Source organism: Pseudomonas taiwanensis (assembly GCF_013393345.1).
Taxonomy (GTDB): domain Bacteria; phylum Pseudomonadota; class Gammaproteobacteria; order Pseudomonadales; family Pseudomonadaceae; genus Metapseudomonas; species Metapseudomonas resinovorans_C.
The window spans coordinates 1-57,671 of sequence record NZ_QJRF01000073.1 but is presented as its reverse complement, the minus strand read 5'-3'; the positions used below and the strand labels follow the sequence as shown (position 1 = coordinate 57,671).

Annotated in this window: 34 protein-coding genes (1 of these 34 running past the window's edge); 19 read left to right on the top strand and 15 right to left on the bottom strand. The window is 63.7% G+C overall.

From position 1 onward, the window contains the following. Positions 1-1,112, top strand: the 3' portion of a protein-coding gene (locus DM872_RS25085; protein WP_179061945.1) for a flavin-containing monooxygenase. It extends 412 nt beyond the left edge of the window; the window shows 1,112 of its 1,524 coding nt (coding positions 413-1,524); its start codon lies off the left edge, out of view; its stop codon occupies positions 1,110-1,112. Between the two features lie 445 nt (positions 1,113-1,557). On the opposite strand, the gene DM872_RS25080 is transcribed toward DM872_RS25085, so the two are convergent. The 5 genes from DM872_RS25080 to DM872_RS25060 are packed head-to-tail and all read right to left on the bottom strand — an operon-like array spanning position 1,558 to position 18,756. Then, positions 1,558-3,654: an HlyD family efflux transporter periplasmic adaptor subunit gene (locus DM872_RS25080; RefSeq protein ID WP_179061972.1), complete on the bottom strand. Its 2,097-nt coding sequence runs from the start codon at positions 3,652-3,654 to the stop codon at positions 1,558-1,560. Beyond that, a complete protein-coding gene (locus DM872_RS25075) occupies positions 3,654-4,994 on the bottom strand; it encodes an efflux RND transporter periplasmic adaptor subunit (protein ID WP_179061944.1) in 1,341 nt (446 codons plus the stop codon). Before DM872_RS25075 ends, DM872_RS25080 begins: the two co-directional genes overlap by 1 nt. After that, positions 4,987-5,766: an efflux RND transporter periplasmic adaptor subunit gene (locus DM872_RS25070; RefSeq protein ID WP_179061943.1), complete on the bottom strand. Its 780-nt coding sequence runs from the start codon at positions 5,764-5,766 to the stop codon at positions 4,987-4,989. Before DM872_RS25070 ends, DM872_RS25075 begins: the two co-directional genes overlap by 8 nt. 10 nt (positions 5,767-5,776) lie before the next feature. Next, a complete protein-coding gene (locus DM872_RS25065) occupies positions 5,777-7,282 on the bottom strand; it encodes a TolC family protein (protein ID WP_179061942.1) in 1,506 nt (501 codons plus the stop codon). A gap of 20 nt (positions 7,283-7,302) precedes the next feature. Then, positions 7,303-18,756 carry a VCBS domain-containing protein gene (locus tag DM872_RS25060; RefSeq protein ID WP_179061941.1) on the bottom strand — a complete coding sequence of 3,818 codons (11,454 nt, stop codon included), beginning with the start codon at positions 18,754-18,756 and terminating at the stop codon, positions 7,303-7,305. 537 nt (positions 18,757-19,293) lie between these two features. Here DM872_RS25060 and DM872_RS25055 point away from each other — a divergent pair. Both DM872_RS25055 and aspT read left to right on the top strand, forming a co-directional pair. Then, a complete protein-coding gene (locus tag DM872_RS25055; RefSeq protein ID WP_179061940.1) occupies positions 19,294-20,925 on the top strand; it encodes a mechanosensitive ion channel family protein in 1,632 nt (543 codons plus the stop codon). Next, positions 20,922-22,607 (top strand): aspartate-alanine antiporter, encoded by a 1,686-nt coding sequence (gene aspT / locus DM872_RS25050; RefSeq protein WP_179061939.1) that lies wholly within the window; start codon positions 20,922-20,924, stop codon positions 22,605-22,607. Before DM872_RS25055 ends, aspT begins: the two co-directional genes overlap by 4 nt. Positions 22,608-23,079: 472 nt before the next feature. On the opposite strand, the gene DM872_RS25045 is transcribed toward aspT, so the two are convergent. Continuing rightward, positions 23,080-23,364: a hypothetical protein gene (locus tag DM872_RS25045; RefSeq protein WP_179061938.1), complete on the bottom strand. Its 285-nt coding sequence runs from the start codon at positions 23,362-23,364 to the stop codon at positions 23,080-23,082. 252 nt (positions 23,365-23,616) lie between these two features. Here DM872_RS25045 and DM872_RS25040 point away from each other — a divergent pair, with 252 nt between their 5' ends. Together DM872_RS25040 and DM872_RS25035 are read left to right on the top strand one after the other, a co-directional pair. Next, positions 23,617-25,830, top strand: a complete 2,214-nt coding sequence (locus DM872_RS25040) for a tetratricopeptide repeat protein (RefSeq protein ID WP_373273741.1) — start codon at positions 23,617-23,619, stop codon at positions 25,828-25,830. Positions 25,831-25,990: 160 nt separating this feature from the next. Then, positions 25,991-26,497, top strand: a complete 507-nt coding sequence (locus DM872_RS25035) for a DUF3015 domain-containing protein (protein WP_179061936.1) — start codon at positions 25,991-25,993, stop codon at positions 26,495-26,497. A 275-nt stretch (positions 26,498-26,772) separates the two neighbouring features. On the opposite strand, the gene DM872_RS25030 is transcribed toward DM872_RS25035, so the two are convergent. After that, positions 26,773-28,008: an OmpP1/FadL family transporter gene (locus DM872_RS25030; protein WP_256873473.1), complete on the bottom strand. Its 1,236-nt coding sequence runs from the start codon at positions 28,006-28,008 to the stop codon at positions 26,773-26,775. A gap of 299 nt (positions 28,009-28,307) precedes the next feature. Here DM872_RS25030 and DM872_RS25025 point away from each other — a divergent pair, with 299 nt between their 5' ends. The 9 genes from DM872_RS25025 (at position 28,308) to DM872_RS24985 (ending at position 39,990) form a co-directional block, all read left to right on the top strand. Continuing rightward, a complete protein-coding gene (locus DM872_RS25025) occupies positions 28,308-29,282 on the top strand; it encodes an AAA family ATPase (protein ID WP_179061934.1) in 975 nt (324 codons plus the stop codon). A 14-nt stretch (positions 29,283-29,296) separates the two neighbouring features. Beyond that, positions 29,297-30,247, top strand: a complete 951-nt coding sequence (locus DM872_RS25020) for a DUF58 domain-containing protein (protein ID WP_179061933.1) — start codon at positions 29,297-29,299, stop codon at positions 30,245-30,247. After that, positions 30,244-30,750 (top strand): DUF4381 domain-containing protein, encoded by a 507-nt coding sequence (locus DM872_RS25015; RefSeq protein WP_179061932.1) that lies wholly within the window; start codon positions 30,244-30,246, stop codon positions 30,748-30,750. Before DM872_RS25020 ends, DM872_RS25015 begins: the two co-directional genes overlap by 4 nt. Further along, positions 30,737-31,738, top strand: coding sequence for a vWA domain-containing protein (locus DM872_RS25010; RefSeq protein WP_179061931.1), 1,002 nt, complete (start codon positions 30,737-30,739; stop codon positions 31,736-31,738). Before DM872_RS25015 ends, DM872_RS25010 begins: the two co-directional genes overlap by 14 nt. 1 nt (position 31,739) lies before the next feature. Continuing rightward, positions 31,740-33,341: a VWA domain-containing protein gene (locus DM872_RS25005; RefSeq protein WP_179061930.1), complete on the top strand. Its 1,602-nt coding sequence runs from the start codon at positions 31,740-31,742 to the stop codon at positions 33,339-33,341. Continuing rightward, positions 33,338-34,648, top strand: coding sequence for a BatD family protein (locus tag DM872_RS25000; RefSeq protein WP_179061929.1), 1,311 nt, complete (start codon positions 33,338-33,340; stop codon positions 34,646-34,648). Before DM872_RS25005 ends, DM872_RS25000 begins: the two co-directional genes overlap by 4 nt. A gap of 41 nt (positions 34,649-34,689) precedes the next feature. Further along, complete coding sequence (locus DM872_RS24995) at positions 34,690-35,691, top strand: HAD family hydrolase (RefSeq protein WP_179061928.1); 1,002 nt, start codon at positions 34,690-34,692, stop codon at positions 35,689-35,691. 108 nt (positions 35,692-35,799) lie between these two features. Continuing rightward, a complete protein-coding gene (locus DM872_RS24990; protein ID WP_179061927.1) occupies positions 35,800-37,368 on the top strand; it encodes an arylsulfatase in 1,569 nt (522 codons plus the stop codon). Between the two features lie 81 nt (positions 37,369-37,449). Further along, the gene (locus DM872_RS24985; protein WP_179061926.1) at positions 37,450-39,990 is read left to right on the top strand and encodes a fused MFS/spermidine synthase; all 2,541 of its coding nucleotides are present in this window, start codon (positions 37,450-37,452) and stop codon (positions 39,988-39,990) included. 295 nt (positions 39,991-40,285) lie between these two features. Here the strand turns inward: DM872_RS24985 and DM872_RS24980 are convergent, their stop codons facing one another. The 4 genes from DM872_RS24980 to DM872_RS24965 form a co-directional block, all read right to left on the bottom strand. Continuing rightward, positions 40,286-41,728 carry a purine-cytosine permease family protein gene (locus DM872_RS24980; RefSeq protein ID WP_179061925.1) on the bottom strand — a complete coding sequence of 481 codons (1,443 nt, stop codon included), beginning with the start codon at positions 41,726-41,728 and terminating at the stop codon, positions 40,286-40,288. Positions 41,729-42,127: 399 nt separating this feature from the next. Next, positions 42,128-43,549 (bottom strand): amidase, encoded by a 1,422-nt coding sequence (locus tag DM872_RS24975; RefSeq protein ID WP_179061924.1) that lies wholly within the window; start codon positions 43,547-43,549, stop codon positions 42,128-42,130. 2 nt (positions 43,550-43,551) lie between these two features. Then, positions 43,552-44,163 (bottom strand): transcriptional regulator BetI, encoded by a 612-nt coding sequence (gene betI, locus DM872_RS24970; protein ID WP_256873471.1) that lies wholly within the window; start codon positions 44,161-44,163, stop codon positions 43,552-43,554. A gap of 255 nt (positions 44,164-44,418) precedes the next feature. Continuing rightward, complete coding sequence (locus DM872_RS24965; RefSeq protein ID WP_179061923.1) at positions 44,419-44,754, bottom strand: hypothetical protein; 336 nt, start codon at positions 44,752-44,754, stop codon at positions 44,419-44,421. A 93-nt stretch (positions 44,755-44,847) separates the two neighbouring features. Here DM872_RS24965 and DM872_RS24960 point away from each other — a divergent pair, with 93 nt between their 5' ends. From DM872_RS24960 to DM872_RS24950, 3 genes are all read left to right on the top strand, one after another. Next, positions 44,848-45,330, top strand: a complete 483-nt coding sequence (locus DM872_RS24960; RefSeq protein ID WP_179061916.1) for a hypothetical protein — start codon at positions 44,848-44,850, stop codon at positions 45,328-45,330. Then, positions 45,327-46,463 (top strand): response regulator, encoded by a 1,137-nt coding sequence (locus tag DM872_RS24955; RefSeq protein ID WP_218649601.1) that lies wholly within the window; start codon positions 45,327-45,329, stop codon positions 46,461-46,463. The genes DM872_RS24960 and DM872_RS24955 overlap by 4 nt, the downstream gene beginning before the upstream one ends. A gap of 89 nt (positions 46,464-46,552) precedes the next feature. Then, positions 46,553-50,929 (top strand): response regulator, encoded by a 4,377-nt coding sequence (locus DM872_RS24950; RefSeq protein ID WP_179061922.1) that lies wholly within the window; start codon positions 46,553-46,555, stop codon positions 50,927-50,929. Positions 50,930-51,068: 139 nt separating this feature from the next. Here the strand turns inward: DM872_RS24950 and arcD are convergent, their stop codons facing one another. From arcD to DM872_RS24935, 3 genes are all read right to left on the bottom strand, one after another. After that, complete coding sequence (gene arcD, locus DM872_RS24945; protein ID WP_256873470.1) at positions 51,069-52,559, bottom strand: arginine-ornithine antiporter; 1,491 nt, start codon at positions 52,557-52,559, stop codon at positions 51,069-51,071. A gap of 371 nt (positions 52,560-52,930) precedes the next feature. Further along, positions 52,931-53,605 (bottom strand): MarC family NAAT transporter, encoded by a 675-nt coding sequence (locus DM872_RS24940; RefSeq protein ID WP_179061921.1) that lies wholly within the window; start codon positions 53,603-53,605, stop codon positions 52,931-52,933. A gap of 400 nt (positions 53,606-54,005) precedes the next feature. Continuing rightward, positions 54,006-54,878 (bottom strand): LysR family transcriptional regulator, encoded by an 873-nt coding sequence (locus DM872_RS24935; protein WP_179061920.1) that lies wholly within the window; start codon positions 54,876-54,878, stop codon positions 54,006-54,008. A gap of 186 nt (positions 54,879-55,064) precedes the next feature. Between DM872_RS24935 and DM872_RS24930 the strand changes: the two genes are divergently transcribed. Both DM872_RS24930 and DM872_RS24925 read left to right on the top strand, forming a co-directional pair. Beyond that, a complete protein-coding gene (locus DM872_RS24930) occupies positions 55,065-56,018 on the top strand; it encodes a DMT family transporter (RefSeq protein WP_179061919.1) in 954 nt (317 codons plus the stop codon). 164 nt (positions 56,019-56,182) lie between these two features. Continuing rightward, positions 56,183-56,434 carry a hypothetical protein gene (locus tag DM872_RS24925; protein ID WP_179061918.1) on the top strand — a complete coding sequence of 84 codons (252 nt, stop codon included), beginning with the start codon at positions 56,183-56,185 and terminating at the stop codon, positions 56,432-56,434. A 109-nt stretch (positions 56,435-56,543) separates the two neighbouring features. On the opposite strand, the gene DM872_RS24920 is transcribed toward DM872_RS24925, so the two are convergent. Next, positions 56,544-57,671: aldehyde dehydrogenase family protein (locus tag DM872_RS24920; protein ID WP_179061917.1), on the bottom strand; the 1,128-nt coding region annotated here is incomplete at its 5' end.

Here is a 57,671-nt window from a genome sequence, read left to right as displayed (position 1 = left end):
TGCGCAGCCGCTGGCTGTTCTCCGCTGGCGGCTACTACCGCTACGACCAGGGCTTCGCCCCGGCTTTCGAGGGTGTCGAGCGATTCCGTGGGCAACTGATCCATCCGCAGCACTGGCCGGAAAACCTGGATTACAGCGGCAAGCGCGTTGTGGTGATCGGCAGCGGCGCCACTGCCGTGACCCTGGTGCCGGCCATGGCCGACAAGGCTGAGCACGTGACCATGCTGCAACGCACGCCCAGCTATGTGATCCCGCTGCCGGCCAAGGACCCTATCGCGTTGCTGCTGCGCAAGTTGCTCCCGGAGCAGACGGCCTATTCCATCGTGCGCTACAAGAACGCCAAGGTGGCGTTGGCCATGTGGCGCTTCTGCCAGCGCTTTCCCAATGCCGCGCGGCGCATCATCCGTTTCGTCAATCGACGTGCGCTGCCCAAGGGCTATCCGGTGGACGTGCACTTCAACCCGCCCTACAACCCTTGGGACCAGCGCCTGTGCGTGGTGCCTGATAGCGACCTGTTCAAGGCACTGGGCAGCGGCAAGGCATCCATCGTTACCGATCACGTCGAGACTTTCACCGAACAGGGCGTGCGGCTGAAGTCCGGCACCGTGCTGGAGGCGGATATCGTCATCACCGCCACGGGCCTCAACGTGCAGGTATTCGGTGGCGTGCAATTGTCCCGCGACGGCCAGCCCATCGCCTGGAGCGAGACGGTCGCCTACAAGGGCATGATGCTCTCCGGCATCCCCAACTTCGCTTTCGCGGTGGGTTATACCAACGCTTCCTGGACACTCAAGGTGAGCCTGCTCTGCGAGCACTTCTGCCGGCTGCTGGGCTACATGGATGAGCGCGGCATGGAGGTGTGCGAGGCCAAGGCACCGGCTGGCATGCCGACCCGGCCGCTGCTGGATTTCGGTGCCGGTTACGTGCAGCGCGTGCTGGCCAACCTGCCACGCCAGGGACCGGGCATGCCCTGGGTGATGTCCATGGACTACTTCAGCGACGTGAAGTTGCTGCGCAAGGGCCCGGTCGCCGACGCCTGCCTGCAATTTTCCGCCGCGCCGGTCGTTCATTCGGCTGCGTCACGGGAAGCGGTGGTGCACAACGGTTTGTAGATCGTGAAACTTCGGAGCGGGCCTTTCGCGAGCAAGCTCGCTCCTACACAAGGCATTGGATTTCGCTTGCGCCGTTGGTGGGGTGCCACGGCGCACTTGTAGGAGCGAGCTTGCTCGCGAACCTTGGGTGCCGGCCTTTCGCGAGCAAGCTCGCTCCTACACAAGGCATTGGATTTCGCTTGCGCCGTTGGTGGGGTACCACGGCTCCCTTGTAGGAGCGAGCTTGCTCGCGAACCTTGGGTGTCGGCCTTTCGCGAGCAAGCTCGCTCCTACACAAGGCATTGGATTTCGCTTGCGCCGTTGGTGTGGTGCCACGGCTCCCTTGTAGGAGCGAGCTTGCTCGCGAACCTTGGGTGTCGGCCTTTCGCGAGCAAGCTCGCTCCTACACAAAACGTTGGATTTCGCTTGCGCCTTTGGTGGGGTGCCATGGCTCCTACGTAAAGCGTTAGAAGCCGCTTTCCCGGAGCAATACCGCCGCCACATGGGTGAGGCCTTCGGCCAGTAGGCTGCGGCGGTTGCCGTCGATCTGCAGGTGGCCACGGGTTTCGCGCAGGGTGTGCGGGGCGGTTTCCAGTTGCACAAGCACGTGGAACAGCGGCGGCGTTGGCACCAGTTCCTTGCCCTGGCTGGCCACGGTCAAGGGGCCGCCATAGCGGGAGGCGAGCATCGCGTGTTCCAGCTTGCTGACGCGGGTGCTGCCGATGGCCACCACCTTGCCGGCGATGGGCGTCGGTTGGCCTTCGGGGTAGAAACGCACCTCACTGCCTTGCACCAGGCGCTGCACGTCGTCCTGGTCGACGTAGGCATCCACCTGCCAGCGGCTCGGGTCCACCAGCATGCCGATGGGCTCGCGGCTGTGTACCCATTGCCCGGCACGCCAGTCAGGGTCGAGGTCCAGCCAACGCCCGGCGAAGGGTGCCTGGAGCTTGAGCCGGGCGATTTCTGAACGCGCGGCGCGGGCCTCCTCGAACTGCACACGCAGGCGCTGGCGCGTGGCCAGGGCCTGGTCAGAACCGCTGGGGTCGGCGATCAGGCCACCAAGGCGAGCTTCGTAACTCTTCACGCTGGCCTCGCTGCTGGTCAGGCGCGAAGCGATGTCCGGCTCTTCCAGGGTGACCAGGGTCGCGCCGGCCTCGACGTTCCCCGCTGCATGGATGGCCTGCAAGCGTGCGGGGTAGGGCGCGAAGACCCGCAACTGCTGTTCGGCACGGGCCACGCCAAGGGCGTGGATCTGGCTGCGCCAGGGCACTGCCAGGAGCAGTAGGAGCACGGCCAGCGCGCCCCACCAGAAGTACCGGCGACTGTTGCGGATGGCGGCTCGATGGGCCCACCAGTGTTTCAATTCACGTGCGATCGGCATGACGATAAACCAGGCGATTTCCACGGCGAACAGCAGGATCCCGAGAAGCTTGAAGAACAGCAGGTAAACCGCGACGGCTATGCCGAGGAACAGCACCAGGCGATAGACCCAGGTGACCATGGCGAAGGCCACCAGGGCGCGGCGCTTGCCGGGGTTGAAGGCTTCCGGCCACTCCTCGTCCAGCCCCAACAGCACGCGCCGCAGGGTGGTCCGCGCCAGCGCCGAGGAACGTTCGTGGAGGTTGGGGAAGTCCAGTAGGTCGGAGAGGATGAAGTAGCCATCGAAGCGCATGAACGGGCTGGCGTTCAGCGCCAGAGAAAGCACCCAGCTGGTAGTGGCGAGGTAGAGCAGGGCGTTGCGCAATGGGCCGGGATCGGACAGGGCCCAGCCGAGGGTCGCCAGGCCGGCAAGGGCCAGTTCGGTGAGGATGCCCGCCGAGGCGATGGCCAGGCGCTGCCGGGAACTGCGCAGCTTCCAGCTCTCGCCGGTGTCGGTGTAGAGCATTGGCCAGAGCACCACGAAGGCGATGCCCATGTGCCCGACGCGAAGCCCCAGGCGCGTCGCCACCAGGGCGTGGCCGAGTTCATGGAGGGTCTTGGCCAGGGCCAGTGCCAGGGCGAAGCTGACCAGCCCGGAGGCGGAGAAGGATTCGACCACCGCCGTGGTGAAGGCGTCCCACTGCTGCAGGACCAGCAGCACGCCGATCACGCCCAGGGTCACCACCAGCCCCCCGGTCAGCGGGCGGAACAGCCAATCCAGATGGCTCGCCAGGCGTTCCAGGTGCCGTTGCGGGCGCAGCAGCGGGATGCGGAAGAACAGATAGTGGTGCAGCCACCATTTCCAGTTGAGCCAGGCATTGCCTTCACTGCGCGAAGCCATGCGGGCCGCGGCATCGGGCGTCGGGCGCAACAGCTGGTGTTGGGCGAGGAACTCACGGAATTCCAGCACCTGCTCCACGTCCGGGCGCAGCGGCGTCTGCTCCTGGATGGCGCTGCAGATCTGCTGCGGGGTGTGCTCCCAGCGCAGCAGGCACTCGAACTCCAGCCAGCCAATGCGATAGAAGCGATTGACCACCGTGTCCTGGATCACCCAGGCGGGCTCGCCATCGTTGCCGGGCGCCGTCTCCAGCAGCCGTAGATCCTCGCGTAACGGCGGCAGCGGCATCTGCGCCGCGTCGACGATCACAGCCCGGTCCAGGCACGCAGCGCGGCAAAGGGCCGGCGCAGCAGGTAGTAACCCAGCACTACCCTTTCGCCGTAGAGCTTGGCGGTGCCGTGCAGACCGAGGCGGGCATGCTCCGGCTGGCCTTCGACACTGGCCAGCAGCCGGTAGGCGACTACGCCTTCCTCATTGGCGCGGGCCTGGTAGCTGGTTTCCAGCACCTCGCCCTTGAGCGGCGAGAGCGGATAGGCGGTGAGGAAGAGCGTGACCTCCGCGCCAGGCTCCAGGGCGATGGCATCGGCTACCGGCAGCTGGATCAACATCGCCGGTTGCGTGGGATCGGCCACCTGGAGAATGCGCTCGCCGGTCGCCACCGGTTTTCCCAGCCAGTCGTTGGGGTCGCTGAACACCGCCACGCCGGCGCGCGGCGAGCGCACACGGGTACGTTGCAACTGCGCCTGGACCGCCGCCAGTTCGGCGCGGCGCTGCTGGGCGCGTCCGTTGAGCAGGGTCAACTCGCTCTTGCTCTGGGGGTTGTCGAAGGCGCGCTGGCTGGCCGCCATCAATTCCGCATCGGCCACCGCGACTTCCTTGCCGAGCACTTCGGCGCGGCTCTTCAGGGTGGTTTCGTCGAGGGTGAAGAGCAGGGTGCCGGCTTCCACCGACTGGTTAGGCCGGACTTGCATGCGCTCGATCACCCCATCGATGGGGGAGCTGATGACCTCCGCCTGGCGCGAGACGATCTCGGCGGGTGCCAGTGCCGTTTGCCGCACCGGTACCAGCATCAGCGCAGCGGCCACCGCCAGCGCGGCCAGGAGTTGGCGCTTGCTCGGGCGCCAGCCGAACAGGCGGCGCCGAGTCGTAAAGGCGGCCCAGCAATGGGCCCAGGTCTGCCAGAGGCCATCGGCCAGCGGCGCCAGGGAGTCGGCCGGCGGGGCATCCAGCAGGAACAGTACTAACCCCAGACGCGTTCCTTCCCTGTCGTGCAGGGGAATGCACCAGAGTCCGGCTGGCCACCACTCGGCCCAGCCTTCGGCGATGTCTTCGGGCGGTTCCACGGCGTCGCGGGCCAGCCAGCGTGGCTGGGCGTCGGGCAGTTGGGTGCTGAGCCAACGGCTGGCGCGACGAAGCCAGACCAGGTAGGGCGAGTCTTCGCTTGGGCGGGCGAGGCCGGAAACGCAGAGCAGTTCCAGGTCCGCGCCACGCTGGGCGAGCACTAGCGCCTGGTGGTAGCGCAGCAACGCATAGGGATCGTTGGCAATGGAGAAGGCCAGGGCGTTGAGCGAGTCGGCGGCGAGGGCGCGATCGCGCAGCGCGGCCAGCGCCAGCAGCAACTGCGGGTGTGGCAGGCGGTCATTCATGGGCTTGCGGGAAGCGTGCGGTGCCGCTCATGCCGGCGATCAGTTCCGGGTGCTCGGCGTCGAGCCGCGCTTCCAGTTCCACGGTCTGGGCCACAGCGTCGACTCGTGAGTTGATGGCGCTGATGTGGGCGCCATAGGACTTCCCGGTTTCCAGGATGCTGACCTCCAGCGCCAGGCCGGGCTTGAGCTGCGGCAACAGGCTCGACGGCACGTTCAGGCGCACCTTGAGGGCACCGTCGCTGACCAGGTCGAACAACGGCGTACCGGCCGCCACGGTCTGGTAAGGCTTCACGTGCACCTTGGCGACCCGGCCGGAGAAGGGCGCCTGTACCCGGCAGTAGCCGCTCTGGGCCTGGGCCAGGGAGCGGGCGCCTTCAGCCTTCTGGACCTCGGTGTTGGCCATGGCCACTTCCAGGTCGCCTACCGCATCCAGCTTGCGCAGGTTGCGTTTGGCATCGAGGTTCTGCCGGGCCATGGTCAGCTCGGCAGCGGCGACCTTGGCACGGGCCTGGGCCTCTTCGCAGTTGAGCTGGGCCAACAGGGCGTCTTTCGCCACCTGCTGGCCGAGGGACGCCTTGAGTTCGCCGAGGGTGCCGTTCATCTGGCTGGAAAGCGTGGTTTCCAGGTCAGCGCTGAGCAGCACGCGGATGGCGCCGGGGTCCTCGCTGGGGGCGGCCGGGGGCAGGTCATCGGCAAGGGCGATGGGTAACGGTAGAGACAGGACAAGGGACGCAAACAGGGCGAGCAGACTGCGCTCAGCGATCGACGACATGCGGTGTTCCTTATTTGCTGACCAGAAGTTTGCTGTGTTCCTGTTCACCCAGGGTGCGCTGGATTTCTCGGGCCAGCGTCTGGATGTCGTGCTTCTCGATCTGCTCCGGGAGGATGTCCAGGCCAACGGAGTTGTACAGCCGGCCCCAGGCCGCCTGGGCGTCCGAGTAGGCGGCTTCACGCTGGTAGCGCGAAAGCAGGTAGCGGCCTTCGGCGCGGATCAGCTCCAGCTCCGAGCCGAAGGAGGTGGTGCGCGCCGCCTGGGCGTAGTCCAGCAGACTCTGGTCCACCCGCAGGCTCTGGTCGGCGAATTCCACTTCCTGGCGCGCCAGCTGGTAGCGCAGGGTGCCCACCCGGACCTGGGTGAGGATGGCCATGGACAGTGCCACACGGCGCATGTCGTCGGTCTTTTCCTGGGATTCGGCGGCGGCGTTCAACGACGGCAGCTGCAGCAGGCGCAGCAGGTTCATGGACACCTGCAGGCCGGTCTCCGTCCAGTCGCTGTTGTAGAGGAATTTGTTGGAGTCGTACTTGTAGCCGAAATCCAGGCTGACGTTGGGCCAGAGCTGGGCCTTGGCGATCTTCAGGTCATTCTCGTTGACCCGCTTGCGGTACCACTCTTCCATGATCTCCGGGCGGTTTTCCAGGGAGATCTGTTCTAGCCGGTCGATGTCCTGGTTCAGTTCCGGCAGCGGTTGCTCGGTCTGGTCGGCGAGGATCAGCTTCGACCCCGGCGGCAGCGACATCAGCGCGGACAGTTCGGCCTGGGCGAACTCCAGGTCCTGGCGGCGCACGGTGAGCAGGTAGATCGAGTCGAGCAGGGCGCGCTGGTAGGACAGCACTTCCTGGCGTGGCAGGAGGCCCTTGGTTTCGGCTTCGCGGGCGGAAAGCAGTGCCTGGTGGGTACGCACCAGCAGGCGGTCGACCTGGGGCATCAGGCGCTGGGCGCCGACTGCGCGCCAGTAGGCGTTGCGCACATCCTGCAGGACGTTCTGCGCCACCTTGCGGCGACGCTCCTCGGCCATGAGGATCTGGTCGCTCTTCTGCTGGGTACGGTAGTAGGCGACGCCGAAGTCCAGCAGGCTCCAGGAGAGGCCCAAACCGTAGAGTTCGCGGTAGCGCTCTTCGGAGGTGGATGCCCGCAAGCTTTCCTCGCGGTCCTCGATGCCAATGGAGGTGCCGCCGGAGTCGTTGTTTCGCCCGGCATAGCCAGCCGAGGCGACCACGCGCGGGAGCATTTCATGGCTGGAGACGTCGCGCAGGTCACTGGCCAACGCGCTTTCCATGAGCTTCAGGCGGTAGTCCAGGTTGTACTTCAAGGCCCGGGCCGCAGCCTCGTAGAAGGTGATCGGGGCGGTCACCGGCTCTTGATTCGAGTACATCTGCGCCTGGTCGCGGATGATGCGCTGCCGGCTTTCCTCGTCGGTGTACTCGTGGGGCTTCATGGCCGAGCAGGCGCCCAGCAGCAGGGTGGAGGCGATGGCGGCGCTGAGCAGCGTGTAGGGCGTTCTTGGCATGGTCGATCCTTGGTCCTTGCTTATTCGGTTGGCCCATTGCCCAGCGCACGCAGGCGCTCGGCGGCCTCGCGCAGCTGGGCACGGAAGCCGGGGGCGGTGCGGGCGTCGGAGGGCGGCGGCAACTGGGCATCGCCCTTCGTCAGGTTGTCCGTGGTAGGGGCGAACACCGACGGGTCGGGCAGCAGGCCATCGGCGCTCAGACTGGTCCGGCCGTGACGGCCGAGAATCCAGGCCAGGTCGAGGTCGCTGTTGGCGCTGCTGTCGTGTACCGCGCGGGAGACGAACTGCCCCTTGATCTGGCCGAAGTGGGCGTTCAGGGTTTCGCTCTCGATTTCCGGCTCCAGACCCAGGCGCAGATCGCTGCCGTCGGCATCCCAGCCGGACAGCATCAGCTGGCGATCATTGCGTTCCACCACCGGGCCGACGAAGACCACCGGGTCCAGGCCGGGCAGCGGCGGGCGGCGGAACGGGTCGAGATCGTCACGGTCCTCGTGCGGGCCGATGGGTTCCCGTGGAGCGGGGATGAAGGGCGCGGCGATATCCAGGTCGATCGTCAGCTGCGCCAGGTCGGTCGCGCCGGCGCGGTCGCCCACCGTGTAGGTGAAGACATCCTGCAGCACGCGACCGAGGCCAGCGGCCCTGAGCACTTCGGGGTTGGTCAGGTCGATGCTGTAGGTGTAACTGCCGTCGGCATTGATCACCAGGGTGCCGTAGCGTCCGGCGATGGGCTGGCCGACCAGACCCGCCGTGCCGGTGCCGTTCTCCGCACCGCTGCGGATGCCCACTACCTGCAGTTGCTCACCGCCGTCCACGTCCGAGTCGTTCGGCAGCACATTGCCGGTGGCCTGGGGCGCCGGGGTCTGGTCGCTGGCGAGGTTGCCGTCGTCCTGGGCGACCGGATTGTCGTTGGCGCCCTGGATCAGCAGGTTCAGCCGCGCTTCGGACTGAGCGCCGGTCGTGTCGCGCATGACGTAGGTGAAGGTTTCGCGCAGGGTTTCGCCGGCGGTGCGCAGTGCCTGTACCAACGGGTTGGCGTTATCCAGCACATAGATATAGCTGCCATCGGCATTCAGGGTCAGCGTGCCGTAGCGGCCCACCAGGGCCTGCCCGACCAGCGCGCTGTTGCCCAGTTCGCTGGTGGCCGAGAGGACCTGCCGGGTTTCGCCGTTGGCGACGCTGTCCACGTCCTGGTCGTTGGTCAGGACGTTGCCGGTGGGGTCGCTGCCCGGGATGGCGTTAGCCACGCCGCCGGCCTCGACCGCCGTGGCGTCGTCATCCTGGGCGACTGGCGTGTCGTTGCGACCGTCGATGGTGATGCGCAGTTCGGCGGTATCGGTCGCCAGATGCGTGTCGGCGAGCGTGTAGGTGAAAACATCCACCAGGGTCTGCCCGCTGATGCGCAGCGCCTGGACTGCGGCCAGGCTGTTGTCGACCACGTAGGTCCAGCTGCCGTCGGCGTTGATCGTCAGGTCGCCGTAGAGGCCGCGCAGTACGGTGCCAACGGTCCCGCTGGTGCCAGTGCCTGCTTCGCTACCGGTGCGAATGGCCGATACCGAGAGCTGCTGTCCTTCCAGATCCGTGTCATTGCCGAGCACGTTGCCGCTGGGGTTCAGCCCCGGAACATCGTTGTTCAGGCCACCTGCCTCGATGGCCGTTGCCTCGTCGTCGAAGCCATCCGGGGCGTCGTTGCGACCAATGACGATGATCGACAGTTGCGCCAGGTCGGTGAGTCCGCCGAGGTCGGTCACCTCATAGGTGAAGTGATCCACCAGGGTGTCCAGCAGGTCGAGGGCGAGCACGTCCGGGTTGGAAATATCGATGGTGTAGTGGTAGCTGCCATCGGCATTGATGATCAGGGTGCCGTATTGGCCGACCAGCACGTTGCCGACAGAACCGGCAGTGCCGCTGCCGTTCTCCGGCCCCGTGCGGATGCCGGTGACGGTGAGCTGGTCGCCCTGGTCGACATCGCTGTCGTTGGGCAGGACGTTACCGGTGGGGTTCAAGACCAGACCGTCACCATTGTCGGTGATGGCGATATTCAGGTCGTCCGCGGCGACCGGGGCGTCCCAGGCGCCCTGGATGGTGATGGTGATGCGGGCGATGCTCAGGGCGCTGGCAGTGTCGCGCATGCGGTAGGAGAAGACTTCCTGCAGCGTGTCGCCGGGCTTGAGGGCCTGGACTGCCGCAAGCGCGTTGTTCACCACGTAATGCGATTCGCCATTGGGCTGAACGATCAAGGTGCCGTAGAGGCCGTCGATGCTCTGGCTGCCGGTGACCAGGGTGAAGTTCGCGCCTCCCAGCTCGTCGCCGAGGCGGATACCGATGAGCGTCTTGGTATCGCCGGCGTCGACGTCGGTGTCATTGGCCATGACGTTGATGCGCGGGTCGATACCGATGGTGCCGTTGTTGGTGCCGCCGGCCTCCACGGCGACCAGGTCCACACGGATCGCGTGCGGGTTGTCGTTCCGGCCCTGGATGGTGATGGTGAGGGTGGCGGTGCTGAGGGCGCCAGCCAGGTCGCGAATGGTGTAGGTGAAGGTTTCGCTCAGGGTATCGCCAGCAATGCGCAGGGCTTCCACACGGGGATCGTCGTTATCGACGAGGTAGGTGTAGCTGCCGTCGGCATTCAAGGTCAGGGTGCCGTAATCGCCGAGCAATGCGCTGCCGACGGTGCCGATATCGGCGCCGTGGCGTACACCGACCACGGTGAGCGTCTCGCCATTGAGGTCGACGTCGGTGTCGTTGGCCAGGACATTGCCGGTCGGGTCGACCCCATCCAGATTGTTGTCAAGGCCACCGGCTTCGACGGCGATGGCGCTGTCATTGTTGGCGACCGGCGCATCGTTGGCACCTTCGATGGTGATGCTCAGCAGTGCGATGTCGGTGGCTCCGGCGGTGTCGACGACGCTGTAGTTGAAGGTCTCGAGCAGCGTATTGCCGGCCCGCAGGGCCTGTACCGCCGCCAGGCTGTTGTCCAGGCGGTAGCTGTAGCTGCCGTCGGCGTTCAGGGTCAGCCAGCCATATTGGCCACGCAGTTCGCTGCCGAGGGTGCCCGTTGTACCCGCACCTTCCACGGCACCGGTACGCACCGATCCCACCACCTTGGTTTCGCCGTAATCGATGGCATCGAGGGCGCCGCCATCGACATCGGTGTCGTTGTCCAGCACGTTGCCAATCGGGTCGACCCCGGCGCTGCCGTTGTTCACACCACCGGCTTCGACAGCCGTGGCGGTGTCATCGGTCGCCACCGGGTTGTCGTTGCGGCCGAGGATGAGGATCACCAGCTGCGCGGACTGGGGCGCTTCCACGCCATCGGAAATGGCATAGGTGAAGCGCTCGATGAGGAAGTCCGAGAGCAGGCGCAGGGCCTGCACTTCGGGGTTGTCGTTGTCCAGGACGTAGCTGTAGGTGCCGTCGGCATTCAGCGTCAGGGTGCCGTACTGGCCGTCGAAGGCCTGGCCGATGGTGCCCGTGGTGCCCAGTTCGTCATTGCTGACGGAGATCACGCTGATCGGATCGCCGTCCGGATCGACATCGAACAGCAGGGCGTCGCCCGTGGGGTCGAGGCCCGCTTGGCCGTTGGCGACGCCACCGCGTTCGACGGCGATGTTGAAGTGGTCCTGGGCAATGGGCGGGTCGTTGACCCCACGGACAGTGATCACCAGTTGCGCCAGGTCGGTGAAGCCGTTGGTATCGATGATCTGGTAGGTGAAGGTCTCGGTCAGGGTCTGGCCGGCCTGCAGGGCCTGCACCGTCGGGTTGGCGCTGTCCACGTCATAGGTGAAGGAACCGTCGGCGCCGATGCGCAGCAGGCCGAAGTTGCCCAGCAGCAGGGTGGCACCAGTGGTACTGGTAGACCCGGTAGCTACCCCGATCAGGACACCGCCCGCCGTTTCCAGGCCCGAGCGCACGCCATTGACCCTGAGCAGGGTATTGGGTCGGTCGGCCGCATCGACGTCGTTGTCCACGCCATTGCCGCCAGGCTGGGTGACCGGTCCGGGGCGGCTGGGGAAGCGGATGACGTTGCCGCTGGGATTGCTTTCACCGATGGCGGTGGGACCGGAGCCGGCCTGGGCGACGGCCCGGTCATCGCTGGCCAGGGGGTTGTCGTAGTTGCCGCGTATGGTGATGCGCAGCTCGGCCAGGTCGTTCAAGCCTGCCGTATCGGTGACCTGGTAGCTGAAGAACTCGGTCAGCGTGTCGTTCGGCCCCAGCCGCTGCACGGCGGTGGCGTTTTCGTTGAGCACATAGGTATAGGTGCCATCGGAGGCGATGTTCAGCGTGCCGTAGGTGCCGATGACGTTCACGCTGCCGCCGGCAGGAACGATGAACAGCAGGCCTGGTGCGAGCTCACGCAGGGCGCGCGCGCCGCTGACCCTCTTGGTTTCGCCGTAGTCGATCGGGTCCGCCGGGATCTCGCCGCCGTCTACATCCAGGTCGTTGTCCAGCACATTGCCGGTGGCGTTGGCACCGGGCACCGGGAAGCCGGTTGGCGGGGTGTCGCCGGGGTTACCGACGTCGGTGTTGTTGACGCCGCCTTTCTCGATGGCGGTGCCCTCGTCATTGACGCCCACCGGGGTGTCGTTGGCACCCTGAATGACCACCGAGAGCGTGGCCGAGGACTGCAGCGGCGGCCCGCCCAGGCCGATGTCCGAGATTACGTAGCTGAAGGTCTCGTTCAACTGGTCGCCCGCCTGGCGCAGCGCCTGTACCTCGGGATTGGCGTTGTCGACGATGTACTGGTAGGCACCATTGGACTGGACCACCAGTTTGCCGTAGCGGCCCAGGACTTCCACCGAGCCGAGCAGGGGAACCGAGACCGGTACGCCGAGTGGCGAGGTGACCGAAACGACGCGGATCTGGTCGCCATTGGTGGCGATATCGACATCGGTATCGTTTTCCAGCAGGTTGTCACGCGGGTCGACACCCGGCAGGCGGTTGAACGTACCGCCGGCTTCCACCGCCGTGGCGTTGTCGTTAACCGCAATGGGGGCGTCGTTCACCGGGTCGAGGCGGATCACCAGGAAGTCGTCGTCGGTGCGTGCATCCGCCAGTTCGCCGGGAATGCCGTTGCCGTTGAAGTCGCCGTAGTTGCCCAGGTCGTTGCTCACGACCTGGAGGAAATCGACGCCGTTGAAGTTGAGGTTGCCCAGGTAGCTGAGGCCTGCGAGGGCGGCGTTGATGTCGGCGATCCGACCCACCAGCACCATGTTCGCGGTACCGGCGCCAGTAACCGTCACGCCGGTGGTCGGACCGGTGAGGGACAAGGTGCCGCGAAGTACGTTGAGGTTGACCTGGATGGCGCGGCTGGCGACGACCGGGTCACGCTCGGCATCGACGTCGCTGACACTGATGCCGGGAATCGCCAGGGGCGTGTCTTCGAGTCCCGGCTGGAAGCCGGGGAGGGTGTTCACCGGGGCATCGTTGAGTTCGACATAGCCGGAGTTGGCTTGTTGCGCCACGCCTTCGCCCAGGGTCACCTGAACCTGGCCGAGGGTACTGCCATCGGTATCGATGCGAATCCGCAATTCGCCGAACTGGGCAATGCTGTTCACCGTGGTCGGCGCGTCGATGCGGAACAGGCCGCTGGGTAGCACCCCGAAGGAGAAGCGGCCATTGGCGTTGGTGGTCGTGGTGAAGGTCTTGTCGTCGCCACTCCCGAACACACCGTCATTACCGGCCCAGATCAGGTTGATGGCCTGGTTGGCGATGGCCAGTTCGTAGGCGGGTGTGCCGGGAACCGGATCAGGGTCGGGCGTGGCGTCGTTCGGCGCGGTGGCGGCGGTGCCCGTGTCGTTCCACAGGGTGCCGCTGATGATCCCGAGCCCGGCACCTTCGCGCAGCACGTAGTTGTTCAGGGTGGCGCCGGGGCCATCGACGCCGGTGCGCTCGCCCGTGGCCGTGCTGTCGGGGCCCACTGCTGTGCCGCCCCAACTGGTGAAGGATTCCGGCAGGCTGCTCCAGCTCAGGGTGGCATCGGTGCTGGCGATGGTCGCGCTATTCGGTACCTGGACGCTGTACACCACGCTGACGCTGGTGCCCGGGTCGATCCGCGCGATATCCACGGTCACGCCGCCCGTGGCGCTGAAGCTGACGCCGGCCGGCAGGTTGCCCGGGCCGTAGGTGTTGGCGCCGATGGTGATGCTGAGCAGGGTGTAATTACTACCGGTGGGGAAGCCGTCGGTCAGGTGCACGTCATAGGCTGGCAGACCGCCGTTGGCGGTGAATCCGACCGTGACGGTGGCGGTCCCGAGGGTGCCACCGGGGTTCGCGTTGAAGTCGGTGACAGTCTTGTTCAGGCCGGCGAAGCCAGGCTCGACGATGCGCTCGAACAGGGTATCGCTGGTGGCGCGGAAGTTGCCGTTGACGCGGTCCTGGACGAAGACGCCGAGCTGGGTGGCGGACTGGTTGCCGAGGCTGTTGTCCACGCGGGCGTTGAACTCGAAGACCACGCCTTCGAGGTCGTCATCGTTGCCGTCGTTCCCGGTGCCGAAGGGGCCGTTGGTGAGGTTGCCGAGGTTGAGGGTTACCACCTGCCTGCCGTTGCCGTCGGTGGTGAGCACTACGTAAATGGGGTTGATCACACCGGTGGGGGCCGCGCCGGTCAGGTCCGGGGTGATGAACTGGGCTTCCGGGCTGTTCTCGTTGCCAATGATCTGCAGGGTGCCGCCAATGATCAGGTCGCCCAGGCTGGTGACCAGGCCGCCATCGGAAATGAAGCCGATGCGCATGGTGCTGAGGTCGTCCACCGTCAGCCCGTCGTCGAGGGTGATGATCAACTGGTAGTTGGGGTTGCTGCCCTCGGGTACCAGCACGGTCGCGCGATAGCGGATGATCTCGCCGATGCTCACGGTTTCGAGTGCCGCACCGGTTGGATTGGGCGCAGCGGTATCGCCAAGGCCGCCGACGCGGGAGAAGCGGATGCCTTGCGCCACCGGGATGATCAGGACGCTGGTGCGCTGGTAGTCGTTGAGCGCGCCGGTGTTGATCAGGCCATCCTGGCCGGTGCGCTCGCCGGCCGGGTCGGCAGCGCCATTGATGTTGGTGCCATTCAGGCTGGTCCAGCGCACGTCCGCCAGGTTGTCGAAGCGGGCCACGGACGCGCCCGTGGCGTTCACCACGCCAGTCACGCGGATGACGATGGTGCCGCCCTTGGCAATGTCGACGTTGCCGGTGTTGATCAGGAACCGACCGTTCGGGTCGAGGACGAAGCTGCCGCTGATATCGGTACTGACCCCGCCTACGGTGTAGGTCACGCTGACCAGGGCGAGCTGGTCCATCTCGGTGGGCAGCTGGCTGGAGAAGGCGATGTCGAAGGCATCGAAGTCACTGCCGCCGTTGCCGTTGGCGATGGTGATACTGAAGTCGACGCGGTCGCCTTCGTCGAAGCCCAGGCCCGGGTTGGTGATCAGCTGCTGGGTGAGCTGCAGGGTAGGTTCCTGGATGGTGATCGCCGGCTTGGTACCGGTGAGGTTCACGTCGCGGTTCAACGGGGCGGTGCCGTTGGGCGTGTCGCCATCGGGGTCGCTGTAACTCAGGCGGGCGTCGTTCTGCCGCACGCCACCGGCCTGGTTGCCGATCACGTTGCTGGCCACCAGGCGCACGCGGATCACGAAGCTGTTGTTGCCGACGTTGTTGTCGCCGGCTGCGCTGGACGCGGTGAAGGTGAAGCGCGCATCGGCGCCGTCGGCACCCAGGGTGCCGCTGGGGGCGGTGAGGCTGCCGATGGTGACGGCGCCGACGAAGTTGGCCGACAACGCGCCACCAGCGGTGGTGATCAGTTGATAGCCCAGGTTGCCATTGAAGGCGGTGTCCAGGCGCAGGCCGGGCGGGATCAGGTCGTCAATGCGCAGGTTCTGGGTCGAGCCTTCCGGCAGCGTGATGACGATGTCGTAAAGCATGCTTTCGCCGACCACCAGGTTCGCCCCGGTGGTGTGAGCGGCGCTGGAGTCGCCATTGTCCAGGCTGCCGCCGGCGAAGCCCTTGCTGATCACCGGTGCGGCGACCTGCTGATTGGCAAGGTCGGAAAGCGGAACGGGGACGAAGTTCTGCCCGCCCTCGGCGCTGGCGTAGTGGGTCAGCTCGGCGGTGGTCTGCAGGGTGGCGCTGGCGCCGATGGCCGCCGCTACCTGCACGTCGTAGGTGATCACCACCAGGTTGGCGCCGCTGTTGTCGGCAGCCGTACCCGGCCGGCCGGCCAGCAGGGCGCCGACGCCGGGACCATCGATGAAGGTGATGGTGTTGGTGGCGTTGTCCACGGTGAAGTGGGTGCCGGCCACCAGCTGCGTGCCGTCTCCGCGATAGATCAGCAGGTTGGCGCTGGACAGGTTGCCGCCGACGAAGGACAGGCCCGGCGGAAGGGTGATGCGAGTGCTGACGTCATAAGCGTTGCCGCCGCCACGGTTCTCGATGGCGGTGGCCAGACGCAGGCGGTCGCTGGCGTCGATGCCGGTGACGTTGCCGTTGACCGCGAGGATGTCGGTGATGCTGCCGCTGAAGGGGACGCCGGCGGTCCCCGGCGCATTCCAGGTGCCGGTGGTACCGGTCACCGTGCCATGGCTGGTGGAGACCACGCCGTGGCTCATGCTGAGCACGGGTTCTGCCACCGAGGCGATCAGTGTCACGTCGTCGGTGGTGAGCAGGACGCTCTTGTCCAGGGTACGGGTCTGGCTGGATTCGCCCAGTACGTTGAAGGCGCGCTGGTCAGCGAACGGCTGGTCGCTGACGGTGAGGGTGAAGTCGATGGCGATCCGGCTGCCATTGATGCCCGGGTTCACATAGTCGGCGAAGGTGAACACCAGTGAGTTGCCGGGGCCGATGGTGACCGACGTGGGGCTGTTGGGGTTGGTATTGCCGGTGGCCAGGCGCCAGATGGTGTTGGGGTCGATACCGGTCAGGTCGAACAGCGGCAGCGGCAGGTAGGCGGTGAGCTTGAAGTTCTCGTAGTCACCGGTGACCAGGTCGTAGCTGAGGCGGAAGGTGACCGAGTCGCCGGGGCGCAGCTCGGTGCCCGGCGCCGGGGCACCACCGCCGTTGAGATCGGCCAGGTCGATATTCACCTGGCTGGTGGGGATGGTGCTGACGGTGTTGGAGATGTCGCTCTCGTCGAAGCCGCTGAGGTTGTTCGGGTCGAACAGGACGGTGGCGGTCACGGTGGCGTTGTTGCCGAAGGAGTCGCCTTCGTTGATTTCGCTGTGGGGCGCGCCCGCCGGCGGGGTGTAACTCTGGGCAACCCGTGCCTGATAGGCGAGCACTGCGAGGGTGGCGCCTTGCAGCAGGTTATCGAACGCCAGGTCACCGTTGAGCCACTGGCGGAGACCGAACGCATTGGCCAGGGAGCCGCCGATATTGAAGATGATGGACGTACTGCCATCGGCGTTGACGATGGTTTGAGAAATGAGGGCGACGGTCTGGGTAATACCGTTCTGACTAATGGTCAGGGTGGCGGTACCGGGGATCAGGGTCTGCCCGTCGCCGAGGCGGTCGAAGACCGCAAATTGACCGACACCGAGAAAGGTCCTGCCGAAGGCGAAATAGTCGGAGAGGGCGATGTTCAATCGGTAGTCCAGGACATCCCCCGGGCTGAGGCCGGTGCTGCCGATATCGGTACGCACGCTGACCTGCTTCTGCAGGGTGATGGACTTGGCGACGAAGCTGACGTCGTCGCCGGTTCCGTCGAAGGCGATCTGGCCATTGGTGGCGTCGCGAGGGTCGAGAGGGACCCAGTTGCCGGCCGCAGTCGGTCCGTCGAAGGTGATGGTGACGTCATCACCGGTGGCGGCATTGAGCACGGGCACGCCATTGGCGTCGTCGTCCGGGACGAAGAACTGCACGCTGGTGGTGGTCGGCGCGTTCAAGGTCGGATAGCGGACGGTGAACTCGCTGATGTACAGGTCGTTGCTGAGGTCGCCGTCGCTGTTCTGCGCCAGGATGCGCTGGATGAACGTCGGATCGGTAACCGTGCTGCCGTTGTGGAAAGTGATCGAGGTAATGATGCCGCCACCACCGGGTGTAATGGCGGTCACGATGACGTTGTTCGGCACCGGCTGGGTCAGTACCACATCGGTCAGGGTCTGGGCGTCGGCCGGGGTGATGGTGACGTCCAGAGAACGACCATAGTTGGGGCCGGTCGCGGTTTCGCCTTCAGGGGTGGTGATGATCTGGTCGAAGGTGATCACCGTCGGGTGCACCACGTAGCTGTCGGCGTTGGCGGACGGCTCCAGGATGCTGGGGTCGGTCGCCGGGTTGTTCAGGGAGTCGTTGCCGTATTGGAAGCCGCTACGCGCACGGATGGTCAGGTCCGGCGTCGATCCGGAGAAGGAGAAATCGGTATCCGCCAGGTCGCTCAACGCAGCCGTCACTTGCACGGTGATGGGTGGCTGGCCCTGGGCGACGCTGGCAAACGGCAGTTCGACCACTACCATCTGGTCGCCGGCGCGCATGCCGAAATCGGCCGCATTGATGATCACCGGCTTGCCGTCGGTTCCCACTGCCAGCGGGTGGCTGGCTTGGCCGTTGGCGTCGAAGGTCAGGACATGGGTGGTGAGGTTCTGCCCGAGGTAGCTGGCCGTGACGAAGGTGATGCCGTCGTCGATCTCTGCGCCTGCACCGTCCTTGCCTGTCGCGGGGAAGAACAGGTCGAGGAAGGGCGCATAGCCGGTATCGGCGGTGATATTGGTGAAGGTAACGTCGAAGTTGAAGGTGTTTCCCAGCAGTACATCGGCGCCGCCGGAGAGGGTAGTGGTCGGCCCGGCCGCCAGCAGCCGGTCGTAGTCGGCGGTGGCTGCGGCAGCCAGGGCGATGGGCTTGTCGATTTCGCCGCTGGTGACTTCGAGGTCCCAGTCGCCGCCTGCGCGAGCGCTGCCGGTGTCATCACTGGAAGCGGCGACGTCGGCGCCGGTCCAGCGCGCCAGTTCGTTGACCAGGGTACGCCCGGCGCTGCCTTCGCCAACCTTGCAGCCGTAGAGCTGGATATCGGCGCCTTCGCTGAGCGACTGGCTCCACTGGCTGAGGGGCTGGGCGAACTGGCCGATGTTGTCGGCGCTCAGGGTAGTCTTGCCGAGGGTGAACTCGCCGGCGGCGCCATGGGAAAGGATCTGGATGGAATCCACCTGGCCGAGCTGGGCCAGTGCGGTGGAGATGGCGGCCAGACCATCCTGGTTGGCTTCCACGACCAGTACTTCGACATTGCCGGGCAGTTGCGCGGTCAGTTTCTCACGGCCGTCGATGCGGCTGTCCAACACCAATAGGTGACGGCTGGCGGAGGGCTGCTGGCCGGGCTCGCTGCGGGCGTCGGTGGGCGTGGCGTGATCAGTGGCGGCGGGTTTCCCGGCGTCACCCGTGTCCTGGTGCTGCTGGTCCGCGGCTGTAGCGGCGGCACCGTCGAACAGGATGCGTGGTTCCAGGGCCAGGGCACGGCGCTGGGGTCTGAATGCGGGCGGCACGGGGGTGCCGGGCTTGGTATCAATATCCATATGTTCACCAAGAGACCTGTCGCGCAAGGGCAGGCCTGTAACGTTTGAGATTCAGTACCGCGAAAACACCCCGTGCCCGTGATGGCGCAGGGTGCTGATGCAATCTCTACTGGATGCTGCGGCGCAAGAAATCCGGCTGTGCCCGGGTCATTTAATGGACCTGTCGAAGCGGAGGCGGGAATTTTCGTTTGCGGCCGAGTCCAGTCCTTAAATCCGGTTTGCTGAGCAGAAGTCCGTTTTCTGTCAGAAATTTCTCACGTGAGCCTACACAAAATTCGCCGAAACGCCAGTCCATCTGTCCGTCATGCAGCGAAGAAAATCCAGCTGGCGCGCCACTTTAGAGGCCAATCCGTGACGGGGTTGGCCATTGTCTGCGTCGGTCGCTTACGCGGATGAATCCCCAACTTACGATCCCGGCAGGGTCTTGTTCTTCGAACGTGGGAGCGCGCAGCACCCGGTTTCCCGAACTAGGCTGCAACTCGCCAGGCCTGTAATCGGGGGAGCCTGGCGGACAACGAGAACTGGCTGGAGTGCTACATGGACAAAAGGATCAGTTGGTGGGGAGCCACGATCTTCTGGATTCTCTCGATGGCGCTTTCCGTCATCGCACACGCTGCCGAGGAAGCGGCGACCACAGTCGCGGAACCCGCCGAACTGAAGATCGCCAACCGCAGCATCTTCGTGTTTCGCGCCACGCTCCTGGGTGAATCGCCCGCCGCCCGCGCCAGCCGTGCCGGTGCGGTCATCCGCGAGATGCTCGATGGCACAGAGGAAACCGACGTCAGGCTGGACACCATCCAGGAAAGCTACATGGTCCTGCTGGGCGACCGGCGCGCCTTCATCGTCTCGCCAAACGACCTGGATGCCGGTGAAACCTCGGTGCGCCAGGACGCCGAAGTGGCGGCGCAAAAGTTGCGCCAGGTGGTCGCGGAGTCCGCGGAGGCCCGCAGCCTGCGCTTCCTGCTGACGGCAGGCGGGTACTCGGCGGCGGCCACGCTGCTCTATATCGCGTTGCTGAGGTTGCTCGGCTGGACGCACCGCAGGGCCTTGTCCTGGCTACCCAAGCGCATGCGCCGGCACACGAGTGCACTGAGGATCGGTGAGACGCAGCTGGTGGATTCCAGCAACCTGTTTCCCGTGGTCCGGCGCCTGTTGGCACTGGTGTATTGGTCAGTGGTCCTGCTGCTCACCTATGAATGGCTGAGCTTCGTGCTGCAACGATTCCCCTATACCCGGCCCTGGGGCGAAAGCCTGAACCATTACCTGGTGGATCTGGTGCGCTACATGCTGGATGCCATCGTCAGCGCCATCCCGGGACTGGTCATCGCGCTGCTGATCTTCTTCATCGCACGGGGCATCAGCGCCTTCAGCAAGCGGCTGCTGGAGCGCCTTTCCCGACCCAGCACTATCAGCTGGCTCAACCACGAGACACTGCAACCCACTACGCGCCTGACTTCGCTGGCCATCTGGCTGTTCGCCCTGGCCATGGCCTATCCCTACCTGCCTGGGGCCGGGACCGAGGCATTCAAGGGGTTGTCGGTACTGATCGGCCTGATGATCTCCCTGGGCGCCTCCAGCGTAGTGGGGCAGGCGGCGGCGGGGCTGATCCTCACCTACACCCGCACCCTGCGCCCCGGCGAGTACGTGCGCATCGGCGACAACGAGGGCACCGTCACCGAACTGGGGATGTTCACCACCAGCATCCGCACCGGCCTCGGCGAGGTGCTGACCATTCCCAACTCGATGATCACCGGCTCGGTAACCCGCAACTACTCCCGCGTCGTGCAGGGCCAGGGCTACGTGGTGGATACCACCGTGACCATCGGCTACGACACAGCCTGGCGCCAGGTAGAGGCCATGCTGCTGGAAGCTGCGCGGCGCACGCCCGGCATCCTCCAGAAGCCGCTGCCGCAGGTGTTCCAGACGGCGTTGTCGGATTTTTACCCCGAGTACCGGCTGGTGGCCCAGGCCGTGCCCAGTGAGCCGCGTCCGCGCGCCGAGCTGCTGACCATGCTTCACGCCAATATCCAGGACGTGTTCAACGAGTACGGCGTGCAAATCATGTCGCCGCACTACCTGGGCGACCCCGCGCAGGAAAAATGGGTGCCGAAAGAGCGCTGGTACCCAGCTCCAGCCAAGGAAACGGATCAGGAAGGGAACGGGCGATGATCGATTTCGTCATCGCTGCGCTGCGTTCGAACCCGGAAATAGCTGTTTTCCTGGCGATTGCGCTGGGCGTGCTGGTCGGCCGAATAAAGCTGGGCAGCTTCCACCTGGGCTCGGTGGCCGGCGCCTTGCTGATGGGGCTGGTCATCGGCCAGATCGGCCTGGAGGTGCCCCACGAGCTGAAGTCGGTGTTCTTCGTGCTGTTCATCTATGCCGTGGGTTTCAAAAGCGGGCCGGAGTTCTTCGGCAGCCTCAACCGCGGCACCCTCAAACTGGTGCTGTTCTCGGTGGTGCTCTGCGCCACAGCCCTGGGCGCCATCCTGCTGATGAATTCGGTTTACCACTTCGACGCCGGGTTTACGGCTGGCCTCGGAGCCGGCGCGCTGACGGACACCGCCATCATGGGTACCGCCAGCAGCGCCATTGCCCAGCTGCCCCTGGACGACGCGGCCAAGGCCCAGCTCAACAGCCACATGGCCATCGCCTATGCCATCACCTACCTGTTCGGCACCATTGGGCTGATCGTCTTCGTCGGCAGCATCGCGCCCCGGCTGCTGGGCGTGGACATGCGCACTTCGGCGCGGGAACTGGAGCTGGAACTGGGCATCGCCAGCAACGAAGAAATCATCAGCATCCCTTACACGCGCATCGTGGTACGGGCGCACCGGGTTGCGCAAGGCGGCGTGGCGGGTAGCACCATCGCTGACATCGAGAAGTTGCACCCGACCATGAGCGTCGAGCGCGTGGTGCGCGGCGAGCAGGTCCTCGAACGCGATCCTGGCCTGGTGATCCAGCCTGGGGACATCGCCGGAATCTATGCGCTGCGGGAAGCGGTGGGCCGGCTCGCCGAATGGGTGGGGCCCGAAGTGGATCACGCCCAGGCGTTGTCCTTTCCGACTCGCTCGGCGGATATCGTGCTGACCTCCGGCGAGCTGGCCGGCAAGACCCTGCACGAAATCAAGACGCGCCTGCTGGGCGCGGAGCGAATGGGCTGCTTCATCAACACCATCACCCGTCAGGGGCTGGAACTGCCGCTGCTGCCCAACACCGTGCTGCGGCGAGGCGACGTCATTTCCCTCACCGGACGCACCACCAGTGTCGAGGCGCTGGCCGCGCAACTGGGGCGGATGCGCGAACGCAGCTACAAGTCGGATATCGCGGTACACAGCCTGGGCATGGTGGCGGGCGCCTTGCTGGGTATGCTTTCGACCCATGTCGGCATGATTCCCATCGAGTTGGGCGTCGGTGGCGGGGTGCTGCTGGTTGCACTCCTGATCGGCTGGTACAACTCCCGCCATCCCGAGATCGGCGCCTTGCCGCCGGCCGCGCAATGGGCCTTCTCCGAGTTCGGTCTGACCGCATTTGGCGCGGTGGTGGGGTTGCTGGCCGGACCGGCGGCGATAGCGGCGATGCAGGAGCAGGGACTCGCGCTGTTGATTTCGGGCGTTGTGGTGACGTTGTTGCCGCCGCTGGTGGCGCTTTACTTCGGACGCTACGTGCTGCGCCTGCATCCGATGATCCTCTTCGGCGCCCTGGCTGGCGCCCAGACCGAAGCGGCGTCGATGAACAAGATCATCGAACAGTCGGGCAGTAATACGCCGGTCATTGGTTTCACCGTCTGCTACGCCATCTCCAACGTGTTGCTGGCGGTGTGCGGGCCGATCATCGTGTTCGCGTCGAGCTAGGGGCGTATCGCGCCCGGTGTGGGAGATCCATTCATATTCGGTATCCCTGTGGGGGCGAATTCATTCGCCAAGGGCAACGCAGTTGCCCCAGGGTCGACCTTGCGAAACCCATGGATTCCGAACCGCATGGGTTTCGTGCCTCAACCCATCCTACGGGGTGCGAGACGGCGCTGTGGGTAGGGTGGATGACGCTTTTTTCATCCATCAACGCTCCGCGCTACGGTGTTGGGCCTCGTTCCTCGGACCAACCTACGGCAGGAGTGCGTCCTGCTTGGGCAGCGCAGTTGCCCAGTGTTGAGCTTGCGAAACCCATGGGTTCCGAACCGCATGGGTTTCGTACCTCAACCCATCCTACGGGGTGCGAGTCTGCCCTGTAGGGTGGATGGCGCTTTTTCCATCCACCAATCCTCCGCGCCACGGTGTTGGGTTTGCGGGGTGGCCCTGTGGGAGCGACTTCAGTCGCGAAGCGGACTCACGGCGAAACCTCGGTGCCGTTCTCCAGCAAGACCGGCAAATCCCGCCAGGCCACCCACAGCTCCCGCTGCCACCGCACGACGTTCACGTGCTGGTCGGCCCAACTGATACGGGAGCGTCGCGGCTCGGCGTTCGGGTTGCGGTGATAGTCATGCAGCGTCGGCACCAGCACCTCGCTCAACCAACGGCTGATCTCGGCATGCTCTGGCCGGGCGAAACGAAAGAGTGCCTTGTCGGCCCCGGCGTCGCTGATAGCTGGCTTTGTTCGACGGCGCTCTGGCACGTGCCCGGAGTCCGCTGTATTCCATCGGCCTTCCTCGTGCCATTCGACAGACAGATGCTGGAGGCATGCACTATTCTGAAGTGCGCACATGGGGTGTGCGAACAGAACAAGAGCCCGGAACAGGGCGATTCGAGTTGACCGTGGAGCAAGGGAATGGGGTGTTTCAAGAGCGGGGGGAACGGGTTGTTCCGCTGCGTGGTGCTGCTGATGCTGCTCGGCTTACAGCCGGCCTGGGCCGAAGGTGTCGGCCGCATGCCCGGGCAGTCCAGCGAGGCGGAAGGTTACGCCGATGGCGCCAGTTGCCTGGGTTGCCACGCCACCGAGGCCGGCCAATGGAAGGACTCCGACCATGGCTGGGCCATGCGCAAGGCAGAAGCCGGCAATGTGCTGGGTAACTTCGACGCGGCGACTTTCGACGAAGCCGGGGTCAAGGCGCGCTTCTTCCGCAAGGGCGACGATTACTTCGTCAACACCGAAGGCGAGGACGGCAAGGTTGCTGACTTCCAGGTCCTCTACACGTTCGGCTTCTCCCCGTTGCAGCAATACCTCGTCGCCCTGCCGCGCGGGCGGTTGCAGGCCCTGACCATCGCCTGGGACAGCCGCTCCAAGGCGGAGGGCGGGCAGCGCTGGTTCTCCCTCTATCCAGGCCAGCGATTCGCGCCGAACGACCCGCTGCACTGGACCGGGCGCTACCAGAACTGGAACTCGATGTGCGCGGATTGCCACTCGACGCGCCTGATGAAGCACTACGACGACAAGCAGGACAGCTTCTCCTCCACCTGGCATGAGCAGGCCGTCGGCTGCCAGGGCTGCCACGGTCCGGGTCAGGCCCACGTCGACTGGGCGAAACAGAACAAGTCGGCCAACAAGACCTATGCGGCGGCTGCCGAGCTGGGCCTGAAGGTCGACTTCAAGGCCCTGGGCAGCAAGGGGCTGGTGGAGCAGTGCGCGTACTGCCACAGCCGCCGGCAGAGTCTGGGCACGGGGCAGGAGCCGGGGCAGCCGCAGCTGGACCAGAGCCTGCCGGCCACGCTGCGTGCGGGCCTCTACCATGCTGACGGTCAGATCGACGGCGAAGTCTACGAGCACGGCTCCTTCACCCAGAGCAAGATGTATGCGGCCGGGGTCGCCTGCACCGATTGCCACAATCCGCATACCACCAAGGTGCGGATCGAGGGCAATGGCCTCTGCCTGCAATGCCACAACGCCAACCCGCCGCTGGCGCGCTTCGCCAGCCTCCAGGCCAAGGACTACGACAGCAAGGCTCACCACCACCATGAGCCCGGCACGCCCGGTGCGCAGTGCGTCAATTGCCACATGCCGAGCAAGACCTACATGGTGGTGGACCCGCGCCGCGACCACAGCCTGCGCATCCCACGTCCCGACCTGGCAGCCAAGTCCGGCAGCCCGGATGCCTGTACCAGCTGCCACCAGGATCAGAAGCCGGCATGGGCGGCGACAGCCATCGAAGGCTGGTATGGCAAGCCGAGTCGCCCGCCACACTACGGTGAAGACTTCCACGCTGTGCGCAATGGCCAGGGAATCTCGCTGAGCCTGCTCGGCTCGGTGCTGGCAGACAAAGGCAAGCCGGCCATCGTCCGCGCCACCGCCGCCGAGCAGATGGCCGACCTTGGCCCGCCGGCTATCTCCAACCTGCAATGGGCGCTCAAGGACGACAGTGCGCTGGTACGTGCCTATGCCGTTTCGGGATTTGCCAGTGTGCCGCCAGCCGAGCGGCTGAAACCTCTGCTGCCGCTACTGGAAGACCCGACCCGCGCGGTGCGTGACGAAACCGTCCGTGCCCTGGCCGATATCCCGCCGGAGCAACTGCCGGCCGAGCGTCGCGAGCCCTTCAAGTCCTTGCTGGCCAACTATGAGCAGCGCCTGCGCGGCAACGCCGACCTGCCCGGCGGCCGTCTCAACCTGGCAGTCATGCTGTCGCGCCAGGGGCGCGATAGCGAGGCGATGGAGCAGTACCGCCAGGCGCTCAAGCTCGACCCTTACTTCTCGCCTGCGCGGGTCAATCTGGTGACGCTCGCCAGCTCTTCCCAACGCCTGGATGAGGCCGAGCAGTTGCTGCGCGAGGGCCTGGCACTGGAAAAGATGCCGGAAACCGACCACGGCAATCTCGCCTACATGCTGTCCTTGCTGCTGGTGGAGCGGGGCAGGGCGGATGAGGCGTTGAACTGGATGGAAAAGGCCGCAGTCGAACTGCCCGGCAATTCACGCATCCGCTACAACCAGGGCCTTCTGCTATCGCGCATGAATCGCCGCGATGACGCGCTGAGCGCGCTGCGTAGCGGGCTGGAACAATCTCCTGAGGATGCGGACCTGCTCTATTCGCTGATCTATCTGCACGCCGTGGAGGGTGAGCGGAACGAGGCGTTCGAGTACGTCAAACGCATGCGCGAAGTGGCGCCCGACGACCCGCGTTTGCAAGCGATCGAGCCATACTGGAAGCAGTGAAACGTGGCCCGCAGGGCAAAACAGGCGGGCCTTCCTGCGAGATCGCATTTGAAAGTCGTTGGCGTCTCGCCTAAACCTTCTGGACGTTTACGTGTCGTTCAGCGTGGAAGTCGTACGTGCAGTCACGTGACTTGCTCTTCATCAACCAAGGAATGAAAAAATGACAAACAAACTGATTGGCAAGGCCATTATTTTCGGACTTCTCAGCACCGCCGGCGTCGCGGCGCAGGCAGGGCAGGCCGGGGGCGGTGGTTGTGGCTGGGGGAACATGGTGTTCGAAGGCCAGAGCGGCCTGATCCCGCACCTGCTGGCCACCACCACCAACGGCACCTCGGGCAACGCCACCTTCGGCCTGACCTCGGGTACCAACGGTTGCGACTCCAGCGTGAAGCTGGGCTATGGCGGCCGCTCGGTGTTCGCCATGAACGGCATGCTCGACAGCATCGCCGAGGACATGGCCCAGGGTCAGGGCGAAGCGCTGGATGCCTATGCCACCCTGCTGGGCGTCGAGCAGGCTGACCGCGCCCACTTCGCGAAGGTCACCCAGGCCAACTTCTCGACCATCTTCGCCAGCCCTGACGCAACCGGCGAACAGGTCCTCGCCGCGACCCTCGACGTGATGAGCCGCGACCAGCAGCTGGCTCGCTACGCCAAGCTGCCAAGCTGACACCCCACACAAACGGAAATGCCCTCTTCGGAGGGCATTTTTGTGTGTGGCGGATTAACTGTAGGAGCGAGCTCTGCTCGCGAACCAAATCGTAGCCCGCTTTCGGCTCCGCAAACGTTGGGCCTCGTTCCTCGGACCAACCTACGGCGGGACTGCGTCCCGCTTGGCGAATGAATTCGCCCCCACAGGAGAGGCGAAAGAATCGAGCGGTGGCAGGAACTTCCCGTAGGTTGGGCAGAGCGAAGCGAAGCCCAACAGCCAGGTTGTCTGCGCCCTCAGAACCGCCAGGTCGCGCCGCCACCGATGATGTGCAGCGAGGTGTTGTCGTAGCTGCCGGACAGGCTGTTGCCCGAGCGCTCCTTGGTCTGTTCCACGTCCATGTCGCCCAGCCAGATCAGGGTGTAGGCCATGTGCAGGTCGAGTCCTTCGTCGACCTGGTAGTTCACACCCGTGGCCAGGCGCCAGGATTCGGCCATGGGGTTGTCCACGGTGCGGTCTTCGTCGTCCACCGCCGAGCTGTCGTAGCCAACGCCCATGCTCCAGCGCAGCTTATTGGTGGCCTGGTACTGGGCGCCCACCGAGGCGTGCCAGGTGTCCTTGTACTGGCGGTCCACGCTTCGGCTGGTGCCGAAGTTGTCGGCGTCCACTTCGACACCGATGTTCCCGAACTCACTCCAGTCCTGCCAGCCGAGGCTGGCCAACAGCTTCCATTGCGAATCCAGGTCGTGGGCGATGCTCAGTACCGCGGTTTGCGGCACTTCCATGTCGATGTCCAGGCTGTCCACATTCAGTTGCCGTAATGCCAGGTTCAGCAGCGGATTGCTGATGTCGTCGACGCTGGGGCGGTCGGAGAATTCCAGGTCCACCTTGCTGGTGTAGGCGAGGCCGACGTGGGTGCGCTCGTTCACCCGATACAGCAGGCCAATGTTGAAGCCCACGCCGAAGTCGGTGTCCTTGTATTCGAGCTGGCCATCCGGGCGGTCGACCAGGCCGAGCAGGTTGTTGTTGATCGCCACTTCGGTGCGGTAGTAGCCGTACATCATGCGCGGCCCGAAGCCGATGGAGAGGTCGTCGTTGATCTTGTAGGCGTAGGTCGGTTGCAGCGACACACCGATGATGGCCGCCTCCTGGGTGAAGTAGCGCCCAGCCCAGTCGTCGTCGTAGTCGAGCGCGAGGCCGAAGTTGCCGTACATGCCGAAGCCGATGGCAGCCTGGTCGTTGATCTGGTGGCTGACGAACAGGCTCGAACCCGGCAGGTACTGAAGCGCGTTGCCCCCTTCGTTACCGTCGAACTGGTTGCCGGCATCACGGGAGAACTGGATGTCGCCCAAGATCACCTGGGCGTTCGCGCTGATCTGAGTGCCGGGCAGTTCGGTAAGACCCGCCGGGTTGTTCATCAGCACGCTGGGGTCGGTGGCCAGCGCCGCGGCGCCCGCGTTGGCCAGGCCCGCGCCTTCCTGACCGGCCTCGTAGATCAGGATGCCGCCCGCCCAACTGGTTCCGGATAGCATCCACAGTGCTGACGCCAGAGCGGTGAGTCCGATGGGGCGCGTAGCTGGGGAAGTGCTGAGCATGGTGCGTCCTCTGCATTAGGGCTGATCGTTCTCCAGCCTAGATGCTCGTCTCTGCGGCGCAACACAAAGCCCGAGCTTTCTGGCGCATGAACCACTTGCGGCTAGAGTTACCGGACCGCAGTTCACGAATGCGTCCGGTGTAGGCGATCCAGGCCCGAGCAGGGTTGGTCGACAGTGCGCCACTCCACGCAAGCGTCGATGGTCAACTTTCTGAACCTCAGCAAGGGAATGGATCAGTGACTACACGCGAGCAGATTGCAGGACTGGAAGCCAGCGTTTCCGAGCTGGTGCTGGGGCAGGCCCATATCATTCGTCACGTGCTGCTGGGGCTGTTGGCCAACGGCCATGTACTGCTGGAAAGCCTGCCGGGCCTGGCCAAGACCCGCACCGTCAAGGCACTGGCCACCCATCTGGAGGCGCAGATGCGCCGCATCCAGTTCACCCCGGACCTGCTGCCGTCGGATATCACTGGCGGCGAGATCCTCCAGCAGACCGCCGAGGGTAACCAGATCAAGTTCCAGCCCGGCCCGCTCTTCGGCAACGTGATCCTCGCTGACGAAATCAACCGCGCCCCGGCCAAGGTCCAGGCCGCTCTGCTGGAAGCCATGGAAGAGCGGCAGATCACCGTCGCCGGCCAGAGCTACCCGATGCCGGGCCTGTTCATGGTGCTGGCAACGCAGAATCCCATCGAGCAAGAAGGCACCTACCCGCTGCCGGAAGCGCAGATGGACCGCTTCCTGATGAAGGTGCAACTGGACTACCCGAAGGTGGAAGACGAGACGCAGGTCCTGCGCCTGGTGCGGGGCGAGGAACAGGCTGCGCAGGGTACGCGCCAGGAGCCGGTGCGCCTGCCCCAGGAGGTGGTGTTCGCGGCGCGGCGAGAACTGGCCGGCGTGCATGTTTCGGAAGCCATCGACCGCTACCTGATCGATCTGATCAACGCGACGCGCCACCCAGCCGACTACGACACGGACCTGGCCCGCTGGATCAATATCGGCGCCAGTCCGCGGGGCGGCATCAGCCTGGATCGCGTATCACGGGCGCACGCCTGGCTGGCGGGCAACGCGTTCGTCTCGCCGGATGATGTACGCGCGGTGGTGCACCCGGTCTTGCGCCACCGTCTGCAGCTTTCCTACGACGCCATCGCTGACGGCGTGAATGCGGACCAGGTTCTGGACCGCCTGCTGGACAAGGTGGCGATCCCAGCCTGAATGGACCCATGGCCATGCAACAGACGCAAACGGCTCCAGATGGCTTCGTCTACGTTTCGCTCGCCCAACTGATGGCGCTGGAGCATCGCGTCCGTGGCCTGGGCTTTCATTCCCGTCAGCCGTTGTCGAGCATCCTCGCCGGCAACCACGCTTCGCGCTTGCGAGGGCGCGGGCTGAGCTTCGACGAATTGCGCCACTACATTCCCGGCGACGATCTGCGGCACCTCGACTGCCGCGCCTCCTTGCGCTTCGGCAAACCCTTCGTGCGCACCTATACCGAGGAGCGCGACCGGCCGACGCTGGTGTTGGTGGATCAACGCATGAACATGTATTTCGGCTCTCGGCGCTACTTCAAGTCGGTGACGGCAGCGGAGCTGGCAGCCTTGTCGGCCTGGATGAGTTTCCACGCCGGCGACCGCGTGGGCGGCCTGGTGTTCGACGACCAGCGGGTGGAGCACATACGCCCGTTGCGCAGCCGCAACCGCATCGAGGCCCTGTGCGCGGCAGTGGTCCGGGCGAATCACCGCCTGAGCGTCGATCAGCCGGATAGCGAGGGAGGCGATCAGCTCGACGTTGTGCTGCGCAGCTGCATCGGCGCAGCGGGCCACGACCATCTGATCTGCATCATCAGCGACTTCGCCGGCGTCACGTCGCAGACCTTGCAACTGCTGCGTCAGCTCAGCGCCCACAACGATGTGATCGCCATGCAGGTCTACGATCCCCTTGCGCTGAACGTTCCCGAGAAGGGGCGCGTTACCGTGACCCAGGGGGAGCTGCAAGTGGAACTGGAGGTGGAGCGTCGCCAGGTCCAGCGCCCCCTGGGCGAGTTCCTCGCCGGGCGTCTGCAGGAGGTGGCCGAACTGCTGCGTCGCAGCCAGGTGCCGGTGATGATGATCAACACCGGCGAGGACACCCTCGACCAGGTGCGGCGCGAGCTGGGTCGGCTATCGGGGATGCCGCGATGAGCACTACCGCAGCGCCGAGCATCGATCAACTCAAGGAACTGGCACTGCCAGTGCCCCCCTACAGCTACTGGCCCCAGACCTGGGGCTGGCTGGTGCTGTTGCTGGTGGTGCTGGCCGTTGCCCTGGTGTGCGGCTTCCTGAAATGGCGGCGCTGGCAGCGTGACCGCTACCGGCGGGAAGCATTGATGCAGTTGGATTCGCTGGTGGGCGCGCTGGATGACCAGGAGCGGCGCCTTGCGGCCATGCGCGAACTGCCGGAGCTGCTAAAGCGCGTCGCACTGTCCATGCCCGATGCGCCACCTGTGGCGCGTCTGGGCGGCCAGGAGTGGCAGCGGTTCCTTGCCGAGCGGTCCCCGGCGCCTTTGCCGGAAGGCTTCGCCGCAGGTCTGTTCGTTGTCGCTTACGCGCCCAATGCGCGGCTCCTGGCCATCCCCGATGCGAACGTGCGCTCGCTGTTCGCCACCAGCCGGCACTGGATAGAGGCGCACCATGTGGCAGTTTGACTATCCCTGGGTGCTATTCCTGCTGCCGCTGCCGTGGTTGGCGTGGCGCTATCTGGGTGAATACCGCGAGGCTCGCAGCGCCTTGCGAGTACCGTTCTTTTCGGCCATGAGCCGCGCCGTCGGCCAGGTGCCGGGGGCCAGCGGGGGGCGGGGAGGGCGCTGGCAAATACTGCTCAACCTCCTGGTCTGGGCCCTGCTGGTAGCGGCCTGCGCGCGACCGGTGTTTGTCGAAAAGGCCATCCAGCACGAGCAGCCGATCCGTGACCTGATGCTCGCCATCGATATCTCCCAGTCCATGGAGACCACCGACTACACCGATGCCAGCGGCCGCCAGGTGAATCGCCTGGTGGCGGTGAAAGGCGTGGTACGCGACTTCATCGAACGGCGCAAGGACGACCGCATCGGCCTGATCGTGTTCGGTACCGGCGCCTACCCGCAGGCACCGCTCACCCTCGATCACGCCAGTCTGCGGGTGCTGCTGGACGAAGTCGGCATCGGCATGGCCGGGCCGAATACCGCCCTGGGCGATGCCATCGGACTGACCATCAAGCTGCTGGAAGCCACGAAGGAGCAGGAAAAGGTGTTGATCCTGCTCACCGACGGTAACGACACCGGCAGCGCCATCACCCCCGCCCATGCGGCGAAGCTGGCGAAGGCGCGCGGGATCATCGTGCACACCATCGGCATCGGCGACCCCGATGCCACTGGCGATGCCAAAGTGGACCTGGAGACCCTCCAGGACATCGCCAATACCACGGGCGGTCGCTTCTTCCGCGCCAGTGATCGCGACGCCCTGCAGCAGGTTTACGCCACCCTCGACCAGCTCACGCCCCACAAGGTGAAGACCTTCAGCCACCAGCCCAAGCGGGACCTGTTCTGGTGGCCGCTGGGCGCGGCGCTGTTGCTCCTGGGCGTTTGCCATCTGCTCGCAGCGCTGTTCGGTCGGGTTTCCCGGGGCGCGGTGGCCCAGACGGAAATGGAGCACTGAGATGACCATCGACCTCAGTGCCTTCCACTTCCTGCGGCCCCTCTGGTTGCTGCTGATCCTGCCGGGCGTGCTGCTGCCGGTGCTCTGGATTCGCCGCCATGACCTCAAGCGCCAGCTCAACGGTGTTATCGCGCCGCACCTGATGGAACGGCTGCTCATTACCCCGGAAGATCAGCAACGCCTGCGCCCGGTCTACCTGCTTGGGGCGCTATTGGCACTCGGTGGCCTGGCCGCAGCGGGGCCGACCTGGGAACAGGACAGTCCCGCCTTCCTCGACAACCGGGCGCCGCTGATCCTTGCGGTCGACCTCTCGCCATCCATGGATGCCGACGACGTGCCACCCACGCGGCTCGCCGCCGCCAAGCACAAGCTGCATGACCTGATCCAACGCCGGGCCGGCGCCCGCACCGCGCTGGTTGCCTACGCCGGCGGGGCGCACCTGGTGCTACCCGCCACCGAAGACCCGGCGCTACTGGATACCTTCGTCGAGGCGTTGGCCACCGACCTGATGTCGCAATCGGGCAAGGACGTGCTGGGTGTGATCGATGAGGCGCGCAAGATTCTCGATGCGGAAAAGGCCCCCGGCACCCTGGTGCTGGTCACCGACGGTGCCGACGCCGGCCAGTTCGAGGCAATCGGCAAGCGCCTGGCAGGCGGCGATCTGCAGGTGCTCGTCCTTGCCGTCGGGAGTCGGGATGGTGGCCTGGTACGGGATGCTCGCGGCCAGCCGCTGATTGCCGCCGACGGCCGCCCGGTGGCGGCGACCTTCGATGAGGAAGGCCTGAAGCGTCTTGCCGACGCAGCCAATGCACCCCTCGGCAGCCTGACCCTGAATGACGACGACCTCGACTGGATCGAGCTGCACGCCCAGCAGCACTTCCAGGCGGTGCAGGGCGATGGCCGACAAGTGCACTGGAAGGATGCCGGCTACTGGCTGTGCTGGCCGCTGGCGCTTATCGCCCTGTGCTGCGTGCGGCGCGGCTGGCAGGTGCACTGGCTGGGCGGGTTGCTGCTGGCGGTTTCGCTCGTCGGAACCCCCGCCCCCGCGCAGGCTGGGGCCCTGGCGGATGCCTTCTTCACGCCCGACCAGCAAGGACGCTGGGCCTTCGAGCATGGGCATTACCCGGGGGCCGCTGCGCACTTTACCGACCCGTACTGGAAAGGCCTGGCCGCCTACCAGGCAGCGGATTTCCAAATGGCGCTGGCCAGCTTTGCGCGACTGGACAGCGCAACCGCGTACTTCTACCTCGGCAATACCTACGTCCGTCTGTTCAAGTTTTCCGAGGCCATCGCCGCTTATCAGCAGGCGCTGACGAAGCAGCCGCAGTTCCCCGAGGCCACCGCCAACCTGGCCCTGGCCCAAGCGTTGCTGAAGGATTACGAGGACCAGCAGCAGGAGGGCACGCCCAACGAGAAGCCCGACAAGGTGGTGGAAGACCAGACACCTTCGCAGGGCGGCAAGCAAGTGCAGCAGGACAAGGCCCAGGCCGCATCCGACCAGGTCTGGTTGAACAACCTGACCACTTCCCCGGCAATGTTCCTCAAGCGCAAGTTTTCCTTGCAGGAAGCCGCGCGCCAGCAAGCCAAGGAGGCCTCCCAATGAAGCGGCTGGTGTGGCTGTTGCTGCTCTGCCTGCCATGGCTGGCGCAAGCGGCCGAGCCCGAAGTGCGGGTGCAACAGCGGCTGGTTCCGGCGGATGGCGCGGTGGTTGGCGGAATCGTCACGCTGGAGGTGGATCTGCTGGTAGACACCTGGTTCACCGCCGCGCCCGTCCTGCCGAAGCTCGACCTGCCCGGCGCGCTGGTGATACCGCCCACCGGCGAAGCGCAACACCTGACCGAGCAGCACGATGGCAAGACGTTCTTCGGCCTGCGCTACACGTACCAGATCACCCCACAAACGGCGCGGCGTTTCGACATCCCGGTCCTGGAGTTCCAGGTCCAGCCGGGGCAGGCGAGCGGTCCGGTGAAGATCAAGGGCCAGTCGCTGTCCTTCGCGGCCAAGGCCCTGGCGGGCGCGGGTGGTGAGCAGCGGCTGGTGGCGAGCAGCGTGAAGCTCACCCAGGACATCCAGCGTTCCCACGAGCCGTTGCGGCAGGGCGACAGCATTACCCGGCGCCTGCGGGTGGAGGCGGAGGGCGCCCAGGCCATGCTCATCCCGCCGCCCCTGTTCGCCGAAGTCAAAGGGCTCAAGCGCTACGTTCAGACGCCCAAGGTACAACCGCTCAGCGACGGCCGTGGCGGCACCAACGGTGGGGCCCGCGACGACTCCGTGACCTACGTGATCGGTGATGCTGGCACCTTCGAGCTGCCGGCCATCGAGCTGAAATGGTGGGATGCCACTACCGGCGAAGCGCACAGCATTTCAGTGCCGGCAGTGGAAATCGAAGCCGCAAAGGGCGCTTACCAGGCGCCGTTCTCCATCAACGAAGACCTGCGCGACCTGGGGCAGAAAGCCCAGGTGAAGGTTTCCGGCCACTGGCTGTTGCTGGCCGTGCTGCTGTCGCTCGTGGCCGGGCTTGCGTACTTCGGCCGCCCCTGGGCGCGCGCCGCGCTGGTTGGGTGGCGGCGTTGGCGAGCGGCCCGCCAGCAGGCCTGGCTGGACTCCGCCGAGCATGCCTGGCAACTGGCTCGAAAGCAGTTGGCAGCCCGCCCGGCGCAACTGGGTGGGCTGTACCTTTGGGTTCGCCGAAGTACTGGCAGTCGGACACTGTCGGAATTTTCTCAGCCGTTGCCCGACCGTATCGCGAATCGTTTGCTAGCCTTCTTCAAGGCTCGCTACGGGTCGGAACCGTCCGACAATCAAGCAGCTTCCGATCTGTCGCAGGTATTGCCCGATGTGCGGCGCGTGGCAGCTGAAACGAGTAAGAAAGGCCGTGCCAGCCACGGATTGAAACCGCTCCGACCCTGAGCCGGTAGGGCCAGGTATATCGCTCTCAGCAAGGACGTCACATGCGCCCATCATCTGCTCTGAATAACTTGCGCTGGTGGTTCACATTGCTCCTGGTCCTGCCTTTTCTGGCGCAGGCGCAGGACCCCTTGCCCTCCTGGAAGGACGGTCCGTCTCGCAAGGCCATCGAAGCCTTCGTCGCGGCAGTGACCACGGAAGGGGGCAAGGACTTCGTGCCGGAAGCCGAACGCATCGCGGTGTTCGATAACGACGGGACCTTGTGGAGCGAGCAGCCGATGTATTTCGAGGTGCTGTTCGCCATGGATGAGGTGAAGCGCCTGGCGCCGCAGCATCCCGAATGGAAGGAGCAGCAGCCCTTCAAGGCGGTACTCGAAGGTGACCACAAGGCCCTGGCGGAAAGCGGAACGGAAGGGATGATGAAGATCATCGGCGCTACCCATACCGGGATGAGTACCGATGAGTTCATCGCCCTCAGTCGGAGCTGGCTGGCCAAGTCCGTGCATCCGCGCAGCCAGAAACCCTATACCGAGATGATCTTCCAGCCGATGCGGGAACTGCTGGCGTTTCTGCGGGTGAATGGCTTCAAGACCTACATCGTTTCCGGCGGTGAAGTGGCCTTCATGCGCGCCTTCGCCGAAGAGGTCTATGGCGTGCCGCCGGAACAGGTGATCGGCACCAATTTCGCGTCGCAGTTCCAGGACCAGGACGGCAAGTTGTCGATCCAGCGTCTGCCCAAGCTCCTGCACAACGATGACGGCCCGGGCAAGCCGGTGAGCATCGACACCATCATCGGCCGGCGGCCGATCCTCGCCTTCGGCAATTCCGACGGCGACCTGCAGATGCTCCAGTGGACCATGGCCGGGGAGGGCAAGCGCTTCGCCGGACTGGTTCACCACACCGACGCCACGCGCGAATGGGCCTATGACCGGGAAAGCAAGATCGGCCGGCTGGACAAAGCGCTGGACGCGGCGAAAGCCGGCAACTGGACAGTGGTGGACATGGCGACGGAGTGGCGCCGTGTCTATCCCTTCGAAACCAACTGACCACCCCTAACGAGAAACCGCAGGGACACAGGGACACTAGTCGGGCAGTTGGTATCTCTCGTGTACGTAGTCGTGGCGACACAACAACTTAAGACGGAGTAAGGCCATATGAAGCGCAGTGGAAAATGGATAACGACAGTTGCCCTGGCCGCGACGGCGGCAATGGGCATTTGTACCGCAAACGCGGCGGACAAGCCGAACATCCTGGTGATCTTCGGGGACGACATCGGGCAGACCAACATCAGCGCCTATAGCAAGGGCGTGATGGGGTACCAGACGCCGAACATCGACCGCATCGCCAAGGAAGGCATGATGTTCACCGACTATTACGCGGAGAACAGCTGCACCGCAGGCCGCTCCACCTTCATCACCGGGCAGGCGACCTTGCGTACCGGCTTGTCCAAGGTCGGCATGCCGGGTGTGCCGGTCGGGCTGCAGGCCCGCGACGTCACCATCGCCCAGGTGCTCAAGTCCCACGGCTACGCTACCGGCCAGTTCGGCAAGAACCACCTGGGCGACAGGGACGAGTACCTGCCGACCAACCATGGCTTCGATGAGTTCTTCGGCAACCTGTATCACCTGAACGCGGAGGAAGAACCCGAGCGTCCCTACTGGCCCAAGGATGACGCGGAGTTCGTCAAGGCCGCTTCGCCTCGCGGCGTGATCAAGTCCAGCGCCGACGGTAAGATCGAGGACACCGGTGCGCTGACCAGCAAGCGCATGGAAACCATCGACGACGAAACCACCCAGGCGGCGATCAACTTCATCGACAAGCAGGTCAAGGCCGACAAGCCGTTCTTCGTGTGGATGAACACTACCCGCATGCACGCCTTCACCCACGTGCGCGAATCCATGAAGGGACAGAGCGGAATGGTCGGCAACGACTACGCCGACGGCATGCTCGAGCACGATGGCGACGTGGGCAAGCTGCTCAAGACCCTGGACGACCTGAAGATCACCGACAACACCATCGTGGTCTACACCACCGACAATGGACCGAACCAGTGGTCCTGGCCGGACGCGGCGACCACGCCGTTCCGCAACGAGAAGAACTCCAACTGGGAAGGTGCCTTCCGGGTGCCGGCGATGATCCGCTGGCCGAACCACATCAAGCCGGACAGCGTCTCCACCCAGCTGTTCTCGGGCCTGGACTGGTTCCCTACGCTGCTCGCCGCCGTGGGTGACACCGACATCAAGGATCGCCTGCTCAAGGGCACCGACGTCGGTGGCAAGAACTTCAAGGTGCACCTGGACGGCTACAACCAGCTCGACTATCTCACCGGCAAGACCGACAAGAGTGCGCGTACCGAGTTCTTCTACTTCAACGATGACGGCGAACTGGTGAACATGCGCATGGGCGATTGGAAGATCGTTTATTGCGAACAGCGCGCCCCCGGTGGCTTGCAGGTATGGAGCGAGCCGTTCACCTGCCTGCGGGTGCCGAAACTGTTCAACCTGCGCATGGATCCCTACGAGCGGGCTGACGTTGTGTCTGACCAGTACTACGACTGGCTGACCAAGAACGATTACCTGCTCATGCAGGCGACCCAGAAGGCGGCGAAGTTCCTGCAGACCTTCGTCGAGTACCCGCCGAGCCAGCGTCCGGCCAGCTTCAGCATCGACCAGATCCAATCTGACGTGAACAAGAAAATCGAAGAGAAAATGAAACAGCAGTAGATCGACCCGGTGCCCGCCTCCTGGCGGGCACCTTCTTTTCAACTACCTTCTGCGGGTTAGCCAATCCGATAAGGCCAGTCGATGTCCTCAGCCGCGAGTTCGTCCCGTGCGCGTTCCCGAGCCACGGTGCGTGAAGATGCCCACAAACGGCTTCCCTTGCAGATACTCATTCCCGCAGCGTTGCTGTTCGTTTCTGGCGGCGCGGCGCTGGTCTACCAGGTGCTCTGGGTCAAACAGCTCTCTCTGGTGGTGGGGGTGGAGGTCTACGCCGTCACCACCGGCATCAGTGCCTTCTTCGCCGGACTTGCCCTGGGTGGGCTGGTCTTCGGTCGCTGGGCCGACCGCCTGCGTCGCCCGGTGCACCTCTATGCCTTGCTGGAGCTTGCGGTGGCCGTCCTGGGCGTCGCCGCCACGCTGGCCCTGGCAAACTCGGCCGGCCTGTTCGCACGACTGGAAGACCGGATCGGCCTGCTCGCCTGGCTGTTGCCCTTCCTGCTGGTAGGGCTGCCTGCTTTTCTCATGGGCGGCACCTTGCCGGTGCTGGTCCGCTCCCTCACGCCTGCCGACGGCCAACTGGGCGAAGCCGGTGGGCGGCTATACGCGGCCAACACCGCCGGCGCCATTGCCGGCACCTTGCTGGCAGCCTTTGTCCTGCTGCCGCAACTGGGGGTGACTGGGAGCGCGTTGGCGGCCGCTTGCCTGAACCTACTGGCCGCAGCCGGCGCCTGGGTCACCCGGCGCAATGACGATCTGCCGGAGCAGCCGTCTACAACCTCGCGGATGCCGCGCTCATCTGGGGCGCGCCTCGCCATCGCCCTGTATTGCGTCGCGGGCGGTGTGGCGCTTGGCTACGAAGTGGTCTGGAGCCAGTCCATCGTTCAGTTCATGAGCACTCGCACCTTCGCCTTCGCCATGGTGCTCGCCACCTACCTGACCGGCCTGGTGCTGGGTAGCGCCCTATATGCCAGCCGTGCCGACCGGATTCGGGACCCCTGGGGCCTGTTCGGACTGCTGATCGCCGCTGCGGGGCTGATTGCCCTGTTGCAAGTGGCGGGCCTCGGCCGCTGGCTGGTGATCGCCCAGACCCAGGTGGAAATGCTCGTGCTGCAGGCTACCGGCAACGAGCTGGCTGGCATGTGCGCGCGCTTCGCCACAGCGGCGCTGTGCATGGTCTTTCTACCGACGACCTTGCTCGGCGCTGCCTTTCCGCTGGCCCTGCGGCTGTCGGTGGACAGCGGGCATGTCGGTCGCGATGTGGGGGCGGTGGTCGCCCTCAACACCTTGGGTGGCATCCTCGGCGTGGTGCTCACCGGCTTCCTGCTGGTCCCCGGCGTGGGCCTGGTGCGTACCCTGGCCATGCTCGCAATGCTGGCGGCGTTGGTGGGCTGTATCGCCGCCTGGCGGGGTGCCAACGTCAGCCGGGGCAAGCGCGGGGCGATCCTGGCGGTGGCCGTGGCGACGCTGGCTGTCGGCATGCTCACGCCTCCCCAGCGTCTGGCGGAACTGTTGCCCGGCGCGCGCAATGGGCAGATCACCTTCTACGAGGAGGGCAGGGGTGGCACCGTCGCCGTGGTGACCCAGGGACGGCAGGGGCGCGAATTCAGCCGCCTGTACATCCAGGGTGTGTCCAACACTGGCGATGCCATGCCGTCGTTGCGCTACATGCGCCTGCAAGCCTTGCTGCCGCTGCTGATCCAGCGTCACGAGCCAAGGTCGGCGCTGGTCATCGGCTTCGGCACCGGCATCACCGCTGGCGCCATGTTGCGTTACCCCAGCTTGCAACGACCTGTGGTGGCAGAGTTGCTGCCTGAGGTGCTGGCTGCCGCGCCGCTGTTCCACGGCAATTTTGACGCCGTGAACGACCCCCGCCTGGATATCCGTCTGCGCGATGGCCGCCGTGAACTGCTGCGTAGCACCGAGCGCTACGACCTGGTCACCCTGGAGCCGCCACCCCCCTCGGCAGCCGGGGTGGTCAACCTCTACTCGCGGGACTTCTACCAGTTGGCCGCCTCGCGGTTGCAGCCCGGCGGCCTCGTGGCTCAATGGCTGCCGCTGCCGACACAGAACCTGGATGACAGCCGCTCCCTGGTGCGCAGTTTCCTCGATGTGTTCCCCCATGCGTCGCTGTGGACCACCGAATTCCACGAGATGCTGCTGATCGGTTCCCTGGAGCCCCAGGAGCTGGATGTCACGCGAATTCGTCAACGCTTCGAGCAACCCGAAGTCGCTGGGGCGCTGGCAGAAGTGGGGGTCGATTCCGCCGCGGCCCTGCTGGCCACCTGGGTGACCGATCGTGACGGGCTGGAACGCTTCGCGGGGGATGCACTTGCGGTCACCGATGACCACCCGCGCATCGAGTACGCACCCTGGGTACGTAGCAAGGAAATCACGCGGGTCCTGCCGGAATTGCTGGCCTTGCGCACGCCACCGCTGCTGGTGAACACGGACGCCGGTTTCCGTGGCGCCGTGGACGACCAATGGCGCTCGCTGGCGCGCTTCTACGCCTTGACGCTGCACGCTTACAACGGCAATCGCCAGGCCTGGGCCCGCGAAGTCCGCGAGCTGGCGCGCAGCGACGGCGACAACCCCTATTACCGCTGGTTCATCGGTAATAGGCAGTAGGCGGGCAATGGTGTGGGGTTTGCTTTTGAAGGAGCGAAACCCAACGATCGGCCCCGCAATGTTGGGCCTCGTTCCTCGGACCAACCTACGGCAGGACTGCGTCCTGCTTGGCGAATGAATTCGCCCCCACAGGAAGGGCCCCATGGAGTTGTGGGAGCGAATTTATTCGCTGCATTTGTAGGTTGTGGTAGAGCGGAGCGAAACCCAACGTTCGGCGTTGCAACGTTGGTTGCAGGCGGCAGTTCAATTCCACTCACGTGAATCATGGGTGGCGTACCACCCATGATTCTGGTCGCTACCGGGCGGCGCTATTCTCCAGCCCGAAGTCAAGACTGCCGACTCTATTCAACTCCTGCTGAATATTCTGCGAACGGCAAAGGAACCAATAGACCAGCGCCGAAGCTGCAAGTCCGATAGGCATGCTGATATCTGCGCCGTCCAACCTTTCAGAGATAAAGCCTGTGTAAAGTCCGGTATTGGAGAAGGGCAGCATGATCATGAATCCAACGATGTACGCCCCAATGCCGCGCCAGTTCCATTTTCCATAGATCCCGTTTGGGTTGAATATTTCCTTTATGGAGTATTTCCCGTGGCGAACGCCGTAAAAATCTACGAGGTTGATTGCCGTCCAGGGCGTGAACAGATAGAGCAGGATTGCCAGGAAATCACCGAACTCTTTTACGAAGTTGGCGGATGCGGATAGGGCGATAAGCATTGCGGAGCTACCGACGACCACCATTGCGATAATGCGTTTCAGAAGGGTGGATTTCTGGGTCTTTATCGTGTCGATGATGCTGAGCAGGGTAATTGACGCACCATAGAAGTTTTGTGCCGCACTGGTAATCAGAATGAGCACCGAGATGATCACCAGGATTTCGCCGAACCCCGAGAAGACCATGTTTCCCAGCATCACCAGGCCGGCGGCCAGGTTCTGGCCGGGGCTGAGTGCGGTGGCTATCGCGCCGATCAGCATCATCCAGACGCCGCCGATCATGGCACCCATGTAGGTCCACCAGAACGAGGCGCGAACGCTGACGTTTGCAGGCAGGTAGCGGGAATAGTCGGAAACGTAGATGGCCCAACTCAGTTGGTAGGCGGCAGCGACAAAGAACTGAGCCAGGAAGGCATTGAGCTTGAACTCGCTCAAGGTCAGTTGATTGGCCGGAAGTTTCATGGACAGGAGCAGGCCGATGGTAAGCGCCAGCATGAGTGCGACCATCAGAAAGGCCAGGCCCCGCTGGACCTTGTGGAAGGTGTTGTACCCGGCAACCGCCATGATGATTGCCAGTAGCGAGAAGACCAGGGCCGACCCGTTTTCGGAGACGCCTAGCAATTCATGCAAGGTCTGCCCAACCAGCAGTTGATTGAAGGCGTTGTAGCCGACGTAGGTGACGATGGCCACGAGGTAGACGAGCAGGGCGCCGAGATAGCCGAACTGGGGACGGGACTGGATGAGTTGCGGCAGGCCCATTTGCGGACCCTGGGTGGAGTGTCCGGCCATGAACAGCGTACCGAAGGCACAACCGAGAATGATGGCGATGGCGGACCACAACAGATTGGCGCCCATGCCGATACCGATGATCCCCACGGCCAGGGTCGTCAGCTGTGCTCCACCGCAGAACCAGATGGGCCATAGGTGCCACGCCTTGCCATGGCGTTCTGAATGTGGAACGTGGTCAATGGAGCGTACTTCCAGATTGAAACGTCCAGCAGATGAGGGGTTTTCTTTGGCTAACATGATCTTCGTACCTATCTTTCTTGTCGTAGTACATTTGTTAGGCAGAAAAGCAAATAAGTTAAGTGGTTTACCAGGTTGCAGGTGATTTTATCTCGGGTTGAAATTCCGTTTTCAAACAGCTTCCTCTTTCCTCAGGCGACGCCATTAACTTCTTGCCTTTTTTAAAGTTCAGGCAGGGGTCGTAACTTATGAGTGTCGATTCATTGCATCGGTATTTCCTCGTCTTATCATTTCCTGGGAACTCATAGTTACCCTCTCCAGGTGAATTGCAGGCGCAGCGAACCGCTAATGGTGAATAGGCTGCGCGCACTATTCATTTCATTAGTTCAATGCGTCCTGCGGGTGGGTGGAGGGTCGTTCTATTTAAGTTGGCAGGGCTGAGAGGTCAGTTCTGCGCACTTATTCCTGGAACAGAACTCTAAAAGGAAAGCTTTTTTCGATTTCACTGGCCAGTCTGAGAATGGTTTCCTCATCGCCAAATCTTCCGACTATCTGCAGTCCGATCGGCAGCCCGTTGCCCATGACGCCGACCGGTACGCTGATAGCGGGTTGACCGGTGAGGTTGAAGACTTCGGTGAAGGGGGAGAAGGCATAGGCATTTTCGTACCAGACCTCCAACTGCTTTTCCCCGGAAGCGGTGAACCCACCGATCAAGGGCGGAGCGAGCGCCACCGTAGGCGTGATCAGCACATCGATCTCCGTGAAGCTTGCCGCGATACGACGTGAGACGCGGTTCTGCACGGCCCTCGCGTGATGGACATCCAGGGCGGAACGGCGGCACGACTGCTTGTACATTTCGTACGTGATCCATTCGACATCGCCTTCGCCGACCGGGCGGCCCAGCGTCGCTGCCTGATGCGCCATCAGGGCTTCGATTTCGAGCTGCCAGAAGACGGCTGCGGCATCGCCCGCGCCCGTCAGGTCCGGCCAGTTGAAGTCGCGCAGCTTGTGGCCTTCCGAGCCCAGGAAATCCACCACGCGGAGAACCGCGTTACGAATGGACTCGTCTATATCCGAGCCGTCGGGTCGGGAGCAGCTGAAGGCAATGTTCAACGAGGGCGAAGCCTTGTTCAGGCTCTCAAGCCAGGAGGACGGCGCAGCGGGGGCCGCATACGGCGCGCCAGACTCGTAGCCGGCCAGGACGTCCAGCAGCAAGGCGGTGTCGCGGACGGTCCTGGTCAGCACGTGTTCGCTATCGAGACCGCCGACGAACTCCCCGACATGGGGACCAACCGGGTTGCGTCCCCGGCTGGGTTTCAAGCCGACGACACCGCAGACCGATGCCGGGACGCGGATCGAGCCGCCGCAATCAGTTCCATGAGCCACAGGCACCATGCCGGCACCGACCGCGCAGGCCGAGCCGCCACTGGAACCACCGGATGCGTACTTCGGATTCCTGGGGTTTCGGCAGGGGCCGAAGTACTCGGGCTCCGTGACGAAATCCCCGGCGAACTCCGGCGTCTTGGCCTTCCCCAGAATGATCGCTCCGGCATTGCGCAGGCGGGTGACGAGTTCGCTATCAGCCTTTGCCGCCACTGCATCCTTGTACAGGCGGGAACCGTGTCGGGTTGCAAAACCTTCGACGTCGATATTGGTGTCCTTTATCAGCATGGGCAGGCCGGCCAGGGAGCTTTGTTCATGGCTTGTGGCCGCCCGTCGAGCGCCTTCGACATCGATGGACACGACTGCCCCCAGCTCGTGGTCCTGGATTTCGATTTCATTGATCGCAAGGTCGACCAATTCCAGGGCGGTGACTTCGCCAGCCTTTACCAGCTGAACAAGGCTTACCGCATCGAAGTTCTTATATTCATCGCGAGTCATATCTACACCTTCAGGTCAAAACCAAGGAGGTTGTTCAGGAACTCATAAGCCAGGCGGCGGGATTCGCCGATCGTTTCCGGAGTAGGGTCCACTGCTGCCCGCAACCACAGGCCGTCGATGAACACCGCGATCATCTGGGCCTTATATCGAGCCGTGGTCTTGTCCATGCTTTTCGCCAAAGCATGGAAAAGCAGTGAGTGGCTGCGGCGCGCCACGATGTTCTGGATCCGCTGGAACTGCGGTGACTGGGGAACTTGCGCCCAGAAGGCCAACCAGGCGGCGACGTTCTCGCGTGTCAGGTTCAATGCGCTGACGTTGCCTTCAACGAAGGCCTGAACCCGTTCGGAAGGCGTCGTGGATTGCCGGAGGTGATTGAAGATCTCGGTGTTGATTCGCTTGTTGAGCTCTCGCAGGGTCGCTTCGAGCAGGGCGTTCTTGTCCGAGAAGTAGTGATGCACTATCCCGTTGGACATACCCGATCTCGCGCTCACCTGCGCCATGCTCGTACCGGCAAGGCCCTGCTCGCCAATCAGCGAGAGCGTGGCCTCCACCAACTGCTTCTTGCGTATTTCCTGCATTCCTACCTTTGGCATGGTGCGGTCTCTTTTTTTCATTGGTCGCTCAATGAATAAAAAATTAGCACCCGTTTTGCCGGCCGTGCAAGAAAAAATCTGCGCGCGAGCAAGCACTGCTGAAGATGCTGGTTTATGGGGCGTGGAAAGGGCCGAGCTAGAGCGGATCAGCCTGGAATGCGAAATTTTTGCAGGAAGGGCGAGGGGCGAGGAACGCGCGAACGGCGGGATAAAGCCAATCCGATAGGGTGCGCACAGCGCACCCTACGGTTCAGACCGAACTGAATCGCCCCCTTCCTATGCGGGCCCGCGCAGCGAGTCCAGGATCGTGTACAGCCTCTCCAATAGCCCGTCTTTTATCCGATACGGCGTAGGAGGGGCGTCTGTCGGGGGCGACTCTTCGCAGAAAATCGCAAACTCCTCTGCGATCTGTTTGCACAAGTTCTGCAATTTCTCGGCTGTATCCCAGAGCGCTGGGTCCAAGGCCGGTAGCACGATCATGTGGTGGCTGGTGAGGCTTTCCAGCTGCAGGTTTATCGCCCCATCTTCTTGCCGTGTCACGACGCAGTGAAATCCCGGCATCAACTCTTCGAAGCGAACTTCAATGTCCCGATTTTCGCTAGCGGTGTTCATGGTTGGGCTCCTCAACCCGAAGGGAACAACGATTGCCGAGTTGGCGGCTCAGCACTCGGGAGAGCTGAATACAGGACATCCGTCCTCATCGATGTGCAGCAACTTGCTGAGTGCGTCCCGCGCAGCAAGCACAGCATCAGTCCGTCGTTTGAACTGCGTTCGGTCATATACCTGATGGAGGTGGGGTTCGATATCGAGGTGATGCGGCTTGATGGCGATGAATGCCAGAACGTGATCACCATTGATGTGGATTTCTGTCCAGGCAGCATGCCCGGGGAAGTCTCGTCGATTCATGGCGGCCTCCTGCAGGGTGCAACGCAGACGCGCGGGATTCTTAATATGGCTCAACGGCCAGAAACCGGGGAGCGTGTCGATGAATGGCTGACGCCGAACCCCGCCAACCTGGTCAGGCAGGTCCGGTCGGACGCTGCGGGCATATCGATCAAGGGCGGACAGCAGTCGAGCGGTCAAATCCCTGGAATAACCGAACGCTTATCTATACTGACTTCGCACGCCGGTTCCGGAGTACGGATGGAAGACGCAGGGCAATATCCACTTGGGGAGAAATGGAGATGAATCCGGCAAGTCTTGGCGAAAAACCCACAGTCCTGATCGTGGACGATACCCCTGACAACCTGACCCTGCTGGCTGACCTGCTGAAAGTCATCTATCGGGTCAAGGCTGCGCGCGACGGAGACAAGGCTCTGCAGATCGCAGGCAGCGACGACAAGCCCGATCTCATCCTGCTCGACGTGATGATGCCGGGCCTCTCCGGATTCGATGTCTGCCGCCAGCTCAAGGCGCAACCCCATACCCGTGATATCCCGGTCATCTTCCTCACCACCCAGGGGGCGATCGAGGACGAGCTGCGCGGGCTCGAACTCGGCGCGGTCGACTACATCACCAAGCCGATCAATCCGCCCACGGTTCTGCTGCGGGTGGATAACCACCTGAAGATCAAGGCTGCGGCCGACTTTCTGCGCGATCAGAACGACTTCCTCGAACAGGAGGTCGCCCGGCGCACAGAAGAGGTGATTGCGATCCAGGACGTCACCATCCAGGCCCTCGCGTCCCTTGCCGAGACCCGCGACAACGAGACCGGCAACCATATCCGGCGCACCCAGCATTACGTTCAGGCACTCGCTGAGCACTTGAAGGATCACCCTCGTTTTGCCGCTGAGCTGGACGCGGATACCCGTCGCCTGTTGTACAAGTCAGCACCGCTTCATGACATCGGCAAAATCGGTATTCCCGACAGCATCCTGCTCAAGCCGGGGCGGCTGACGATGGAAGAGTTCGAGGTCATGAAGACACATACGACGCTCGGCCGCGATGCCCTGCAGCGCGCTGAAGATCAACTCGGCGTGGAGGTTCCCTTCCTGCGGCTGGCCAAGGAGATCGCCTATGGCCATCAGGAAAAATGGGACGGTAGCGGTTATCCCGAGGGCAGGGCAGGCGACCGGATTCCGCTATCGGCACGCCTGATGGCGGTGGCGGACGTCTATGACGCGCTGATCAGCCGTCGCGTCTACAAGCCCGGTATCAGCCATGAAGACGCTGTCGCGTTGATCAGCGAGGAGCGGGGCCGTCATTTCGACCCGGATGTGGTCGACGCTTTCCTGGCGATAAAGGAGCAGTTCCAGGCCATCGCCGAGCGCTACGCCGACAGTGAGCAGGATTTGAAGGCCAAGGCCAGCAGAGGGGCGTGAAGCGCACCCGAGTGAGGCGCTTTCGGACACAGTCGATTGCGTTACCCGAGCCACCCTGTCTGGCGGCCTGCTCATAAAGGCGAATTCAGATGATGTCTCCGTTCGACTTTTTGCAGCGTTTGCCCCTGCGCCTGAAACTGCAGTTCGGCTTCGGCGGGATTCTTCTGCTGGCGCTGTTTCTGGGGCTGTACAGCCTGCGTGTGCAATACCTGCAGAACCAGCAAATCCGCCAGATCTACTCACAGGACATGCTGGGCCTCGTCCATATCGATTCCGCGCGGGTCGCGCTTGCGGAGATAGGCCTGCATCTGCGCCAGTCGGTGCTGGCCAGCGATGACAAGGAGCGCTCCGGCGCGCAGCGAGAACTGACCGATGCCATCGAGTTGCTTGGCCGCGAGATGGACCTGGCGCGGCCTCTCGTCTTCCGCGCGCAGAATCAGCAGAACCTCCTTCGTTTCGACATGGCCTTCGCGGAATACCAGCGACATCTGGATAAAGTGCTGGAGCTGCAGGTTGAGAGCGCTTCCCGCAGCGCGGAAAGTGCGCGGCTTGCCGCCAGCGCCCTGATCGATTCGCCAGCGTTCTTGCGCGCAGGAGCCGCAGCCGCCCAAGCGCTTACGCAGATAGCCAGACTCAAGCGCGAAGGGGCCGACATCGGTGTGGCTTCGGCGGCCGAGCGGCTCGATCGAAGCGTGCAGCTGACTTTGTGGCTGCTGGTGCTGGGAATGCTCGGCGGCATTCTCTTCGGTTATTTCATCAGCCTGTCCATCCGCCGGCCGGCCGAAAGCCTGCGCAAGACTGTGGACGCGCTGAGCCGCGGCAATCTTGATGTTGAGGTGCCTTTTCAGGACTACCCCAATGAAATCGGCGGCCTTTCCCGGGCACTGCTGTCGCTTCAATCCGAGGCCCAGCAGATGGCGGCCCAGCGCTGGGTCAAGACCCATGTGGCGGCCATCAGCCGCGACCTGCAATCGGCGAACGATTTCACTGAGCTGAGCGAGCGGTTCCTCGGGGCCATTGCGCCGCTGCTGGGTATCGGAAGCGCCACCGCGTACGGCCATGACGAAGCCCATCACCGCCTGATCTTGCTCGGGTGCTATGCAGGCTCCACCCAATCACCGCCGCCGCGCCATCTGCGTCTGGGCGAAGGACTGGTCGGCCAGTGCGCGCAGGAACGACGGACCATCACACTGGAGCAAACTCCGGCCGACTACCTGCACATAAGCTCCAGCCTGGGTGAGACGGCGCCCGCGGTGGTGACTATCCTGCCGCTACTGCGCGGCGAACGCCTGCTGGGTGTGCTGGAGCTGGCCAGCTTCCGTCCGTTGGAGCCCAATCAGCAGAGCCTGCTCGACGAACTCCTCCCGCTGCTGGTGATGAGCGCCGAAATTCTGGAACGCACCTTGCACACCCACCAACTGCTGGCCGAGACCCGCGAGCAGGCGGCGCAGATGGAGGCGCAGCAGCAAATCATCCAGACCACCAAAGCCTGGTATCGAAGCATCATCGAATCGGCGCCTGACGGCATGATGGTGGTGGATCGCAGTGGCGCCATCATCCTCGCCAATCCCAAGCTGGAAGAGCTGTTCGGTTATGGCAGCGGCGAGCTGATCGGCGTCGGCGTGGAGCAACTGGTGCCGGAAGCCTCCAGGGCCAAGCACGAGCCACTGCGCAAGCAATACTTCGAGCAAGGTCATACCCGCCAGATGGGTGGCACCAACACGGATCTGCGGGGACTGCGCAAGGACGGCACCCAGTTCTCGGTGGAGATCGGCCTCTCAAGGCTGCCGGAGCTGCACAACCATGAGCTGTGCGTCTGCGCGTCGGTCCGTGACATCAGCGAACGACGTGCCATGGAAGCCGTGATTCTGGAAAGCGAGGAACGCCTGAAGAGCATTCTGGACCGCAGTCCGGTAAGCGTCGCGTTCGCAACCCAGGGCCAGATCCATTTTGCCAACCCGAGGTTCGTCGAAACCTTCGGCCTTACCGCTGGCGACATGGTGCCGCAGATCTACGTCAATCTGCTCGACCGGGACGATGTGTGGGCCCATCTCCAGACTGGCGAGCCCTACTACGAACGCGAGGTGCAGATGTACGACAGCCAGGGCCGCGAACGCGAAATGCTCGCCACCTATCTGCCGATGCAGTATCGCGGCGAGTTTGGAGTTCTCGGTTGGCACATCGACATTACCCAACGAAAGGCAGCGGAACGGGCCATGCTCCGCGCCAAGCAGCTGGCCGAGGAAGCGACGCAAGCCAAGAGTCACTTCCTGGCCAATATGAGCCACGAGATCCGCACACCGATGAACGTCATCATCGGCATGAGCTGCCTGGCCCTGAAGACCGAGCTGGACCGCAAGCAGCGTAACTACGTGGAGAAGATCAACCTCTCCGCGGAAAACCTGCTGGGCATCATCAATGACATCCTCGACTTCTCGAAGATCGAAGCCGGGGCGATGGACGTCGAGCGAATCGGCTTCCGACTCGAAGATGTGATGGACCACTTCGCCAGCGTGGTTGGCTTCAAGGCCGAGGAGAAGCAGCTGGAGTTGCTGTTCCAGCTCGACTACGACTTGCCCACTGCGCTGCTGGGGGACCCGCTGCGCCTCGGCCAGGTACTGATCAACCTCGGAAACAATGCGGTCAAGTTCACCGAAACCGGGGAAATCGTGGTGGGTGTCGAACAGGTCGCGGCCGCCGAAACGGACGTCGAGCTGCACTTCTGGGTCAGGGACAGCGGTATCGGGATGACGCCGGAGCAGTGCGAGCGCATCTTCCAGTCCTTCATGCAGGCCGATTCGTCCACTTCACGCAAATATGGCGGTACCGGCCTGGGTCTGGCGATCTCGCAGAAACTGGTGGAACTGATGCAGGGCCGCATCTGGGTAGAAAGCGAGCCTGACCGTGGCTCAACCTTCCATTTCAACGCGCGCTTCGGCCGCCAGGAACATGCGCGGCCACGGCGGGTCATGCGCGCTGATGAGCTATTGGGCTTGCGTGTGCTGGTGGTCGATGACAATGCCTCGGCCCGGGAAATCCTCTCGACCATGGCTAAGAGCTTCGGACTGGAAGTGGACGTTGCGCGCACCGGACGCGAGGCCCTGCAGTTGTTGAACCGCGCCACGCAAAAAGGGCTGCCTTACCGGCTCTTGCTGATCGACTGGAAGATGCCGGAACTCGATGGTGTCGAGGCCGTGCGCGAGCTTAACGACGGTGGCGGGGACGTGCCCGCGGTGATCATGGTGACCGCGTTCGGACGGGAGGACGCCCTCGATGCCGCGCGTGTGCAGGGCGTGACGCTGGACTTCGTGCTCACCAAACCGGTGACGCCGTCCTCACTGCTGGAAGCGATCAACCAGGTGCTGGGCGGTACGTCCCCGGCGGAAACCCGCAGCACCGAACGTCATGGCCAGACCGAGAGCGCCAAGGCGGCTCTCGCCGGCAGCCGCGTGCTGCTGGCGGAAGATAACCCATTGAATCAGGAGCTGGCGGTGGAGCTGCTCACGGATGCCGGCATCGAGACCGTACTGGTCAGCAACGGCCAGGAAGCGCTCGATCTGCTGGCAGTGGATCAGCGCTTCGACGGGATTCTCATGGATTGCCAGATGCCCTTGGTGGATGGCTACGAGGCGACCCGTGCGATTCGCCAGCGGCCGCAACTGACGAGCATTCCGATCATCGCCATGACCGCCAACAACCTCGCTGGCGATCGTCAGCTGGCGCTGGACGCGGGCATGGACGATCACATTGCCAAACCGCTGAACCTGGACACGATGTTCGCCACGCTGGCGCGCTGGATCACCCCTGCCCAGGCCCGCACCCTGGCACCGAGGCAGACCGCTCCCACCGTGCAGTCGACCCTGCCTGCATTGCCCGGCATCGACCAGCAGAAAGGGCTCGCCACCTGCAGTGGCAAGCTGTCCCTTTATCACCGGTTGTTGCTGAAGTTTCGTGATGGCCAGCGGGACTTCGCCAACCTCTTCGCAGAAGCGCGTCGCGGCAATGATCCCACCGCCGCCCAGCGCACCGCCCATAGCCTGCGGGGTGCCGCTGCGAACATCGGGGCGTTGGGGGTAGTGGAGTCAGCCGCTCGGCTGGAACAGGCCTGCCGGCAGAACGCCCCGGCTGAGCGAATCGACACCTTGTTGGAGGAATTGCTGACTGACCTGGCAAGCGTCGTTCAGGGGCTCACCGCGCTCGACAATGCCCCCGAGTCAACTGGCGATTCCAGCGAGAGCGAGCGGGCCCAGCTGTCCGACCTGTTCGATCGCCTCCGGCACTGCCTGGCGCAAAGTGATACGGCCGCTGAAGAGCTCATCACGGAAATCTGCGAGCAGTTTCGAGGCCGACCGGGGGAGGACACCCTGAGGCGTGTTGCAAAGGCAGTGGATTCTTTCGACTTCGACCAGGCCCTGGCGCTGCTGGACCAGTTGGAACAGCTGGACCGCAACGCCATCGGCGAATGACCGTAGGAGTTGGCTTGCCAGCTAATGGCCCCTTTTCGCTGGCAAGCCAGCTCCTACAGGGCTATAGCCAATGACGTTGCAGCGCCTGCAGGTCCATGGCGGGCGGCACGGAGTTCCGCCCGCCATGGACCGTCCTCGATCAGAGGCTGAGGAAGCCGCTGTAGAGGCCGTAGCCGGCGATCAGGGCGCCGATCAGTACCACCAGGAAAATCACCTTCTCCACCCCGGTGAACACCGGCTGGCCCAGCTCGCGCTTGGCCTTGGCGAACAGGATGGCGCCCGGTGCATAGAGGAGGGCCGACAGCAGCAGGTATTGCACGCCTGCCGCGTACACCAGCCAGACGGCATAGAGCACCGCGACCAGGGCGATCACCAGGTCCTTGGTTCGTTCGCCAGGCGCCTGTTCGTAGGTCTCATTACGGTACGCCAGCAGCAGGGCATAGGCGGCTGACCAGAAGTACGGCACGAGGATCATCGAAGTCGCCAGGTACAGCAGGCTCAGGTAGGTGGAGCTGTTGAACAGGGTGATGATCAGGAACAGCTGGATCAGCCCGTTGGACAGCCACAAGGCATTGGCCGGGACCTGGTTTGCGTTCTCCTTGCGGAGGAACTCCGGCATGGTGTGATCGCGGGCACTGGCAAACAGAATTTCGGCACACAGCAGCGTCCACGACAACAGCGCACCGGCGAGGGAAACGATCAGCCCGACGCTGATGAGGACGGCGCCCCAATGGCCGACCACACTTTCCAGCACGCCTGCCATCGACGGGTTTTTCAGGCCAGCCAACTGAGCCTGGGCCATGATCCCCTGGGACAGAACATTCACCAGAACCAGCAGCAGGAGCACCGCAACGAAGCCGACCACGGTGGCTTTGCCGACATCGCTACGCTTCTCGGCGCGCGCGGAGAAGATGCTGGCGCCTTCAATGCCGATGAATACCCAGACAGTGACCAGCATCATGTTCCGGACCTGGTTCATCACCGTACCCAGGTCGCTGTTACCGGCGCCCCAGAAGTCGGAGGTGAACACATCCATCTTGAAGGCTATAGCGGCGATGACGATGAACAGAGCCAGCGGCACCATCTTGGCGATGGTGGTCAGGGTGTTGATGAAGGCGGCTTCCTTGATTCCCCGCAGTACCAGGAAGTGCAGGAACCACAGCAGCACCGACGCACAGGCCATCGCGGGCAGGGTGTTGCCCTCGCCGAAGATGGGGAAAAAGAAACCCAGCGTGCCGAACAGCAGCACCATGTAACTGACGTTGCCGATCCAGGCGCTGATCCAGTAGCCCCAGGCCGAAGAGAAGCCCATGTAGTCGCCGAATCCGGCCTTGGCGTAGGCATACACCCCGCCGTCGAGCTTGGGCTTGCGGTTGGCGAGGGTCTGGAACACGAAGGCCAGCATCAGCATGCCGACCCCGGTGATGAGCCAGCCGATCAGGGTGGCTCCGGCACTGGCGCTGTTAGCGATGTTTTGCGGCAGTGAGAAGATGCCACCGCCTACCATCGAGCCGACGACCAGGGCGATCAGTGCACCCACTTTCAGTTTGTCGCTGGAGGTAGCGACCTCTGTCTGTTTACCGGGCTCCGCCTGCTTGCCCAGGTCTATGTTGCTGGTTGAGTCGACCATGAAAAGCTCCTTGCCGAAATGGCATCGCGCAAATGAATGGCCGGCCAGCAAGAATGGTCTTTACCGCACAGCATGACCCTTCGAGTGGTCCACGCCACCGAACAGACTGCCTGTATCACTGCTGGAGTTGGTTCGCTTCAACTCGCGCCCCGCAGCCGGGCACTGCTCTTTGGATCTCCGAAGTCATGTCGCGACAGCTTCGCCTGGTCGGGAGGGATCAGTTCCATACGGCTACTTGCCGCTCCCGTGTCCCGGCTTCCGCTGTCGAAAGCAGTGTTAGTGTAGCGACGGGTGGGAGATCCGACAGGTTATTTCCTGAGATGGATATTCCATGGCGAGTGAACATAGTCGCTGGTGGACGCTGGATGAGTTCATGGATGGCGAAGTAGTTGCACGTTGTTATTGATGAGGGTTTGTACGATTTCTATCGAGCCATTGATGGCGAATTGAACGCCCATGCATACGAGCAGAAATCCCATGATGCGCGATACGGCATCAATGCCTGACGGACCGGTAATCTTCATGATCAGATCCGATGCCCGCAGACAACCCCAGAGTATCAGCGCGGTTGAAAGGAAGATTAACGGCGGGGCCGTCAGTATTACCCAGTGCGGAAAGTTCGTACTGTGCTTGAGAGTGGCCGAAGCGCTGATGATCAGCGCAATGGTGCCCGGCCCAGCCGTGCTGGGCATGGCCAGCGGAACGAACGCGAAACTGGCTCGTTCTGCTTCCCCGTTGCCCGAGGCGGAGGGTTGTACGGGTTGAGGAAAAAGCATTCTTGCGCCAATTATTATCAGAATTCCTCCGCCCGCAATTCTCAAGCCCGGTATGGAAATATTGAAAACATCCATGATCAGTTCACCTATGTAGTAGGTGAATATCATGATGAGAAAGACATTAAGTGCTGTCAGGAATGCCTGTTTGTTCTTCTCTTCCCGAGTAAGTCCCCGTGAAAGGGCGAGAAAAAGCGCCACGGTGGTAGGTGGGTTTATCAATGGCAACAAAGCCAGCAATCCCAGCAAAACGGCGTCGAACAAGTCACCCATGCTTCGCCATCCTGAAAGTATTCCGGTGATTCTCTCTACGCCAACGCTTGGCTATGGATATCGATTGCGTCGGTATCGCATCTCAATATAGACGCCGAAGTGATTGCATCCCGTTCGGGTGGGCCGATTCGCCGCCACAAGGTTGGTGCGGTGTTGAGATTTGCACGGACAGCTCCCTCTCCCTCTGGGGTGACGAGGCACGCTTTTGGAAGCACCGCTTCCAGTGCCGATGAACGCCTGAGCGCGAAGCGATCAGGCCGGGGCGCAGAGCGGGGTTGGGGTGAGGGAAGCGGGTGGGCTCGGAGTCTGATGTGTTGGGCTTCGCTGCGCTCAGCACCAACCTACGGGGCCGCTGCGCGGCCCTTGGCGAATGAATTCGCCCCCACAAAAAAACCTTCACTCAAGGCGTCGACGCGAACCGCTCTGACAGGAAATCGATGAACGCCCGCGTCCGGGCCGGGACGAAATTGCTTGGAGCCCGCAGTGCATAGATGGCGGAGTCTGATGACCGTGAAAAATCCTCTAGCAGCGCGAGCAGGCGGCCTGACTCCAGGTCGTCGCGCACCATGAACGCTGGAAGACGGGCTATCCCTGCACCGGCCAGGCATAGGGTGCGAATGGCCTCGACACTGTTGCAGGAGAAGCTTCCCTCCAGTCGAATCTCCCGGTTCGACGCGGAACGAAACTCCCAATCGTTGAAGCGGCTTTCAAAGTTGAGTTTCAAGCACAGGTGCTCCGATAGAGCGGCAGGTTTGGCCGGCATTCCGTGCAACTCGAGGTAGCGGGGGGAGGCGCAAATAATGCGTTCATTCGATGCCAGTTTCTGCGCGACCAGACTTGGGTCGGATAGCGCGCCGCTCCTTATCGCGACATCGATGCGTTCGTGCCTGACATCGACAATGGCGTCCGTCAGGGTCAGGTTCACTTTTATATCCGGGTAGATCCGCATGAAGTCGACGACGGCAGGCACTACATGGTGGTGACCGAAGGCATTTGAAGAGGTCACTCTCAACATGCCCCGTGGCGCATCGGAATCGAGCAACACGGCAGCTTCCAGGGCCTGGATATCCGCGAGGATCGGCCGTGCTTCGCGCACAAACCGCTCTCCAGCATCCGTCAGTGCCACCATCCGCGTCGTGCGCAACAAGAGCTGGATACCGAGCCGATCCTCCAGCCGCTGAACGCGCTTGCTGATGGCCGAGTGGGTCATTCCAAGCCTGCGCGCGGCCGGTGAAAAACCACCTGCGTCCACCACCGCAACCAGGATTGCCATGTCGCTGTACCTGTCCATCGGAGCCCCTTTTTTTGTTCCGTTATGGAACAGGTCCCTGGAAAATTCAACGAATTCCAATTCTTTCGTACAGGTCAGAGAATGCGTCCGGCGGGACCGATCTCGCCGATCTGCCGGGTCGAGAAAGGACGATCCGGCATGCAGTCACATCCATTCGAGAGCGTAGCGATGAAACCCACATTCACGACTGGCATTGCTGCCGCGACATTCGCCTCCCTCACGTGGTCGATGAACTTCGTCGCGCCACTTTTCATCGGCGAATATTCGATCTTCGATCTTGCGGCCTGCAGATACATCATCTCCGGATTGATTGGTGCGGTGATTCTGCTGGCCAATTTCGAATCCTGCCGACGGCTGGGTTGGAAAGACTGGCTCACCGCCGCCGGGCTGGGATTCATCGGGTATGTGGGGTACTTCATGGCGGTTGCCGTGGCGGCTACCTATGCGGGGCCGGTCATCGCGCCGGCCTTTCTGGGGCTGGTGCCCGTCGCGTTGGCCATCAGCGGGAATGTCGAGGGTGGAATCTCCTGGCGATTGCTCCAGGTGCCGTTTGGACTGGCTGCCCTCGGACTGCTTCTGGTGAATGGCCAGAGCGTTGCAGCGGCTGAAGGGCTCTCGCACCCCTCGCTGGCTATCGGAATCGGGGCTTCCGTCGCAGCCGTGGCGCTGTGGGTTTGGTTCGGACTTGCCAACCGGCGGGCCCTGAAGAAACGCCCCGGCATGAATGCATGGGTCTGGACCTCCATGATGATGGTCGGAGGGGGTCTGCAAACCCTCGTGTTCATCCCCATCGGAGCAAGCCTGGAAGTGTTCAACGCGCCCTCCCTGGGGTTAGGAGCGAGCGCCATCAGCCATCTCTATCTGCCGGCGCTCCTGCTTGCTGCCGTTGCCTCGATGGGCGGCGCGTGGGCCTGGACCCTTGCGTCCCAGCGTCTTCCCATAACGCTCGCCAGCCAGCTGCTGTCCCTGGAGATGGTGTTCGCCACGTGCCTGGGCCTGCTGTTCCATCACCGGTGGCCGACGACTCCGGAGGCCCTGGGTATTGCACTCATCGTTTTCGGGGTGGTGAAAGCCATCGGCGTGTTCCATGGCCATTCCGGCAAGCTCGCAGTGGCGCATTGAGTGGCTGCGCGACTGCAAAATCTGTGCATTTGACAGGGGAAGGGGAGCCCCGTTAGTGCCGTTTGGCAGGTAAGACGTCGGAGTACGCTCTGAGCGTTATCCTGAGCAAAGGCGACTGAAACCGGCTCAAAGGCGAAGTGGAAGCGGAGGCTTCTGGAGGACCGATGAAGCAGAGGCTCCAGCAACGACTACAAACGCAGATTTCCGAGACGCTACCTGGCTTCATGGTGCAGTGTGAGTTCACTGGCAAACACCTGATCGACGTCTATCTGAGGAACGAGAAGACCCGTGAAGCGGCGCGAATTACGGGCGTGAACACGGCTGACCTGACCGGTCCGGGGGCGCTGGATGCAACGGTTGATCAACTGCTGTTCGAGATCGAACTGGCCATCGCATCCCAACGTTCAAAAGAGTGAGCACGCGGGCTCTGATCTTTCGTCTTCGTTTTCGTCTGAAAGCGAGACTTCCCCTGCTTTTCCAGCCTGAAATGAAGCTGGCAGGCCCGAGGCCCGCCAGCGTTTCGCATCAGTGGGCAATGCAGACCGACTTCAGCTCGGTGTACGCCTCGATCACGGCACGGCCGAACTCGCGGCCCATGCCGGACTGCTTGACGCCGCCGAAGGGCATGTTCGGGTCCAGCAGCACGTGCGCGTTGACCCACACGGTGCCGGCCTCGATGCGCGGAACCAGGTTCATCGCCTTGGACAGGTCGTTGGTCCACAGGCTGGCGGCCAGGCCGTACACGCTGTCGTTGGCCAGTTCGATCATGGCGTCCTCATCGGTGAAGGGGATCACCGACAGCACCGGGCCGAAGACTTCCTCGCGCGACACGGTCATCTCGTGGTTCACGTCGGCCAGCACAGTGGGCTGGACGAAGAAGCCGTCGCCTTCCAGACGCTCGCCACCGGCGACCACGCGGGCGCCTTCCTGGCGGGCCAGGTCGATGTGCTTGAGCACGTTCTGCTGCTGCTTGAATGACACCAGCGGGTTGATCGCCGCGTCCTGGTCCATGCCCGGACCGATGGACAGGCCCTTCACCGCAGCGGCCAGACCCTGAACGAAAGGCTCGTAGATGGACTGGTGCACGTAGAAGCGCGAGGCCGCGGCGCAGACCTGGCCGTTGTTCAGCAGGCCGCCGAGCAGCGCGCCCTGCACGGCCTTCTCCACATCGGCATCGGCCAGCAGGATCATCGGGTTCTTGCCACCCAGCTCCAGGGCGAAGCGGGTCATGTTCTCCATGCAGGCCACGCCGACGCTCTTGCCCACGGCGGTGGAACCGGTGAAGGACACCTTGCTGATCAGCGGGTGCGACGCCAGGGCGTTGCCCACGGTGCTGCCGCCGCCGGTGACGACGTTGAACACGCCGGCCGGGATGCCCGCTTCGAAGGCCAGTTCGGCCAGGCGCAGGGCGGTCAGCGGGGTTTCGCTGGCGGGCTTGATGACCACGGTGCAGCCGGTAGCCAGCGCCGGCATGGCCTTCCAGGTGGTGATCATCAGCGGGAAGTTCCACGGCACGATGCCGGCAACCACGCCCACCGGCTCACGACGAGCGAAGGCGGTGAAGCGCGAGCCCGGCGGGATCGGGATGGACACGTCCATGGTCTGACCTTCGATCTTGGTCGCCCAGCCGGCCATGTAGCGCATGAACTCGAC

Coding starts and splice junctions, on each gene's coding strand:
- betI (WP_256873471.1), bottom strand. CDS start 44,163: ATGAAAAAAAGAGACCGCACCATGCCAAAGGTAGGAATGCAGGAAATA.
- DM872_RS25000 (WP_179061929.1), top strand. CDS start 33,338: ATGAAGCGGCTGGTGTGGCTGTTGCTGCTCTGCCTGCCATGGCTGGCG.
- DM872_RS25075 (WP_179061944.1), bottom strand. CDS start 4,994: ATGAATGACCGCCTGCCACACCCGCAGTTGCTGCTGGCGCTGGCCGCG.
- DM872_RS24950 (WP_179061922.1), top strand. CDS start 46,553: ATGATGTCTCCGTTCGACTTTTTGCAGCGTTTGCCCCTGCGCCTGAAA.
- DM872_RS24995 (WP_179061928.1), top strand. CDS start 34,690: ATGCGCCCATCATCTGCTCTGAATAACTTGCGCTGGTGGTTCACATTG.
- DM872_RS24975 (WP_179061924.1), bottom strand. CDS start 43,549: ATGACTCGCGATGAATATAAGAACTTCGATGCGGTAAGCCTTGTTCAG.
- DM872_RS25015 (WP_179061932.1), top strand. CDS start 30,244: ATGAGCACTACCGCAGCGCCGAGCATCGATCAACTCAAGGAACTGGCA.
- aspT (WP_179061939.1), top strand. CDS start 20,922: ATGATCGATTTCGTCATCGCTGCGCTGCGTTCGAACCCGGAAATAGCT.
- DM872_RS24925 (WP_179061918.1), top strand. CDS start 56,183: ATGAAGCAGAGGCTCCAGCAACGACTACAAACGCAGATTTCCGAGACG.
- arcD (WP_256873470.1), bottom strand. CDS start 52,559: ATGGTCGACTCAACCAGCAACATAGACCTGGGCAAGCAGGCGGAGCCC.
- DM872_RS24965 (WP_179061923.1), bottom strand. CDS start 44,754: ATGAACACCGCTAGCGAAAATCGGGACATTGAAGTTCGCTTCGAAGAG.
- DM872_RS24990 (WP_179061927.1), top strand. CDS start 35,800: ATGAAGCGCAGTGGAAAATGGATAACGACAGTTGCCCTGGCCGCGACG.
- DM872_RS24985 (WP_179061926.1), top strand. CDS start 37,450: ATGTCCTCAGCCGCGAGTTCGTCCCGTGCGCGTTCCCGAGCCACGGTG.
- DM872_RS25030 (WP_256873473.1), bottom strand. CDS start 28,008: ATGCTATCCGGAACCAGTTGGGCGGGCGGCATCCTGATCTACGAGGCC.
- DM872_RS25070 (WP_179061943.1), bottom strand. CDS start 5,766: ATGTCGTCGATCGCTGAGCGCAGTCTGCTCGCCCTGTTTGCGTCCCTT.
- DM872_RS25035 (WP_179061936.1), top strand. CDS start 25,991: ATGACAAACAAACTGATTGGCAAGGCCATTATTTTCGGACTTCTCAGC.
- DM872_RS24980 (WP_179061925.1), bottom strand. CDS start 41,728: ATGTTAGCCAAAGAAAACCCCTCATCTGCTGGACGTTTCAATCTGGAA.
- DM872_RS24935 (WP_179061920.1), bottom strand. CDS start 54,878: ATGGCAATCCTGGTTGCGGTGGTGGACGCAGGTGGTTTTTCACCGGCC.
- DM872_RS25040 (WP_373273741.1), top strand. CDS start 23,617: ATGCCCGGGCAGTCCAGCGAGGCGGAAGGTTACGCCGATGGCGCCAGT.
- DM872_RS25055 (WP_179061940.1), top strand. CDS start 19,294: ATGGACAAAAGGATCAGTTGGTGGGGAGCCACGATCTTCTGGATTCTC.
- DM872_RS25005 (WP_179061930.1), top strand. CDS start 31,740: ATGACCATCGACCTCAGTGCCTTCCACTTCCTGCGGCCCCTCTGGTTG.
- DM872_RS25065 (WP_179061942.1), bottom strand. CDS start 7,282: ATGCCAAGAACGCCCTACACGCTGCTCAGCGCCGCCATCGCCTCCACC.
- DM872_RS25010 (WP_179061931.1), top strand. CDS start 30,737: ATGTGGCAGTTTGACTATCCCTGGGTGCTATTCCTGCTGCCGCTGCCG.
- DM872_RS24930 (WP_179061919.1), top strand. CDS start 55,065: ATGAAACCCACATTCACGACTGGCATTGCTGCCGCGACATTCGCCTCC.
- DM872_RS25060 (WP_179061941.1), bottom strand. CDS start 18,756: ATGGATATTGATACCAAGCCCGGCACCCCCGTGCCGCCCGCATTCAGA.
- DM872_RS24955 (WP_218649601.1), top strand. CDS start 45,327: ATGAATCCGGCAAGTCTTGGCGAAAAACCCACAGTCCTGATCGTGGAC.
- DM872_RS25020 (WP_179061933.1), top strand. CDS start 29,297: ATGCAACAGACGCAAACGGCTCCAGATGGCTTCGTCTACGTTTCGCTC.
- DM872_RS24940 (WP_179061921.1), bottom strand. CDS start 53,605: ATGGGTGACTTGTTCGACGCCGTTTTGCTGGGATTGCTGGCTTTGTTG.